Genomic DNA, 57,671 nt, shown 5'->3' on the forward strand with positions numbered 1-57,671 from the left:
TTGCTTAGGGAAACTCTATCTTTAAAGCCTTTATGCAACAAAGCCGCTGAGAATTAAAAAGAGGTTCTCTCTTTTGTAAATGCATTTCTATACGATTATCAAATTTTTTCCTATCTGCATTCTTTACATAACATTTTTCTAGAATACTATTATCATTATCAACAATTGAATCAGAAAATGCGCTTACAACAGCTCCTTCAATCAATGGATAAATAGGGTTTTCTTTCTTTATAGAAATTCCCTTAAAAAATTTGTTAAGTCTTCTTTCGTCAAATTGATCAGTTTTTCGACCAATCAATTCTAAAGCTAAATTTCCTTCAATTACTCCATCTCGTGAAAGTAAACCTCTAAAATGACCAGACTCTTCTCCTAGAATTCGCTCGATTGAATCAAATACCAATGCTGTAGAGTCCGAGAATGAAACTGAATCCGTTCTAACAGCTGGGAAAATAATCCATTGTGAACCATTAGTAACAGCAGCAAAAGGAATAGACTTTTTTCGGCAATATTCTCTTGCCTGCTTTATAGCTTTACCTGTTAAATCATCTTCAGAAAAAGTAGATAACTTAACTTTTTTCTTTTCTGGAACTGTATAAAAAGTTGAGCCTAGTCTTTTTGCTTCAATTAAAATAGAAACATCAGCTGTTCTAATAATATAATCTGCATAAGTTGTTTTCCCGTCTTCAGATACTCTTTCTTCATAAGAAATATCATCTGTAGTCCAACCTAATACATTTTCAATCACTACATCAATAAGCTTTTTTCTTGTTTCTGCTTCATTCGCATCAGATAGTTTTAATTTTTTATAAATTGTTAATAAGTTACTTAGAAACGCATCATTTTTTTCCACTAATTTATGCTCCTAATCTTATATTAATTTGCTCTAATCATATAAAAATAAACCCCACATGAATGTAGGGTCTTTTTACAATAATATCAACAACTTTAGCTTAAGGTCTTAAGCCACATTCCCTTCTAAAAAATCCTGCGCAAAGCGTTGCAAAACACCGCCCGCCTCATACACAGACACTTCTTCTTCCGTATCTAGGCGACAAGTTACAGGCACTTCAACAATTTCACTCTTGCCGTCTTCCGTCGCACGCTCAATCACTAAAGTTAAAGTCGAACGCGGTGCAATATTGCCAATCACGCTATACAGTTCAGTACCATCTAAACCTAAAGTTTTACGGTCAGTGCCTGCTTTAAACTCAAGCGGCAATACGCCCATACCCACTAAGTTGGTACGGTGAATACGCTCAAAGCCTTCCGCCACAATCGCTTCCACACCTGCAAGGCGCACACCTTTGGCAGCCCAGTCACGGCTTGAACCTTGACCATAATCTTTACCGGCAATAATGATCAGCGGCTGCTTGCGGTTCATATAAGTTTCAATCGCTTCCCACATGCGCATCACTTCGCCCTCAGGCTCAACACGCGCCTTAGAACCCTGCTTAACCGTACCATCCGCACGAACCACCATTTCATTAAACAGTTTCGGGTTGGCAAATGTTGCACGCTGCGTGGTCAAATGGTCACCTCGGTGCGTTGCGTAAGAGTTGAAGTCTTCTTCTGGCACGCCCATTTTTTTCAGGTATTCACCAGAAGCGCTGTCTAGCACAATCGCATTCGAAGGCGATAAATGATCCGTAGTGATGTTGTCGCCCAAGATCGCCAGCGGACGCATATTGGCCAAAGTGCGCGGTGCAGCCAAAGCCCCTTCCCAGTACGGCGGACGGCGGATATAGGTACTTTTCGGGCGCCAGTCGTAAAGCGGGCTCGCAGCTTTTTCATTCACACCCAAATCAAACATTGGAATATAGATTTTTTTGAACTGTTCTGGTTTTACAGCCACTTTGACCAAAGCATCAATTTCTTCATCAGACGGCCAAATGTCTTTCAGGTAAATAGGGTTGCCGTCTTTGTCATTGCCCAAAGCATCCGTTTCGATGTCAAAACGGATTGTTCCTGCAATGGCATAGGCCACAACCAGCGGAGGAGAAGCCAAGAACGCTTGTTTTGCATAAGGATGGATACGGCCATCAAAGTTGCGGTTGCCTGAAAGCACCGCAGTTGCGTACAAGTCACGGTCAATGATTTCTTGCTGAATTTTTGGATCCAGCGCGCCTGACATCCCGTTACAGGTGGTACATGCATACGCCACGATGCCAAAGCCGAGTTGTTCTAAATCATGCAGTACGCCTGCCTCTTCCAAATACAGCGCGGCCGCTTTAGAACCCGGTGCAAATGACGTTTTCACCCATGGCTTGCGCACTAGGCCAAGCTCATTCGCCTTACGCGCCAGCAAGCCTGCTGCCACAGTATTGCGCGGGTTAGAGGTATTGGTGCAAGAAGTAATGGCTGCAATAATGATGGCGCCATCTGGCATTAGGCCTTCCGCTTCTTGCGCAAGCGCCGCGTCTAAGTTGCCAGCAATGCCTTTGGCTTTTAGATCAGCCGTCGATACACGCGCATGCGGGTTGGATGGCCCTGCAATGTTACGGGTTACCGTTGAAAGATCGAAACGGAGTACACGCGGATATTCCGCTTGGGTCATGTCGAATGCCCAAAGACCGATTTCTTTGGCATATTTTTCAACAAGTTGAACTTGCTCAGCTTCACGGCCAGTCAGGGTTAAATAATCAATGGTGTTTTGATCAATGTAGAACATGGCCGCCGTTGCGCCGTATTCAGGCGTCATGTTGGAAATCGTCGCACGATCCCCCACCGACATGCTGTCTGCGCCTTCACCGAAGAATTCGAGGTATGCACCCACTACGCGCTCTTTACGCAAGAATTCTGTCAGTGCCAAAACAATATCGGTTGCGGTAATACCCGCTTGACGCTGACCGACAAATTCTACACCAATGATATCTGGCAGACGCATCCAAGACGCACGGCCGAGCATCACATTTTCTGCTTCCAAACCGCCGACACCAATCGAGATCACGCCCAATGCATCGGTATGCGGTGTGTGTGAATCTGTTCCTACACAGGTATCTGGATATGCAATGCCGCCACGGTTTTGAATCACTGGAGACATTTTCTCCAAGTTGATTTGGTGCATGATGCCGTTGCCTGCAGGGATCACATCGACATTTTCAAAGGCTGTTTTGGTCCATTCGATGAAGTGGAAACGGTCTTCATTGCGGCGGTCTTCAATGGCGCGGTTTTTCTCGAAAGCATCAGGGTCATAACCGCCGAACTCGACAGCAAGAGAATGGTCGACGATCAGCTGCGTTGGCACAACAGGATTGACTTTCGATGGATCACCGCCTTGGTCTGCAATTGCATCACGCAAACCGGCAAGGTCGACCAGTGCAGTTTGACCCAAGATGTCATGGCACACCACACGTGCGGGATACCAAGGGAAATCGTGGTCTTGCTTGCGGTTAATCAATTCTTTTAAGGACTGTTCAAGGATGGCTGGATCACAGCGGCGCACCAATTGTTCCGCCAAGACTTTTGAGGTGTATGGAAGTTTTGCGTATGCGCCTGGCTGGATGTCTTCTACGGCTTGACGCACATCGAAGTATTCGAGCTGGGTGCCTGACAGGGGTTTACGGTAGTTGTTATTCATTGCGCTGTGCCTCTTGCATCATTTTGTTCTGCATGTCTAATGCTCTGAATACTACACTGCCGAAAAGCCATTTCCCAAATCGTTTAAATTTCATTAACTTAGGTATAAAAACAGGGGGTTTTGAAATATTTAGTTACATTAACTTTGGGATATTTGCTCTAAATATGATTTTTTTTGAAAAATAGCGGAAAATAGGCCTAATTCTTTAGTATTAGATGATAGATAAGCGAGCAATTCATGAGCGATTTAGCCTTCTCCTCATTCACTTTAATCGGTGCAGATGCGCAAAAATTCCTGCAGGGACAAGTCACTTTAAATACCGAAGCATTGGCCGAAAATACCACGCGCTATACCGCAATTTGTGACCTGAAAGGCCGCATTCACTTCGGTTTGTGGCTAAAAAAGGTCAATCCAGAACATTTTGAAATTGTCACTACTGCCGATCAGGCCGACGAGTTTTCCAAGCACATTAAAAAGTACGGCGCGTTCTCTAAAATGAAGCTTGAACCCGCGGGTTCAGTTTTCCCGGCACTGCTTGACGATTCGACTGCTTTTTCAGCAGAAACCACTGATATTACGGCTTGGGAAGTGTCTGCCATTCAAAACGGTCAAGCATTCATCAGCCAAAAAACTGAAGGCATGTTCCAGCCGCAAGAGCTGCGCCTGCATCAGCGTGAAGGCGTTCACTATGACAAAGGCTGCTATTTGGGTCAGGAAGTCATTGCGCGCTTATGGTTTAAAGCCAAACCGAAAGCATGGCTGCATGCCATTCAGGGTTCAGGCGATGTGCCTGCTTTGGGTGAGCAATTGAATAAAGGCGTTCAAGTGGTGAATAGCGCTGCGATTGATGGCGGTTTTATTGCACTTGCGGTTGCCCGTCCTGATGCTTTGGAAGACCTAGGCGTAACTGTTTTAGCATTGCCTGAATATTTGAGCGGTGATGTGGCTCGTCCGCAGTAACTCTATAAATTTTAGACTGTTGTGATACATTAGCCTCTAAATTTAGGGGCTTTTTAACGACTAAATCTTTTCAATGCAGCTTGTACTTTGTCATCAACTCTGTAAATATTTATAAAAATACCAACAATTAAGCATTATGAAAAAATTAACTATTTTAGCACCAATCCTGACTTGGCTGGTTCTAGGCAGTTCAGTCAGCTTTGCAGATGACCTCGACAAAATAAATCAAACTGCTCAACAATTTCCTAGAGAATTAAAGCCTGAGTTTATTGATAAGACGCCAATTGAAGGACTGTATGCCTTATCGAATGCCCGGGGCACATTTATGATGGACGCTAAAAGCAAGTATTTGATTAAAGGAAAAATTTTAGACATTAACAATCAATCTAACATTACCAATGCCATTTATCAAAAACACTATGCAATAAACCCCAAGCAACTCCCGCTGAATCAAGCTTTTAAAGAAGTAAAGGGAAATGGGAAACATGTCATTTATGTTTTTGCAGATCCAGACTGCCCTGCTTGTCAGGCATTCCAAAGCGCTTTCGAAGAAATGGATAATATGACTATTTACACTTTTCCATTTGCATTAACTCACCTGCACCCAACCGCATTAACAACGGCAAAAAAAATCTGGTGCTCTAAAGAGCCTTTAAAAGTATGGAAAGAGTATTTAATTGAGGAGAAAAAACCAAAACAGCAATCTACTGATTGCAGCAATCCAATTGATCAAAATATGGATTTGACTAAAAAACTGAATATCTCAATTACCCCCACTGTTTTTAATTCACTAGGACAGCGAATGGCAGGTCTTGAGACTGAAGAAGAATTCGAAGAATTTATTACCCCCAAAAAAGTACAATTAAATTAATACATAATTTATAGGGTGTTTTTGAAGGGAAATACCCTATAAAATTTGAGAACATGAATTCTTAATTTTATTTATGCCGGACATAAATAGTGGAATAAACATAACAATACAACTGCTCAATAGAACCATGGATCAGCATCTCATACCACTCCATTTCACCTGACTATTCGCATCTGCAGTCATGCTCTTTCTCCTGAATTTTTAGAAAAACTCAAAAAATTAGAAAGGCACTTTCTTCCTCACATAATAAACTACACCACCCCGATCATCTGAAAAATAAAAGGAGTCTGCATCAATCCGGTAAATATCCGCAGGACGTCCATTGACTTTTTTATCCGCTAGAAAGCCATCCATAAAAGTTTCAAGTTTTTGCCCTTTGCGCATAATCGCAATTTTATAGCCATGCCCAATTGCTTCATCTGTAGAACCATGCAAAGCCACTAAAAAAGAATTTTTGATGCTGTCATCTGTGTCTGGATGGTCAAAATAATCAAAACCGAGCGCTGATGAATGTGATGGGAAATACGCATAAGGAGCTGGCACATTTTTACAGCCTGAGGCACGTTTGAATTTAGGATCAGCTAAAACCTTGCCATTGGCTGAATAGCATGACGGCCAGCCATAATCTGCATCACGCTTCAGCGCATAAAACGTTTCATCAGGCTTACTTTTGCCTAAATGATCTGATCCCTGATTGGTCGCAAATAAAAACTTTCCAATCCATTTCAAACCGACGGCATTGCGCAAGCCTTTGGCGTAAATCTTTTGTTCCGAACCATCCGGATTCATCTCCAAAACAGCCGCACGAACTTGTTCTTTCTCGGCACACGCATTGCAGCTTGAACCCACGGACACATAAATCTTGCCGTTTCCGCCCACTGCAATGGTTCGTGTGAGATGCCAGCCGCCATATTTATAACTGAGGCCATAATCAGGAAAAGTGGCTAAAACTTCAGCTTTGGCCGCGGGTTTCATTTCGCCTTGCGTAAATTTCCGCCGGGTGAGCTGATGCGTTTCGGCTAAATATAGCCAATCTTGCCCTTCGGAATCTGTATAAAACTGCACTGAATTTGGGTTCTTCAAACCCGTCATATAAGGAATGATTTTGCCGAATTTTCCGGTTGCAGCATTCCATTCATCCAAAATATAAACACTGCCTTTTTCGTTGTCGGACAAATCATGCATATCCGTGACAAACATTCTGCCATCCGGCGCTTTAGCAAAAAAACGTACCCGTTTTAGGCCTTCAGCCGCAGGAATGATGTCGTAATTGGACGGAAGATTAAAAGAAAATTGCTTTCCATTTTTCAAGTGTATCGGATGAGGAACAAGTTTTGGCTGCCCTGCCAAACCTGCCATTGAGCAGGCTAAACTTAAGAATAAAGCTGACAGTATTTTTATCATTTTAGATCCGTCTCGATTCATCTTATGAAAATAGCTTCTATTTATGTTATATAAATTAAATCTTTTTGGCTGAAATATATTTAAAAATAATCATCAACAAACAATAAATTGTGGGAAATCAGTATTAACTATCTTTTTATTTGCAGCCGCAACCAATGGCGCAGTCCAACAGCAGAGCGTATTTTGCAGCAGGTTACGGTATTCATACGCGTTCTGCGGGGACAAGCCGTCATGCAAAACATAGCTTAACCGTTAAAGATATTGCCTGGGCAGATTGTATTTGCGTCATGGAACAAAAACATAAAACATGGATCAAAGAAAAATTTCATAAAGAGCTGTCACATAAGAAAATTATTGTTTTAGATATTCCTGATGACTATCAATATATGGATGAAGACTTAATCGAAATACTCAAACAATCCATGCAGCATTATCTCGATTAAATCTATAAAATGATGTTGAAGCAAAATATTCAGTCACCATCTTTCAAATCAGGTTTAATTAAAACCCATGAAACAGCTTATTCATGTCCTTGCATAAATAATCTTTAAATGAATAATCCCGCGCATGCTTGGCGTCAAATTTTGCCGTCACGCCCTCTTTTGCAAAGATATACACGCGGTCTTCTTTGCTCACTAAATACTCACCGCCAAGCTTCATCAGCAAAGCATCAATCTTATCTTCATGCGCAATGCTGTCATCTTGATTGATTTTGTCATAATTGCGTTTAATGCCTTTAATAAACATTCATCTGCTCTTTCATTTAATGCAGCGCAGATTTACCTCAAAACACCATGAAAAGCAAATCCGTTTAAAATAAAACGTAAAAATTCATAATCAGCTCATCCTCGGGCTTTAAATTGAAAATGCCAAGGTTCACATTCCATCGGACTGCAATGCACCTCATCAGCACAGCCTGCATGCCAATGCCTTAATATTTTGCATTGATCATGCACTTTTTGAGCTGCATCCTTGCACAATGGCTGACCGCTTGGAATATTTCACAAAAGGCATATTTACTTTCACATAATTCTAATTATGATGAGATATACGGTTACTACACATGAATATACTCAGACACATAAATGGATTTATGCTGCTGTATTAAAAAGGTTTAAAATGAAAAAAATTCTATTCGCAGGCTTAATTGCACTTTCTTCTCAATTTGCTTTCGCTGAAGCGCCAGCCAACAGCACTGATCCTGAATTCGCCAAAATTGAAGCGATGGTTAAAGCAAAGAATCTAACTGGCGCTTACCAAGCTTTGGAAAAATTGGCAAAACAAGGCAATGCGCAAGCGATTTATAATCTAGGTTACTTGACGCAAACGGGCCAAGGCACAGCCAAAAACGAGAAGAAAGCGATTGAGCTGTACGAGCAAGCTGCAAACAAAGGCTACCCGGTAGCAAACTATGTTTTAGGCAAAAACTATATTGCAGGTTCAATGGGCTTAAAGGCTGATCCTGCCAAAGCTAAACAATATCTTGAGAAAGCTTCTTCACAAGGCTTTGAGGATGCCAGCATCGATTTAGCCGTGCTGCTGTTCTCTGAAAACAAGCCTGAATCCGACAAAGCCGGCTTGGCGAAACTCGATCCTTTAGTGAAAAAAGGCAACTTTCAAGCGATGCATGCCAAAGCGCTGTATGACATCAGCACCGGCTTTAAAAACAAAGATGAAAAGCCCATTCAGCAAGGCCTGAACAGCATTCAGGATTTGGCTAAAAAAGGCTACATCCCTGCGCTGATGGCAGTGGGCAATATGTTTGCCAACGGCAATATCATTCCCCAGAACTTAACGGAAGCGCAAAAAATCTTCACTGCTCTAGCCAAAGAGAATGTGCCGCAAGCCAAAGAGTCTTTAGCAACCGTCAACAAAATGATTGCAGAGCAAGCCAAGCCCCCTAAGCCAGCAGCGAAAAAGAGCTGATCAGCCTTCTTTTCAATCCTGAGCAGTAAAAAAGCCAAACATTGAATGTTTGGCTTTTTTACGCAAGGGACAGACTGCAGATATTTAATCTGCATGCATCCTCACAGTGGAATAAACCGTGCAGACTGTGACAGCAGCACGGCGACGGCAATAAACCCCATAATCGTGCTGAGCACCAGCGGCGCTAGAGCCTTTTCTCCTAAACCGTAATGCTGTGCAAAAATGCCGAAAGCGACGGGCATAGGAAGCGCCGCCAGCAATGTGCCGACAAAAAGCATTTCTGAGCTGGCATTCAGCAGCCGCAGCAGGCTGAAAATCATCAATGGCATTAGTATGACTTTTAAAGCTGCCAATGTCATGCTTTGCAGATTTATAGCATTCAGCTTCATGCCGGCTAAACTGCCGCCAATGACAAACAGCGCCAAAGGCGAAGCAGTTTTTCCCAGCATTTCCAGCGCTTGGACAACAGCGTTGGGCAATTTCAGCTGCAGCAATACACAGCCAAGACCGATTAAAATCGCAAGGATCACAGGATTCTGCAGCAGCCGTTTCAGCAAGATTTTAAATACAGCGCCTTGCTGAGGCAAACTCAAGTGCTGCCCTCTTTCTGCCAAAAGCAGCATCAAGGTCAAAATCAGCAGGTTTTCAATAATTAATGTTAAGGAGAGATAAACAGCGGAATGGCTGCCTAGCAGCAAGGTCAAAATCGCGGTACCGATAAAACCGGTATTGGACATGGATGCGCCCATGGCCAAAACACTGGCATGAGTCATCGACTGGATAAAAAACTTCCGGTACAGCAGGTATGTCAGCACAAACAGCAGCAAAGAACCGCCGCCATAGCCAATGAAATACGCCGGATGCCAAATTTCCGCTAAGTTTTTGCTGGCTAGGGCCTGCACCAAAAAGGCAGGCAAAGACACCTTCATAACAAACTGGCTCAGCGGCTGAATATGCCCTGAGGCGATAAATCCACTTCTGACCGCCCAGTACCCCAACAGCGCAATCAAGCAAATTGGCAACAGTACATTCGCCAGCACAGCATCTTCCTTATAACATGTAATTAATCACCGTTCAGCGGCTTTAATCATTTTGAACAGCCAGTTTTGCCCGCGGTAGCGAACGCTCAAAAGCGGGCATAAAAAGAAATTGATTGTTTAAAATATCTAGCGCTCAAAAGGCTTAAATAAATCGCGCAGTCCATGCGGCTGACAGCGTAAATACTGTGGCGCAGCTGCAACTGTTTCTCCCAGTTCGGCAGCGGCATGCCAAGGCCAGCGCGGATCATACAGGATTGCGCGGGCAAGCCCAATGGCATCAGCCTGCTCATAATGCAGAATGCCTTCCGCCTGCAAAGCGTCCGTAATCAAGCCCACTGCAATAACTGGAATGCTGAGCTCTTGTTTGACCGCTGCGGCAAATGGCACTTGATAGCCTGCATGCAGATCAATTTTCTGCTCAATATGCAGCCCGCCGCTGGACACATGAATATACGCGGCGCCTAATTGTTCCAAAGCTTTCGATAAGCCCACGGTAGACTCGACATCCCAGCTGTCTGCATCATCCATCCAGTCTGTCGCAGATAAACGCACGCCAATGGGATAGCCGGCAGGCACCGCGTCTTTCATGGCCTGAAATACCTCCAGCGTCAAACGGATGCGGTTTTCAAAGCTGCCGCCATACTCATCGCTGCGCTGATTAGACAGTGGAGACATAAATTGATGCAGCAAATAGCCATGTGCCGCATGCAATTCAATCAAATCAAATCCGGCATCTACAGCCCGCTTTGCGGAGTCTGCAAAATCAGCAATGATTGTCTTAATTTCATCTGCCGTCAGCGCATGCGGCGCATGATCCGCCGGATTAAACGGCAGATTGCTGGCGGAAACTGTTTGCCAGCCCTGCGCATGTTCAGGCGCCAGCTGGCCGCGGCCATCCCACGGCTTATCGGTCGAGGCTTTGCGCCCTGCATGCGCCAGCTGAATGCCGAACGGCATCGGTGAAAGGCTTTTCACTTTAAGCAGCAGCGCTTTCATCTGCGCACGCTGCAAATCATTCCACAGGCCAAGATCTGCATAACTGATGCGCCCTTCCGGCTGCACTGCAGTCGCTTCTACAATGCACAGCCCGGCACCGGACAGCGCATAATTCGCCCATTGCTGCTCATGCCAATACGTCAGCTCCCCCTGTTCATTGGCAGAGTATTGACACATCGGCGCAATCACAATTTTATTGCTCAATTGCAACTGGCCAAATTGGATGGGTTGAAATAATAACGCCACGCAAATCTCCTTACTTCCTTGCTTGATCTAATGCTTAGCTTAATGCTGTTTTTTAATTAAAATGCTTTGGTGACACTTAATCCTGCGCTCCAGTTCAATTCATCCGCAGGTTCAAAGAAGCGTCCATTGCCGTCATTCACAATAACAGAGCCGACATAGGTTTCATCAAATAAATTGTCAGCCCTTACATACGTCCGCACTTTCCAATCAGCTTGCTTCCACACATAGCCGGCATTGGCGGAAACCACGGTATAGCTTAGCGCAGCGTCACTGTTGGCATCATCGACATAGACTTTATCCATATAGCGCACATCTACGCCTGCGTTAAATCCTGTTTCCGGCTGCCAGCCCAAACTGGCAAAAGCCTGATTTTTGGCAATGCCGGGAATTTTAGCGCCGGATTGAATACCGGCAGTATTGCCGTCAAATTCAGCATTAATGTAGCTGAAGCTGGCCTGTGTACTCAAATCACGCCAAAGGGTTTTATTCCAAGACAGCTCTGCCCCTTCACGCAAAGTCCTGTCGGCATTTTTAAATGTGGCGCGGCCATCAATCGTGCCTGCGGAAACAATATCATTCTGTGTTTTGCTTTGGAAAACCGCCGCCGTGAAATTGCCCCATGCATTTTGCGCTTTCATACCCCATTCATAATTGTCACTGCTGGCAGGCAGCAAGCTGAAATTCATGCCATCGTTGGCTGAATAAGCCATCTCCGTAAAGGTAGGCGTTTCAAAGCCTTTGGCATAGCTGATATAGCTGCTGACATTGGTTGTGATGGTCCATCTTAAGGCTGCCGACGGTAAGACTTTGTCATAGTCAGTTTTGCCGCTGTCATCACCGTTGCCAGCCTTAATATAATGATCCTTTGATTCATAATGCACATTGCTGTAGCGCAGGCCGGCATCTAGAGTCCAAGCCGGCAGGAAGTTCCACGAGGCTTGCAGGTATGGGTCTAAGTTCCACAGCGTATTGTTTTCATCACGGCGCAGGTTGCCCTTCACGCCATAATTTCCGCCGGCATCAAAATTTTCATAGCCTTTGCGGTCTTCATCCATATAGTCAAAAGCCAAACCCGCAGTAAAACGGGTATTCGGCAGGAGTTCTTTGCCTGTCCAGCGCAGATCTGCCCCGTAGTAATCACGGCTAAAATCAATCACACCGCCTGCATGGCGCAGATTGGCCTGTGTGCTGCTGGGAATTGACTGGTACTGAACCACATCCCGCTGCCCGGCATAGGCCATGGCATACAGCTCGTGCTGATCATTCAGCGGCTTGCTCCAGGTTAAGCCTGTCTGCGTCTGAGTAATATCCTTGCGCACATCAAACTGCTTTAAAAATGGCACTTGCTGTTTCGGATTTTCCTGCCACTGTGCGCGGGTCAAGCCCTGTGGATCATCGGCATGAATATCCACATAATTGACGATCCAGTTGACCTTAGAGCCATCTTCCAAGTCCCACGTGAGTTTGGCATTGCTCAAGACTTTTTGAGCGGCACTGTGCTCACGGTAGCCGTCAGTATCAAAATATGATGAACTGACCACATAGCTCGGCTCATTCGCCTTGTCTGCACCACCTTGCGCGACTACATCCACGCGGCTTTTATTGTGGCTGCCGCCGGAATAGCCCAGCTCAATCGAGTCTTTGCCCTCACCCTGCTTCGTACTGGTCAAAATTGCCCCGCCGGAAGAATTGCCATACAGCGATGAAAATGGCCCACCCAGCACCTCTATATGATCCAGGCTGCTGAGGTCAATATTTGAAGTCTGTCCTTGGCCGTCCGGCATGGTCGCTGGAATGCCGTCAACATATAAGCGGATGCCGCGTACGCCGAAGGTAGAGCGCGCGCCATAGCCGCGCATGGACAGCTGCAAGTCCTGCGCATAATTTTCACGGTTGTTTAATTGCAGCCCCGGAACACCTTGCAGGGTTTCGGTTAAATTTACGCCGATATTGTTTTGATGATTTTTTTGTTCTATGCGATAGACAGAAGCCGGCGTATTCAGCCAAGCGGTGTCTGTCCGGACAGCTTCTATTTTAATGATGGGAAGCAAAACAGGTTCCGTAGAACCTGTTTCTGCATATAGGCTTTGGCAGATGCTTGCCGTCAGTCCAAGTAAAGTCATTTGCATAGGAAGATTCAACGCTTTACTTGTCATCAGGTCACCTGCTTTTCAGCTCATTAAAATGTAACTTTAGAGCTTAAACCAATTAAGAAGGCATCATCAACTTTGTTTGTAGAACCTGGGTTAACCACATACTGTAAATTTGGACGCAGCATGAGCCATTTAGCTGGGTTGTAGCTGTAATTCAGTTCAATATTGTATTCAGCATGCGCGTCATATTGCGCTTTGCCTTCAGAGAAACGGTCATTCACATGCACACGGTTTAGGCCCAAGCCAATATAGTCATTTGGCAATGCTGCAGACAGGCCCACATATTTCAAGCCAATTTGCTGTGAATTGTCCACCTTATTGGTGATGCGGTCATGCCAAGTAAAGTTTGCAAAGCTATGCAGCCCCTGCTTGCCTGCACCCGTTGAAGTCAGCTGCTGTTCCACTGCCAGCCAGCCGGCAAACGTACGGTCTTGCTGCTCGCCGGTTTGAATGTCTTTTTGGTTTTTAACTTCATCGGCAGTATTGTACATGCCGCCAACACGGTAGCTGCCCGGCAGGCCATTCACAAAGGATTTCGGTGTCCAAATCAATTCCACAGGAATCGTTACACCGTCTGCATTTTTGGTATCTAAATTCCAGCCGTGGCTTTCCAATGCATTTTCCGGGTTGTATTCATAAACCCCCACTTGCGCAGCCACTTCAGGGGCCGCTTGATATTTCACACGTCCGCCCCATTGAGAAACCGGCGTATTCATCCAGATATTGCCTTGCCATTTGCCCATTTGCGCCGCGCAAAATGCATTGCTTTGGAAATCACAGGCCATGACATTAAAGTCCATGCCCAAACCTAGGCGGCCGGCTTTAATGCTGATGCCTTGTTCCTTAAAGTTCTTTTCAATGGACAGTTCAGACAGGCGGCTTTTTTGATTGCCGCGGCCAAAATTGGCTTGCACATTGGCCCACTGCGGCGCCGAAGGATCCTGCAAATCATCCAATGTGGTGCTTTGGCCTTGGCGCGCCGTCATCACGGCGCGTACAGTCACGCCATTCCAGCCCGCCAGTTTTTCCATATCGAATTGAGTGCCTAACCACAGCTGGCTGGCCACTGTTGCAGAATGCCCGGCATTGCGGCCGCCATCCGCCAAATATGCCGCATCAGCTGCGATATTGGCTTCAAATTTCACGCCTTGCTGCGCTAGTTCGCTGCGTTTGCCGTCCCAATCGCCCAGCATATACTGGCCTTTGGTGTCGAAAGGCTGCTGCGCCGCTTGAGTTTGGGTCATGGCTGCCATTAAAAATGCCGGCAATAGAGCTAGACTGAACTTGTTCATTGGAAAAACCTGAATGCAATAACTTAATGTTTTCAATTCAATAAATTGAAATTAAATGAATAATTACATAATTGTTAAATTTTTAATCTGCAAAATTTTTATCATTTGCTAAACTTTTAGTTATTACTTTCTTAATTTTAATAACTTAATATTAAGCGCTATCTATTAATTTCAATATTTATCAGAAACTTATTATCTTCCTATTTTTTTAGTCGCTCAGAGCCGCCGCAATCATATATTTTTAAAATTGACTATGCAGACTACTTTTTTAGGAAAAACAAAAAAAGCGCTGCCTTTTACATCCATTTCGTAGCTTGTAATCCCTGCCATTCAGCCCGATATTAAGCGTATCCGCCACAGCTCTGTCCACCCAATGCCTGAATTACCCGAAGTTGAAACCACCAAAACCAGCCTGCTGCCTTTGCTTGATCAAAAAGTTTTAAAGGTGGAGGTTCGCCAGCCCAGCCTGCGCTGGCCCATTCCAGAAGATATTCAAAAACTCGCAGGGCAAAAGCTGCTGAAGCTGACGCGGCGCTCTAAATACATTTTGGCTGAATTTGAACAGGACACCATGCTTTGGCATTTAGGCATGTCCGGCAGCTTTAGAATTTGTGACGGTCATGAAGAACTGCGCAAGCATGACCATTTGATCATCCAATTTGAAGATCTGCAGCTGCGCTATCATGACCCTCGGCGTTTTGGCTGCATTCTTTGGCTGAATGCAGACTCACAGGTCAAACTGATTGACACCTTAGGGCCAGAGCCCTTAAGCGATGAATTTCATGCTGAATATTTATTCAGCAAATTCAAAACTAAAAATACCGCCGTTAAAGTCGCCATGATGGACAATCACATTGTGGTCGGCGTCGGCAATATTTACGCGACTGAAAGCCTGTTCAATTTAGGCATTCACCCCGCGCAGCCTGCATCTACCCTGACATTTCAGCAAGTTGAAAAAATGGTGGCAGAAATCAAACGCATCTTAAAACAGGCGATTGATTTAGGCGGTTCAACCTTGCGCGATTACAGCAACGCCATGGGCGAAAACGGCTATTTTCAGCAAACCTTGCTGGCTTATGGCCGCGCGGGCGAAATGTGCATCAACTGTGAAACGACTTTAGAAAATTTAAAGCTTGGACAGCGCGCATCGGTATTTTGTCCTGAATGCCAGCCTTTAAAAAAGGTTAAAATAGCCAGCAAGAAGACCCTTAAAGGAAGCAAAGCATGAAGTCTGCGATTGTCCGTCACATCTTGGTCAAAGACAAAGACCTGTGTGAACAGCTGAAAAAGAAAATTAAAGCAGGCGCCGACTTTGCCAAAATCGCCAAACAGCATTCGACTTGCCCATCGGGCAAAAAAGGCGGTGAGCTCGGCGACATTAAAAAAGGCCAGCTGGTCGGCCCGATTGATAAAGCGGTTTTTACCCTGCCGGAACGTGAACTGCATGGCCCAATCAAAAGCCAGTTTGGCTGGCATTTGCTGGAAATTAAGTTCAGGATGGATTAATTCAGCGGTTCAAACCGAATATTTTTAAAAAACTTCAAAGCACGATACTTTAAAAACCAACGCAGCAATTAAGCTGCGTTTTTCATTTCATAAACCCATGCGGATTTCTGTTCGCCGGACTCCAGCTGAATCATCACCTGCACCCGCTGATACTGCATGCCTTCAAACTCATCCAAAGCATCCCAATACTGCTTCAGTTTTTCGGTACTGAAACAATAATCCTCAATGACTAGTGCTGCCGGAATGCTTTCTCATCGGTCATAAATATTGCTTTTTTTTAAATATATATTTAAGACTTACAAATATATAAAATACTATTACCATCACTTTTGTATTCAAACATCAATCACAATAAAATCTAAATAGGAAAAACTCATGGGAAACTACTATCATTATCGTCTGGGAATACTCGGGGAACGCTTTGCAATACCTGTTAGAGAAAAACAAAAGATTATTCAGGAAATGTATGATGATCCACTAATAGATCCATTTAAAGAAATGATGCAAGCTATCACATTAGATGGGCAAACAGAACAAGAGACTAAATGGAATAACTATTCATTGCATTTAACGACTTTTAGTAAAAAATACCCTAAGTTAAAATTTGTTTTAGGATTCTCTGAAGTAAATGACAAATATAAAAACAATGAAAATTTTATTTTATTTCATAAAGGAACAAATCAATATTTGGAACGGAAACAAGGTACAGATGATATTGTCGTCGGCAATATAAAGACGAGCGCATGGTATTTATTTCTATCCGATGCTGTCATACTTTTTAAAGATAAAAATGATTTTTTAGCTCAGGTGATTCAACAACAGTGTGAAAACAATACAATCATCATCATTCCATTTAAATATTACGATTCTTTAGATGATGCAAAAACAGGACTTGATAGAAAGACTGTTTTTTTAAACAGCGAAGTGATTTTTGATCATTTGGATACATTATTCCCTGAATTTGAAAGTATTGGCGCCGCATTAAAAGTTACCTTTCCATCAGATCAGTTTGCATTATTTCTAGATGCCGCTGAAACATATATCTTTGAATCAGGTTTATGCATCTGACAAAATGCCAAACGGCACATAAAGTGCCGTTTGGCATTTGTCTCTTTACAATTACTGACGTTTTTTCAACTCATCACGAATTTCACGAAGCAATTCAATATCTTCTGGCGTAGCTGCTGGCGCTTCAGGCTCTGCAGGCTGCTGACGGCGCATTTTGTTCATAATTTTCACCAGCAGGAACACTACCCAAGCCAAAAGCAGGAAGTTGATTAAGATGGTCAAGAAGTTACCGTAGGCTAAAACATTCAAGCCGGCATCTTGCGCTGCTTTTAATGTATTCAGGTTATTGGGGTTATCGCCCAATACCAAGAACCAGTTTGAATAGTCCACATCACCGCCCAGAATCCAAGAAACTACAGGCATGATGATATCTTTCACCATGGAATCAATAATCTTGCCGAATGCGCCGCCAATAATCACACCGACAGCCAAATCCATCACATTGCCTTTTACAGCAAATTCTTTAAATTCTTGAACAATACTCATCTTTATCTCCAGCCAATATTCGATGCTATTCTTTATTAAATTTTTTTAAGTGATTTACATCACCAATTGTAATGTATAAGCATATTTAATTCCTTGTAATTTACTCGGAAAATATCCGCTTTAATATACAGCTTTGCGAATTGTAAACAAAAAAAAGCCATCAATCACTTGATGGCTTTTTTAAATGATGCTGCGCTCTTAAGCGCAGCTTCACTTTTAAATCTTATTTACCAGAACGGTTACGTTTACGTTCGTTTTCAGTCAAGTAACGCTTACGGATACGGATTGACTTCGGTGTTACTTCAACTAATTCATCATCTTCAATGAATTCAAGCGCTTGTTCAAGCGTATATTCAACAGCTGGAACGAGAGTTAATGCTTCATCTGTACCAGAAGCACGTACGTTTGTTAACTGTTTTGCTTTCGTCGGGTTAACAGTCATGTCGTCTGAACGTGAGTTAATACCGACGATCATGCCTTCATAAACTTCTAACTGCGGTTTAGCGAATAGACGGCCGCGGTCTTGAAGTGTGAACAACGCATAGCCCAGGCAAGTACCTTGAACCATAGAAATCAGTACACCGTTTTGACGTTTCGCAACAGTACCTTGTTTCATTGGACCGTAGTGCGAGAAGCTCGACGTCATGATACCAGTACCAGAAGTCATGGTCAGGAATTCAGAACGGAAACCGATCAAGCCGCGTGAAGGAACAGTTGCTTCAATACGGATACGGCCTTTGCCGTCAACTTCCATATTGGTCATTTCGCCTTTACGATGACCCATTTGCTCCATTACAGAACCTTGGTGCTGTTCTTCAACGTCAAATGTTACGTTTTCGTATGGTTCTTGCTTTTCGCCGTCAACTTCTTTCAAAATTACTTGCGGACGAGAAACACCCATCTCGAAACCTTCACGGCGCATGTTTTCAATCAGAACTGAAAGGTGAAGCTCACCGCGGCCAGACACTTTGAAACGGTCTGGACTGTCAGTATCTTCAACGCGTAAAGCAACGTTATGGATCAATTCACGGTCTAAACGTTCACGGATGTTGCGTGAAGTTACAAATTTACCTTCTTTACCCGCAAACGGTGAGTTGTTTACTTGGAAAGTCATAGTCACTGTAGGTTCATCTACAGATAATGGCGGCAATGCTTCAACATTTTTCTGATCACAAATGGTGTCAGAGATATGAAGTTCATCAATACCTGTTACACACACGATGTCGCCTGCTTGAGCAGAATCTACATCGATACGTTCTAAACCGTGGTAACCCATGATTTTCAGGATACGGCCGTTACGCGTCTTACCTTCTTTATCAATCACAGTTACAGGTGTATTTAAGCTGATTGAACCGCGCTGAATACGGCCTACACCGATAACACCTACGAAGCTGTTATAGTCCAGTGAAGAAATCTGCATTTGGAATGGACCGTCAACGTCAACTGCTGGCGGTTCAACAATATCTACGATTGTTTGGAACAATGGCGTCATGTCGTCTGCAAGTTCTTCTGGAGAAGGACCAGCAACACCGCGAAGGCCTGATGCATAAACAACCGGGAAGTCTAACTGTTCGTCAGTACCGCCTAAGTTATCAAACAAATCGAATACTTGATCGATTACCCAGTCTGGACGCGCGCTTGGCTTGTCAACTTTGTTGATAATCACGATTGGCTTCAAACCGCGCGCGAACGCTTTTTGCGTTACGAAACGCGTTTGCGGCATTGGACCTTCTTGAGAATCGACAAGAAGAAGTACGCAGTCAACCATTGACATTACACGTTCTACTTCACCGCCAAAGTCGGCGTGTCCCGGGGTGTCCACGATGTTGATGCGGTATTCAGTATTGGTACGCGCATCAGTCCATTTAATTGCAGTGTTTTTTGCAAGAATGGTAATACCGCGTTCGCTTTCAATAGCGCCCGAATCCATTACACGTTCGATCTCGCCTGCGCGATCGCCAAGAGCACCTGATTGCTGTAAAAGTTTGTCTACTAGAGTAGTTTTACCATGGTCGACGTGCGCGATGATGGCAATGTTACGGAGAGTTTTAATATCTGACATGTGAATTCGATACGCCTAAAGTTTGAGGGCAAATTATACAGAAAAAATATAAATTTTAGTAGTGACAGTTTATTGACAGACCCATTTTTTTGACCAGCAGCATGTTTTTTGGGTTTGTAAAGCTGTGTAATCAGATTAGAATAGCGCCACCTAGCCTTAATTTGCCCTGCACATGTCTGATTTAAATCAATCTCCCAGCCCCAAAGATCAACTTGATTTAGTCTATGGACTTAATGACCGTCCGAAACCTCTTGTTGCATTTCTTGCTGCATTTCAGCACTTATTAGCGATCATTGTACCGATCGTCACGCCAGGCCTGCTGATCTGTTTAGCTTTAGGCGTGTCCAAAGAAGACACCAATATGATTCTTTCCATGTCATTGGTGATCTCAGGCATTGCCACCTTTTTGCAATGTAAAAAGGTGGGCCCCTTTGGCGCAGGCCTGCTGATCGTTCAAGGCACCAGCTTTAACTTTATTGGCCCAATTATTGGCATCGGTTCAGCGATGGTTGCGGCAGGCACGCCTGTTGAAGCTGTCATGGCCTCTATTTTTGGCGTAGTGATTGCTGGCTCATTTATTGAAATGGGTGTTTCACGCATTCTTCCCTGGGTGAAGCAACTCATTACACCGCTGGTTACGGGCATTGTGGTGCTGTTAATCGGCTTGACCCTGATTAAGGAAGGCCTCATCAGCATGGGCGGCGGCTATCAGGCCATGAGCGATAAAACCTTTGCCAATACAGACAATTTAATTATGTCCTGTACGGTTTTAGCATTAATTATCATCCTAAACCGTGTGCGCATCACTTGGGTAAAAAGCTCCGCCATCTTAATCGCTTTAATTGTCGGTTATGTTCTTGCAGGCTTTATGGGGCATCTAAATTTCTCAGGCTTAGAAGATGCGCCGCTGGTGCAAATTCCAACACCAATGCACTTTGGCTTAAGCTTCTCTTGGAGCTTATTCATTCCCATGGCCTTCATCTACTTGGTCACCTCTTTGGAAGCCATTGGCGACATTACAGCGACCTCTAAACTGTCAAACCAGCCTGTAGATGGCCCAGAATGGATGCAGCGCATAAAAGGCGGCGTCCTGGTGAATGGCGCAAACTCTTTGCTTGCCGGCTTATTCAATACGTTTCCAAGTTCTGTATTTGCGCAAAACAATGGCGTGATTCAGCTCACTGGGGTTGCCAGCCGCTACGTCGGCATTTGGATTGCAGCGCTGCTGGTCATTCTTGGCTTATTGCCAGCCGTTGCAGGCGTGATTCAGGCTGTGCCGCAAGCGGTGCTGGGCGGCGCCGTCATGGTGATGTTTGGCGCAGTCGCAGCTTCAGGCATTAACATTCTTTCAGGCATCCATTTAGACCGCCGCGCTCTGCTGATCATTGCGATTTCATTAGCCTTAGGCTTGGGTGTTGCGCAAGTGCCGCAAATTCTGGAACACTTGCCTGAACTGTTCCGCAATATCTTCAGCTCCGGCGTCGCTACCGGCGGCATCGCAGCCTTGCTATTAAATATTATCCTTCCTGAAACGAAGAAATAATTTCATTTCAGTATGCACGGCGCCCAGCATTGTCTGGGCATCGTTTTTACTTAGGAGTAACAATCAATGGATCCAAGAAGTGAAGTAGTTCTTCGGCAGCAGGATTATCTGACGGGTTCTGTACTTTTTGTCAATGCGCCATGCGATGAATTGCAAGCGCATTTGCCTTCACAGGTCAATGCCCAGTTTTGGACATGGAATTACAACGAATCCCTGTACTTTCAGAAGCAGCAAGCCCCTATTCATTTTGGCATTGAATTGCCTGACGCCGATTTTGAACAGGCTGTCATCTTTGTTCCCAAGTCAAAAGAACTATTGAACTATGTGCTGCACCATGTGCTCAGCCGTTTGACAATTGGCTCATCTGTTTTTTTAGTCGGTGAGAAAAAAGGCGGTGTTGAGCGCGCAGCTAAACAGCTGCTGCCTTATGGCAGCGCCATTAAACTGGACAGCGCGCGCCATTGCCAAATGTGGCAATTGACCAGCAGCATCCGCACAGAACCGAAGCCGCTTGCAAGCTGGGTGCAGGAATATACAGTCCCTACCCCAAATGGTGATTTAAGCATTTGCGCACTGCCAGGCGTCTTCAGTCAAAGCAAGCTGGATGTCGGCACAGCTGTTCTTTTGCCCTACCTCTCAAAAGTAACGTCAGGGAAAATTGCTGATTTTGGCTGCGGTGCAGGGGTCATCAGCGCCTATTTAGCCAAACTGAATCCGAAAAACCGTATTTTCGCACTCGATGTGGACGCATTTGCTTTAGCCTCTACACAGCTGACTTTTGAGAAAAATAATCTTTTGCCAGAACAGCTTGAGATCAAAGCAGTCAGCGGCATTGAAGATGCGCCGCTATTTTTGCATGCCATCGTCAGCAACCCCCCATTCCATCAAGGCATACATACCGATTACAATGCCAGTGAAAATTTATGCAAGACCTCGCGCCGCCACCTGAAATCAGGCGGTGAGCTGTGGATCGTTGCAAACCGTTTTTTAAATTATCCAGTATTAATTGAGCAAAATTTTGGTCAGTGCATTACAAAAACGGATCAGCAAGGCTTCAAAGTGCTCTTCGCCAGCACTCAAAAAAATCTTAAGGAACAACGATGAGCGAAACCTCTCAACCGGCGCATCTCCAGCGTAAGCTTGGCGCCCGCCATCTGAATATGATCGCAATCGGCGGTTCTATCGGTACAGGTTTATTCCTTGCTTCAGGTGCAACCATTGCGAATGCCGGCCCAGGCGGCGCTTTATTGGCGTACTGCCTCATTGGCGTGATGATTTACTTCCTCATGACCAGTTTGGGCGAATTGGCAACACACAACCCGACTTCTGGCGCTTTCTTCACTTACGGCACAAAGTATGTTGAGAGCGGCTTCGGTTTTGCGCTGGGCTGGAACTACTGGTACAACTGGGCTATTACCGTGGCTTTTGAACTGGTTGCGGTACAGTTCATTATGAAATTCTGGTTCCCCGATATTCCAGGTTTCTATTGGAGCGCCATCTTCCTTGCTGTCGTGTTTGGCATCAATGCATTGTCGGTAAGAGGTTTTGGCGAGAGTGAGTTCCTTTTCTCCTTAGTTAAAGTCCTGGCGATTATCATTTTTATTGTCATTGGCATTTTTATGATTTTTAAAATCATGATGACGCCTAATGTCAGCGTTTTTGCAAACTGGACCAAAGGCGAAGCGCCTTTTGTTGGCGGCTTATCCGCCCTCATTGGTGTCGCCATGATTGCCGGTTTCTCTTTTCAGGGCACCGAAATGGTCGGTGTGGCGGCTGGTGAATCTAAAGACCCGCAAAAAACCATTCCTATTGCGATTAAACAGATTTTCTGGCGCATCCTCTTGTTCTATGTGGTGTGTATTTTCATTATCGGCACACTGATTGCATATGATGATCCGCGCTTATTGCAAGCCGCGTCCAGTGAAAATATTGCGCTGTCGCCTTTCACGCTGCTGTATGAAAAAGCCGGTTTTGCCTTTGCCGCGGGGCTGATGAATGCCGTGATTTTAACTGCAATTTTATCTGCCGGTAACTCAGGCATGTATTCCTCTACCCGCATGCTGTTTGATATGGCGAAAAATGGCAGCGCGCCAAAACTTTTCTCCAAATTAAATGCCCGCGGCGTTCCGATGAATGCATTATATGCAACCACGGTAATTGCTGCGCTTTGCTTCTTAACCACCTTTATTGGCGAACAAGCGGTATTTAACTGGCTTTTGAACATGTCCGGCATGTGCGGCTTTATCGTGTGGCTGGGGATTGCCGTATCACATTACCGCTTCCGCAAAGGATATTTAGCGCAAGGCCATAAACTGGAAGATCTTGCATACCGCGCGAAATTCTTCCCTTTCGCGCCTTGGTTTGCCTTTATTCTTTGCACCATTGTGGTATTGGGACAGAATTATCAAGCCATTCTGAATGGCGATTTACTAGGTGTGATTTCAACATACATTGGCATCTTCTTATTCTTAGTGATTTGGCTAGGCTACAAGTGGAAATACAAAGCCAAACTGGTGTCTTACCAAGCGATGGATGTTCGCCCAATGAACATTGACCGCGAGTGATCCCATTCCCAGATTACGCATAGCGCTTATAAAAAACAGTCTTCGGGCTGTTTTTTTATGTACAGCATGATCGATCTGCACTCTGTAAGAGCACAACCTGCTGACTGATTGGCTCAGCTATTGTGCTAATAAAAGCCTCGATCATCAATAACAATAGTTAGCAGGCAGATTATTTCTGGCGCGCAGCCGAAGCTTTTATACAACTGCAGGCATGGCGTCAGAACACAAATCACGCGTTCATCTATTGCATCAATCCATGAGTGATTGCCAGCCGAGCTAAAAAATGCAATAAGGTATGATCACAACGCCTTCTTCTGCATGCTGTATTTGCTGAGAAGCCTATAACTGAAGGCCCTCATCTGCATTTGGTTTGCCGCTTTGTTTCACTGTTTAAACACCCTATTGATGAAATCATGCTGAAAAATCATCTGCACAGCAAAAAGCCCGCAGTTAGAGACTAAACCCCATAAAAATTTAGCCAGCTTTAAGCTCAAATCACCTGTTTAATGACAACGGCTAAAACAATTCTAGAAAATAATAAGCAATAAAAAAGCAGCCTTACGGCTGCTTTTTTAGATCAGTTCAATAATAAATTATTGAGCTTGTTGACCTTCTACAACAACTGTACGGCTGCCAGAGATAGTCGCGAATACACGACGGTTCATAGCACGGCCTTCTTTAGTGTTGTTGTCAGCAATCGGTTGATCCCAAGCGAAACCTTGAGTAGTCAAACGAGATGCGTCAACGTTGTATTCATTTACAAGTGAAGATTTAACAGAGTTAGCACGAGCCAATGACAAACGTTCGTTCAATGCGCGTGGACCAGTGTTATCTGTGTGGCCTTCGATGCGAGCAGTAGCGTTTGGATATTCAACTAACTTCTCAGCAACTTTAGCGATTTCTGGCTTGTATTGATCTTTGATGTTTGATTTGTTTGTATCAAAGAACACACGAAGTTCCATGTTCAGATCTTCAGTCAACTCTTGTGGAGCTGGAGCTACAGGAGCTGGAGCTACAGGAGCAACTTCTACCACTGGAGCAGCTGGTTTCAAGTGACCGCCAAGAACTACATTAAGACCTGCCAAAGCAGTGTAGTTCCAGAAATCTTCGTCGATGTTGTAAGTCGCGCGAGCTTCAGTACGTAGAGACAAAGCATCGTTTAAGCGCCAGAAAGCACCAAGACCTGCGTTACCCAAAGTACCTTCTTCTTCAGTACCGCGGTAAGCACCGTTAAGACCACGAGCAGTTGCATTATCAAATTCGTATTTGTAATGGCCAGCACCTAGCAATACGTAAGGCTTGATTTTGCTGTCGTAGTTTTTAGTGATCAAATCAGAAGTAGCATAGAAGTTACCGTTGATTTGAGTTTGCTTGTATTCGCCTTGTTGAGGATCAACATCACCTTTAACTTGGTTGTATTCAGCTTCAAAGCCTAACCATGGAGTTAATTCAACACCAAGCGCAGCGCCAACGAACAAGTCGTCTTGAAGCTCTGGACCATTAGTCAGGTTACCATTGCTGTTATTGTGCTGAGAATCTTGGAAAGTGTAACCAAGCATTAATGGAGTAACAGTTACGCCTGCGTTTGCAGCTGCTAAAGGAGCAGCTACGAGCATTGCTAATGCAATACGACTCATTTTCATGGATTTATCCTCCAGAGATAAAAATTGTTGTTCAAGCTTAAGCCTAAATAAATTTGGCTATCCTGAGATAGGCTTTCTAATACCCCAGTTTTATTTTTAAGCTATTCACGTTGAATCATACAAACACTTTATTCTTTTTCCAAGTGCTTGATTAATCTAATCAAGTAAATTATTGACAAAATTACTTACAATTTCCGTTGTAATTCGGTAATTTTTTACTCAATTTATTCTTGTGAATCGCCTATTGTCACTTGCCTTTATTTTAGCAGTTTTATCAAATCTTGAGTAATAAAATTAACTGCTCTGTATAAGCCAGCATCAAAACCCTTTACTAATACCACGATTTTTATAAAAACAATATATAACAACAGGTCTAATTTCATGTTTCTTCTAATAAAAAATGGCTTCACATTATTTGAGCTCATCATTGCAACTGCTGTTTTAGCCATCATCACCGCCATCGCTTTACCGCATTTTCAACAACTCATGGCCGAACAAGAAGTTAAGTCAACTCTTTCCAAATTAACCTTAGCAAACAGGTCTGCAAAAAATTTAGCGCTTGTGCATCGCGCCAATATTGTGATTTGCCCAAGCAAAACATTGACGCAATGCGAATCTGCAAACTGGAACAGCGGCTTCATTGTATTTATCGATATCAATAAGAACCGGCTCGTAGACAGCACGGAAAAGGTTTTACAAACCGAAGTGCTCGATCTGAAATATGGTTCTCTAGACTGGAAAGGAACGCTCAGCATCCCCAGCCTTACCTTTCAAGCCCTATCCGGTTTGCCGATTGGTTCAAATGGCGGCTTTTATTACTGCTCATTGATGGGGCTGCCTCATCAAAAATTAAATCTCAGTAAAATGGGACATACACGAATTGAAAATATCAGTGCCTGCTAGAACTCATGGGTTTCATTCTGCACACCAATTGCGCTTTATTCTGTGAGATTTTTCAATATACTGCTCGGGTTAGGATATTTTTTAATTAAAAAATTTAGGAGAAATAACAATGACGGACATCGTAATTGTAAATGGCGCACGTACGGCTATGGGCGGTTTTCAAGGCAGCCTTTCTGGTTTAACAGCGCCTCAATTAGGCGCCGCGGCAATTAAAGAAGCTGTTTCTCGTGCAGGCTTGCAGCCGAACGATGTTGAAGAAGTCATTATGGGCTGTGTCCTTCCTGCCGGCTTAAAACAGGGCCCAGCGCGCCAGGCGATGCGTCTGGCTGGCCTGCCAGATTCTACAGGCGCAGTCACCATTAATAAGCTGTGCGGTTCAGGCATGAAAGCCGTCATGCAGGCAGCCGATATGATTAAAGCAGGTTCCGCCTCTATTGCGGTTGCCGGCGGCATGGAGTCTATGACCAATGCGCCTTATGTATTAACCAAAGCCCGTGCAGGCTACCGCATGGGCCATGGCGAAATTAAAGATCATATGTTCTTAGATGGTCTGGAAGATGCTGAAACAGGCCGTTTAATGGGTTCTTTTGCACAAGATATGGCAAATACCAAAGGCTATACCCGCGAACAAATGGATGATTTTGCCATCCGCTCTTTAAAACGCGCGCAAGCCGCGATTACAGAAGGCTATTTCGCCGATGAAATCGCGCCTGTAACTGTTTCTTCGCGTAAAGGCGATGTCGTTGTCGATAAAGATGAACAGCCGTTCAATGCCAACATCGACAAAATTCCGACTCTGCGCCCTGCTTTTGCCAAAGACGGCACCATTACGGCAGCCAACGCCAGTTCAATTTCAGACGGCGCTTCGGCTTTAGTGTTAACCTCTGCTGAGCATGCAGCCGCTAAAGGTTTAACGCCATTGGCTAAAATTGTAGCTTATGCCTCTAACTCGCAGCACCCTTCTGAGTTTACCATTGCACCGGTGGGCGCGATTCAAAAAGTGTTAACTCAAACTGGCTGGAATGCACAAGATGTCGATCTTTGGGAAATTAACGAAGCCTTTGCTATGGTTACCATGTGCCCAATGGACGAATTTAAGTTAGATGCTGACAAAGTCAACATCAATGGCGGCGCTTGCGCATTGGGCCACCCAGTCGGTTCGACAGGTTCACGCATTATCTTGACGCTGATTCATGCGCTTAAGCGCACTGGCGGCAAAAAAGGCATCGCTGCGCTATGCATCGGCGGCGGTGAAGCGACTGCAGTGGCGATTGAGGTGCTTTAATGCTTTATTATCTCTCTTAGCAAAGAGAGATTTAGAGGGATTATTCCTAAATCCTTCCCCTACCTCTCCTTTAATAAAGGAGGGGGACTGAAAGTCCCTCTCACAGAGGGACTTTTTTATGCTTACATTTTTTAATAGATTCACCATTTAAAGTTCAGAAAATCGTCCTAGAATTGAAGTGAAAAATAACAAAAATGGATGTTCACCATGCAGCTGAATCACTATCTGAACTTCAAAGGCAATACTGAAGCCGCCTTTAACTTTTATAAATCCGTGTTTGGCGGAGAATTTTCCGCGCTGATGCGTTATGGCGACATGCCCGCCCAAGAAGGCGTATCCCTCTCTGATGATGATAAGCAGAAGATTATGCATGTCTCCCTGCCGATTAATGAATGTACCGTGCTGATGGCATCAGACGTCAATGATCAGTTCTGCGCTCAAACCAACCAGCCCTTTACCGTGGGCACCAATCACTATATTTCGATCAATTTAGACAGCAGTGAACAAGATAAAGCGAAGCAGCTGTTTGATGCGCTGTCAAAAGGCGGTTCGATAGAAATGCCGCTCGACAAGACTTTTTGGGGCGCACTGTACGGCGCATTTACCGATCAATTCGGCATTAAATGGATGATCAACTGCCAGCTGGAAGAACGCTGATTTCACAAAATAAAAAGCCTCCTGATGGAGGCTTTTTTTGTACTCAGCTTTTATGCTTAAGCACCCGTTTGATAATGCGCTTGAGGCACAGCAGTCGAAGCCTGGTAAGGGTTGGTAAAGTCACCCAATCCAGCGGCCGCTTCCTGGATGTCCTTGCCTTCTTTCACTACAAAAGAATCAAAACCAGAACGCTTCATGTAATTCAATACATCTTTGAATACATCACCTGTTGCGCGAAGCTCACCTTGGTAGCCTTGACGGCGTAACAGCGCTGCAAATGAATAGCCGCGGCCATCATTGAAGCCAGCAAAGTCAATGAAGATGGAATCTAGCTGATCTAACGGGAACTGATGATCTTCAGGTGAAGTATCAACAGTGACGAACAGGCCTTTTTTACCAGACACATTCGCCAATTGATCCAATTGCTCAACTGTTAATACCACATCGCCTTGCGGCAGCGTGCCATCTTCACCAATTACTTGATAAGTATTGTCTGCAACAGAGCCGTCTTTAGAAAGGACTGGAAGTGCTGTATTAAGCATATGCGCGCTCCTTAAATGGCTGAATGCCGACACGGCGGTAAGTTTCAATAAACTCTTCGCCTTCCGTACGCAAATCTAAATACGTGTTCAGGATTTCTTCAATGATGTCTGGAACCACTTCAGCTGCGAAAGATGGCCCTAAGATGTCGCCAATCGATGCATCATGGTCTGCATTGCCGCCCAAAGTGATTTGGTAAAACTCAGCGCCTTTTTTATCGACGCCTAAAATACCGATATTGCCAACATGGTGATGGCCGCAGGCATTCATGCAGCCTGAGATATTCAGGTCAATGTGGCCAAGGTTGTAGACCGTATCCAAATCATCAAAACGGCGTGAAATCGCTTCCGAAATTGGAATCGATTTTGCATTCGCCAATGAGCAGAAATCACCGCCTGGGCAGCAGATAATGTCGGTAATGAAACCAATATGCGCGCGGGCAAGGTTGTTCTTTTCAAGAATTTGCCACAATTCAAACAGGTCTTTCTGCGGCACATCCACCAGAGAAATATTCTGTTCATGCGTGGTGCGCAATTCGCCAAAAGTGTATTTATCTGCAAGGTCCGCAATCAGGTTCATTTCTTCAACCGTCATGTCGCCTGGCGCAACACCTGCGCGTTTCAAAGAAATCGTAACAATGCGGTAGCCTGAAACTTTGTGCGCATTGGTATTGATATTGAACCATTGCTTGAATTTCGGCTCAGCCGCAAACTGCGCAGCAAAGTCTTCGTCTGCATAATTTTGATAATCAAATGGCGTGAAGTTTTCATCCATTTTCTTCAAGGTATCGGCATCAATTTTTAAAGTTTTGATGGTATGCGCAAATTCAGCTTCGACTTTTTCGGCAAATACCGCAGGCGTTAACGCTTTCACTAAAATTTTGATGCGCGCTTTGTATTTGTTGTCGCGGCGGCCATGCAAGTTATAGACGCGAAGCACCGCTTCTAAATATGCGATTAAATCTTCACGCGGCAAGAAATCACGGATAAAGCTGCCGATCACTGGCGTACGGCCTAAGCCGCCGCCGACTTTAATTTTATAGCCCATTTCGCCAGCTTCATTACGCACGATGTAAACACCGATATCGTGGAATGAGGTTGCTGCACGGTCAATTTCTTCAAGCGCTGATACAGCGATTTTGAATTTACGCGGCAGGAACGCGAATTCTGGGTGGAATGTAGACCACTGACGGATCAATTCACATGTCGGACGCGGATCGGCAATTTCACCTGCAACCACACCCGCATATTGGTCAGTCGTGGTGTTGCGGATACAGTTGCCTGAAGTTTGGATCGCATGCATTTGAACCGATGCAAGCTCTTGCAGCATATCAGGTACATTTTCCAGTGCTGGCCAGTTAAACTGAATATTTTGACGCGTAGATACGTGCGCATAACCGCGGTCATAGTCTTTTGCCAGCGATGCAACTTTACGCAGCTGCTGTGAATTCATTAGGCCATAAGGCACTGCAATACGCAGCATCGGCGCATAGCGCTGAACATATAAACCATTTTGAAGGCGCAGTGGACGGTATTCATCTTCCGTCAATTTTCCTGCTAAATAACGTTCCGTTTGATCGCGGAACTGTGCAACACGTTCATTAACCAGTTGCTGGTCAAAATCAGTATATAAATACATGGCGTACAGCTAGTAATTTCTATTATAACGATGCACAGCATAACGAGATTTGATCTATCAAGAAAATGCGTTTTTTACATATTTCATAGCGGTTTTATTGATAAGGATATAGAGATTTCACTGATATAAAGCCTTTCGGCTCTTTTCATTCTATTTTTATCAATATTGATTATTTTATTCATTCTTTAGCATTTTTTTTCATAACAAAAAAGCCTGACGAATCAGGCTTTTTTCAACATGAGTTCAATGCTTATTTTTTATCCGGCAATGCATAGGCCACAATTGAATCGCCCATTTTGGTGCCGAATGAACCGTGACCGCCTGCCATAATCACGACATACTGTTTGCCGTTGGCTTCATAAGTCATTGGCGTCGCTTGACCGCCAGCCGGCAAACGGCCTTTCCACAGCTCATCACCATTGGTCACATTGATCGCGCGGATATAGTTATCCTGAGTGGCGCCAATGAACATTACGTTGCCCGCAGTTGAGATTGAGCCGCCAAGCATTGGCACACCCATTTTAAATGGAGGCAATGGAATGCCTGGCATACTGTCACGGATCGTGCCGATGCGTCGTTTCCATGCCGTTTCATGGGTATTCAAATCGACCCCCGCAACATAGCCCCAAGCAGGCTGTTTGCATGGCAAGCCAAACGGAGACAAGAATGCGCTGATTTCAACACCATAAGGCACGCCGTACATCGGCTGCACGCCAGCTTCGGTACCTGCGCCTTTGGCCGTTTTAGGCCGGTTTGGATCTTCAGGAATAAGCCTAGATACAAATGGCAGGCCAATTGGATTCATCACTGCGATTTGACGGTCTGGATTTACAGACATGCCGCCCCATTCAAATACGCCTAAGTTGCCTGGAAACACCAATGTGCCGTTTTCTGAAGGCGGTGTATAAATGCCGTCATAGTTCAGTTTTTTGAATGACACTCGGCAGATCATTTGGTCAAACATGGTTGCGCCCCACATTTGCTTATCTGTCAATTTGTCTTTCGGCGCCATATCAAAATCTGAGAATGGCTGTGTTGGAGAATAGCGCTCGCCTTTAGTTTGCGGACCGCGTTTTACCGTTTGCGGTACTGGACGCTCGGTAATCGGGACAACCGCTTTACCTGTACGGCGGTCTAAAACAAAGGCGTTGCCTGTTTTAGTCAACACGTAGATCGCAGGAACCATATTGCCTGATTTATCTTTAATGTCCGCTAAAGTCGGCTGTGACGGCACATCCATATCCCATAAATCATGATGGGTGGTTTGGAAATTCCAGATCAGCTTCCCTGTGGTTGCATTCAGTGCCAGCATTGAGTTGGCATAGCGCTCATCCAATTCAGTGCGGTTACCGCCCCAGATATCCGGTGTGCCGACACCGGTTGGCACATACACGATATCCAGTTTGGCATCATAAGCCAAAGGCGCCCATGCATTAGGTGAATTATGCACAAATTTTTGACCCGGCGCCGGAATCGCATTCGAATCCTCAGCACCGGTATCAAAGACCCAAAGCAGTTCGCCGGTATTGACATCATAGCCGCGGATGACACCGGATGGCTCTTCGGTAGAATAGTTATCGGTGGTTGAGCCGCCAATAATAATGGTGGTCCCTGTCACTACGGGCGGAGAGGTCGGGATATAGCCGCCAGGATAAGGGAATGGCATATCTTTTTGCAGATCCACTTCACCGCTATGTCCGAAGTCTGAACATGGCTTGCCAGTATTTGGATTCACCGCAACTAAACGGCCGTCATTAACCGGAAGAATGACTTTTTGAGGGCATTCAGCAGAAGCCGTTTTTTTAGCCGCCAAACTGGCTTCAAAACCTGCGGTGTTGTTTGCATCATAGTAAGAAACGCCGCGGCAAGTTAAATGCTGATAGGTATTATCGGCTTTCAGCTTCGGATCAAAGGTCCATTTCGCCTTACCGGTCACTGGATCAAGCGCAGTCAATTTTTGGTGGGTTGTACAGATGTACATGTTGTCGCCCACTTTAATTGGCGTCACCTGATTGGTGGTCTCACCAGAATCATTCTCCGTTTTAAATTCGCCCGTATGATATTCCCAAGCCACTTCAAGATTTTTGACGTTATCCGAGTTAATTTGCTTTAATGGAGAATAACGCAAACCTGACTGCGTACGGCCATACGCCGGCCAGTCTTCATCAGCAACACCTGGAATCGGCTGCGAAACGGCAGGCTGTTTGGTGCTTAACTCACCGCGGATTTCCTGAGGATCGTTAAATACAGAATAGATCATCACAGCAATGGTAATCGCCAATGAGCCTGTCAGCGCTATTTTTGCGCCTTTGCTATGGTCAAAACCGCGGGTGACTGCTGGAATCAGCAGCCACAAGCCAAATACACCTAAAATATCAAGGCGCGGCGCCAGAGCGAAAAAGTCCGAACCGACTTCCCATAAGCCCCAGACAACGGTTCCTAAAACCAATGCCGCATAGACAATCAATGCTGAACTTTTTAATTTCTGCAGCAAAACTGCAGTCGCAATGAAGAGTAAACCTGCAATGATGTAGTACCAAGACCCGCCCAGCACTGCAAGGTATATCCCTCCTATCAGCAGAATCAAACCAAACAGCGCGGCTATGCCCGCGGTGAAAGTTTTAAATCCTGAACCAGAAGACGGAGTACCCATATAAGCCACCTTTTTCTTAGATTCTTTTTAAGCTCATCCCTTCTTAGAACAGGATGAGCGCCTGAATAGTTTTTAGATTTTAAGTATCTGCCAAGCCATTTCAGCCCACAGCTCAAAATGCTGAGCATGAACAGCTTTATTGTTTTCAAGTCAAATGAATCCAGTATTTGCCGATGATGCCTGGCAAATACTTACGGATCTAGAAACTAAAATGCGGTCTGGAATTTAATTCCGCCGACCCATGCATTTTCACCATTTTTATACGCGCCAACATGGCGGATATATTGAATATTGGGGCGCACTGTCAGCCAATGGGCTGCATGAATGCCATAATAAATTTCGGCATCGTATTCTTCACTTTGCAGGCCGCGCGCATCGACTGTGTTATTGGAAATATTGGCGTCATTCACATCATCATTAATACTGACGCGCCCAAATCCAATGGCTATTTCATCCTGCGGGCGGGCATCGAAAGCGCCTTTGTAAACCAAGCCTATATTTTGCATATCCCTGACGCTGTTGGTATCAGCATCATGCACAGTCAAGTTAGCGAAACCGCTTAAACCGCGTGACGCATCATCTTTATGCGCAGTCAGCTGCTGCTTCGCGACAATCCAGCCGCCTTGATGATGATCTTGTGCATTGACAGCGCTGTGAATGACATCTGCATCCGCCGTGCTGTAGTAATAGCCGGCGCGGTATTCACCGGGAAGCGCTGCAGCGCCGGCTTTAGGCGACCAAACCACTTCTGCCGGAATAATTGCGCCATGTGAGCCATCGGTGCTTAAGTTCCAGCCTTTACCGCGCTCCAGATTTTCAGGGTTGTATTCATACACTCCCACTTGCGCAAATAAATCTGGTCGGATGCTGTATTTCACCCGAGCCGCCCATTGGCTGACGGGCCAGTTGTACCATTGATCACCGGCCCAGTTGCCGACTTGCGAACCGCAGAGCGCCAAATTTTGAAAATCACAGTCAAAGCTGTTGAAGTCCTCGCCTTCACCAAACCGGCCGGCCTTTACATCCAGTTTTTGATCGAGGAATTTTTTCTTGATCCAAAAATCAGTTAAGCGCCAAGTTTGACCGCGGCCCCACACTTCTTGAACTGAGCTTAAATGCCCGTTCAGCGCATCAGAAGTTTGCGATAATGAATGGCCGTTACGCTCCGTCACGGTGATTTGCGCTTCAGTGTCTTGCCAGCCGAGAATTTTTTCTAAATCCAGATGAGCGCCAATCGCGAATTGATCGGCATATTCAGTGCCATGGCTGGATGAATATTTTGCATCCAGCAATGTGGCCATTTCTCCAGTATATCCGAAGCTGAAATCATAGCCTTTTTGCTGCAAATCACTCCGCTGGCCATTCCAATCGCCAAACATCCAAGGGCTTTCAGCGCTGAAAGCTTCGGCAGCAGAAACACTTTGCACTCCTAGACTTAAGGCGCAAAGGCTGAGACAAAAACACCAACTGTTTCTTAATTTATTCATAATTGGTGACCTTTTATATTTTTTACTCATGTGAACAATACGCTTAACCCGTATAAAATCGCATGCTTTTTTATTATCTCAAAGCCACTAAGCCACAGCAATTATCATAATAAGAGATTTTACAATAAATCACAGCCTAATGATTTTCCTATAAATTCGTACCTTATTTTTGATCGTGAAAACTTAATCGGACAAGCTAATTGTTGTTCGTTTTTTGTACTCCCCGCTTGCAGCGGCACAGAAACCAGCCAGTCCCGCTCATCCGCAAGCGCGGAATGCAAAGCCTCATGCAAACTGAGTACTGGCTCAACACATACATCCTGTGTGCTAAACAATTCATTCCATTCAGAAAAATCTTTAGTCAGCATCTTTTCCTGAAGCGCCCGCTTTACGGCTGTTCGGTCTTCTGGAGCAAAGGATGCGCCTTTTTCAGCCACGATCGGAAGCTCTAAAATCTGCGCCAAACCCAGCATAAATTGCGGTTCTAAACTGCCGATGGATACATAGCGCCCATCGCGGGTTTGGTAATAATCATAAAATGTGCCGCCATTTAAATGTGAATGCTCAGGCTGCTGCCGTTCATTGCCTGCGATTTCCGCAGCTGCTGCCATATTGTTTAAGGCTACGGCGCAATCTGTCATGGAGATATCAATATACTGGCCTTGACCGCTTTGGCTGCGCTCAATGACTGCGCTCAAAATAGCAATCACGGCATGCAGCGAACCGCCGGCAACATCGGCAACCTGAATGCCCAGCGGAGGCGGCCCGCTGTCCTGACGGCCGCTATGGCCAGCAATGCCCGATAGCGCCAGATAATTAATGTCATGCCCGGCGCGGTCTTTATAGCTGCCGGTTTGACCGTAGCCGGTCACCGAGCAGTAAATTAATTGCGGATGAATTTCGGCAAGTGTTTGATAATCCAAACCTAAGCGCTGCATGACCCCTGGCCTGAATTGCTCAACAACAATGTCGTATTCAGAAATTTTAGATTTCAGCAATGCAATACTGTCAGGATCTTTTAAATCCAAAGCCACGGACCGCTTATTGCGGTTTAAGTAATTGTGCGATGCGGCCTGCCCATTGGAATACGGCGGCATCAGGCGTACAAGATCGGGACGTGTAGGTGATTCAATATGCACAACTTCGGCGCCCATATCCGCCAAATACATTGTGGCGAATGGACCTGGCAGCAGAGTGGAAAAATCAAGGACTTTCAAACCATTTAGCGGATAATTCATTGGGTTTTTACTCTATTTATGTTGCATTTTCAGGCATATTAGAAATATAAAAGAGTCAACACAATGTCATGTTCAGCCATTTACCTTGATAGTTTCGGCAATTTAACATGTAAAAATGGTAAATTTACTGTTGTAAATTGCCATACATACATTTTTTAGCGTCATTTAGGTCAAGCAATAGTGAACATTAAAGAGACTGAAGGAATTAACATGAGTCGCGATACGATCAGTATCCATTTCGTCAACGCCGCCCTGTCTGGTGTAAAGCGCCTTGGCATGGATGTCGAAACTTTATTGTCTCACGTTGGCATCGAGGCAGAGCTTCTGCGTCAGCCTAAAGCGCGTATTTCACCTGAACAGTACACCCGCTTCATTAAAATGCTGTGGATGGTGACGCAGGATGAACACGTCGGTTTTGATATTCAGCCGCGCCGTTTGGGCACTTTTGCCATTATGTGCCAGTTGATTATTCATGCAAAAACATTAGGTGATGCACTGGAGCTTTCCTCGCAATTTTATAAATTATTTGGCGATGAATGGTCTGTTTCACTGGAGCGCGATAAGCACGAAGCGCGCTTAGTGCCCTTAATTCCAAAATCCATGGACCCGGATCATTTCATTACAGAAAGCATGCTGATGATTTGGCATGGCTTAGCGTCTTGGCTGATTGAACGCCGCTTGCCGCTGGAGCGTGTGCATTTCGGCTACAGCCGTCCAGAGCATGCCGACGAATATGATGCGCTGTTTTTTGCACCCGTGATGCAGTTTGATGCGCCGCGTACCGAAATTACTTTTGCAGCGGATTATTTAGATCTGCCGATTCGCCAAAATGAAGAATCTCTGGAAGAATTCTTAAAGGCGGCGCCTGCGCAATTGCTGGTGAAATTTAAAAACACCAATTCTTTAACGTCTCGCATCCGCGAAGTGCTAAAGAGCCAAATTGGTGAAGAAATGCCGACACTGAATGATGTTGCATCGATGCTGTATCTTTCACCGCAAACCTTGCGCCGCCGCTTGGCTGCTGAAGGCAAAAGCTATCAAGGCGTGAAAGACGCCTTGCGCCGGGATGCCGCCATTCATTTATTACTCAATCCAGCATTAACTCTGGAAGATGTGGCGCAGCAAGTCGGTTTCAGTGAAACCAGCACCTTCCACCGCGCATTTAAAAAATGGACTGGGGTAACCCCAGGCCTATACCGTCAATTACACGGTTATCATTAAGCCAAACTGTGGATAATTTTTGACTTATCCACTGAAGATAGTTTTTTTACAGAACAACTATCCTCGCCCAAGCAACATGCTTGGGCTTTTTTATGCCTTTTCAGCTGTTTAGCGCCAGGCCGCATGGCAAAGGCTGAAACAACAAAGACTCTATGCCTTGCGGATAAATTGGCAGTTTCAATACCTCCAGCTCTTGCGCACTGTACCATGCAGCTTGATATACGGAACCATCCGACTCTTGGCCCATAATCTCCTGCATTGCATAAACGTGACGGTCGGAAAATTCGGCAGCATACACAAATACAATCTCATGCCCCTGCTGCCCATCAAAACTGAAAATATTCTCCAGCACCTGAAGCTGCTGCACATGATGAATCTCTTGCTGAATTTCTTCCCGCACTTCCCGCCGAATTGCATCAACTGCAAGCTCTCCAAATTCTATACCGCCGCCAATCGGCATTAAATAATGCTCATTCTTTACAGAATCAAAACCTTGAGTTAAAAGTACGCGTCCGCGGTGTTGAAATAAACACACCGCTTTACCCCGTATATTTTTCATGCTTATCGCCCTTTTCCATTCGGCATAGCTTAGCACGCGCATCAAAAGAGGCTTAAAACATCATTTGTTGAGATCTCTGCACTTTATTTTAGTTAGGCCATCTGCTCAGGATAAAAGTGGCAAAAAACCTCAAGTGATCTGAGCCGTTCTCGTCATTGCACTTCGCTAATTAATCATTACACTCAAAAGCACATAAAAATTTTAATGCAGCAATTAAGGATAAATTATGAGTGAGGCTTACATCATTGACGCCATCCGCACACCGCGCGGCAAAGGGAAAAAAGACGGTTCATTGCATGAAGTAAAACCCATCAGTTTATTAACGGGGCTGCTCAATGAGCTCAAAGACCGCCATCAATTTGATACCGCTGCAGTCGATGACATTGTTTTGGGCTGTGTCACTCCGATTGGTGACCAAGGGGCCGATATTGCCAAAACCGCAGCTATTGCTGCCGGCTGGGACAATGATGTCGCCGGCGTGCAGATTAACCGATTCTGCGCATCAGGCTTAGAAGCAGTGAATTTAGCGGCGCAAAAAGTCCGCTCGGGCTGGGAAGATCTCGTGGTTGCCGGCGGCGTCGAGTCGATGTCCCGCGTGCCGATGGGTTCTGACGGCGGCCCTTGGGCGCTGGATCCGGAAACCAATATGGCCTGTGATTTTATTCCGCAAGGGATTGGCGCCGACCTGATTGCCACGATTGACGGCTATACGCGTGCCGATGTGGATGCCTTTGCAGCAGGCTCGCAAAAGAAAGCCGCTGCAGCCCAAGCCAATGGCTACTTTGACCGTTCCGTTGTATCTGTACAGGACAAAGCGGGCGTGACCATTTTAGCCAAAGACGAATTTATTAAACCGGCCACGACAGCAGAAGGCTTAGGCAAGTTAAACCCAAGTTTTGCCATGATGGGGCAAATGGGCTTCGATGCCATCGCCCTGCAAAAATACCCCGAAGTCGGTATGGTCAATCATGTACATCATGCAGGCAACTCATCGGGCATTGTCGACGGCGCTGCGGTAGTGCTGCTGGCTTCTGAAAAGGCAGTCAAAGAACAAGGCCTCAAACCGCGCGCCAAAGTGCTAGCAACGGCTTTGGTGGGGACAGACCCAACCATTATGCTGACCGGCCCTGCGCCAGCTGCCCGCAAAGCCTTAGCCAAAGCAGGCCTGACGATTGATGACATTGACCTGTTTGAAGTCAATGAAGCCTTTGCCGCTGTGGTGATGCGCTTTATAACCGAACTCAAGGTTGATCCTGCCAAGGTCAATGTGAATGGCGGCGCCATTGCTCTAGGCCATCCACTCGGTGCAACGGGCGCAATGATCTTGGGCACGCTGCTGGATGAACTGGAACGTCAAGGCAAAAAACGCGGCTTAGCGACTTTATGTGTCGGCGGCGGGATGGGCATCGCTACAATTATTGAATTGGTATAAGGAGAAGAAAAATGAGCGCAATTCAATTTGAAAAAAATGCCGACAATATCGTTATTGTGACGCTGGATTCTCCAAACCAGTCTGCCAATACCATGAATGCCGACTTCCGCGCAGCCTTGGCAGAAACGGTAGAAAAACTGCAAGCTGATGACAACATTGCAGGCATCATTTTCCGTTCTGCGAAAAAAACCTTCTTTGCCGGCGGTGACCTCGATGAACTGATTCAAGCCACGCCAGAACATGCAACTGAATTCTTCAACATGATTGAAGATATGAAGTCCAAACTGCGCTATATCGAAACCCGTGGCATCCCCGTAGCGGCGGCACTGAATGGCACGGCGTTAGGCGGCGGCTGGGAGCTGGCGCTGGGCTGTCATTACCGTGTCGCTTTAAATGATGCCAAGGCGAAATTTGGCCTGCCTGAAGTAACTTTAGGCCTGCTGCCGGGCGGCGGCGGCATTGTGCGCATAGTGCGTTTGCTCGGTTTGCAGAATGCCTTCCCTCTATTAATGGAAGGCAAACAGTTTGCTGTCGATAAAGCCAAATCGCTTGGACTGATTCATGACATTGCCGAATCTGAACAAGAGCTGCTGGACAAAGCCATAGCTTGGGTCAAAGCCAATCCTAAATCGCAGCAGCCCTTTGATGTGAAAGGTTACAAAATTCCAGGCGGCACACCCTCCACTCCAGCGGTCGCGCAAATGCTGGCGATTGCCCCCGCGATGCTGCGTGATAAAACCAAAGGCTGTTACCCTGCGCCTGAAGCGATTATGGCTGCCGCGGTTGAAGGCGCTCAGGTCGATGTCGATACCGCGCTCACGATTGAATCGCGCTACTTCACTTATCTGGCGACCGGCCAAATTTCTAAAAATATGATCGGCACCTTCTGGCATGGCCTCAATGCCATTAAATCTGGCGCCAGCCGTCCGAAAGATGTCGCGAAATGGACAGCATCAAAAGTGGGAATTTTAGGTGCAGGCATGATGGGTGCAGGCATTGCTTATGCCACAGCGTCTAAAGGCATTGCTGTGGTGCTCAAAGATGTGTCTGTCGAAGCTGCAGAAAAAGGCAAAGCCTATAGCCAAAAGCTGCTGGATAAGAAAGTATCGCAAGGCCGTTTAAGCGCAGAAAAACGTGATCAAGTTTTAGCGCTCATCCATGCCACTGCAGATGCTGTCGATTTGCAAGGCTGTGACCTGATGATTGAAGCGGTATTTGAAAATCAGGAACTGAAAGCCAAAGTCACTCAAGAAGCTGAAGCGCATCTGACCGCAAGTGGTATTTTCGCTTCGAATACTTCTACTTTACCCATTTCAGGACTAGCACAGGCATCGAAAAATCAAGCTAAATTTATTGGCCTGCATTTCTTCAGCCCAGTGGATAAAATGCAGCTGGTGGAAATTATTAAAGGCAAAAATACCTCTGCTGAAACACTGGCCAAAGCCTATGACTATGTTCAGCAAATTGGCAAAACCCCAATTGTAGTGAATGACAGCCGTGGTTTCTTTACCAGCCGCGTGTTCGGCACCTTTGTACAGGAAGGCTTGCGTCTGCTGTCTGAAGGTGTGCATCCAGCGCGCATTGAAATGGCGGCGCTGAAAGCCGGCATGCCGGTTGGCCCGTTGGCGATTCAGGATGAAGTTTCACTGACGCTTTCAGAGCATGTGGCAAACGAGACCCGTAAGGCCCTGCAAGCTGAAGGCAAAGACCTGCCGCGCTCAGGTGCTGATGACGTGATTCAAAGCATGATTCATCAATTTGGCCGCAAAGGCAAAGCTGCCGGCGCAGGTTTTTATGACTATCCTGAAGGCGGCAAAAAGCATCTTTGGGATGGCTTAAGCAAATGGCAGAAAGACAATGACATTTCAGAACAGGAAATGATTGACCGCTTCCTGTTTGTACAGTCGCTGGATACTTTGCGCTGTCTTGAAGAGGGTGTTTTAGAGTCAACTGTCGATGGCAATGTCGGTTCAATCTTCGGCATTGGCTTCGCGCCTTGGACAGGCGGCGCTTTGCAGTTCCTGAATCAATACGGTTTAGAAAAAGCTTTGGTCCGCGCCAATACGCTTGAAGCGAAATACGGCGAACGCTTTAAAGCGCCGCAATTGCTCAAAGACAAAATCAGTAAAGCCGAGCTGATTTAATCCCGAATCTCCGCATTCAAAATCAGATTCAAGAAGGAGCCGCGGCTCCTTTTTTTTTTATATTTGATTCTTAGAAAAAATGTCTGCGCCGTTCCCGTAAATCAGCATAAAAAGAACACGGGACTATACTTAAAACGCTAAAGCATTTGAATGATTTAAAACTTATTTTGCTTGACGGGGAAACCCGCAAACGGTTTCAGCTCTTTTAAAATAAACATGCTTTGCATTTCCTTAATGCCCGGCAAACGCCGAATCACCGACATCGAAAACTCTGCATAAGTATCTAAATCAAGCGACACCACCTGCAGCAAAAAGTCAGCGTCTCCGCCCACGCTGTAACATGCCACCACATTCTCCAGCTCAGCAACTTTTTCCTCAAATTTCCGCGCTTCGGCTTCACTATGGCTGTCAATGCTGACGCGAATAAACACCATGACGCCTAGGCCTAGTTTCTTGCGGTCAAGCAAGACGCCATAACCGCGGATCACCTGTTCATCTTCCAAGCGCTTGACTCTGCGCCAGCACGGTGAAGCTGACATGCCGATCTGCTCAGACAGCTGCTGATTGCTGGCGCGGGAATCCTGCTGTAAAAGGCGCAGTATTTTTTCATCAGTACGGTCTAATTTCATTTAGGGAACAACCTGCCTTTTTTATTTAATTTATAAATAATTTATACCCTAAAAGCATTAAATTTTGAAATAAATAGATCAATTCCACCTGTCTGTTTGCCGAACAATAGGACTGTTTGCACACTGGAATAAAGCCCATGAATTTACTGATGCCGCTCGGCAGCTATACGTTTACTTTAGCGCTGGCGGCGCTCATTCCCGGGCCCGGCATGACTGGGCTGCTGTTTAAAACCCTGAGCCGCGGCTCAAGCCATGGCCTCAAAATGCTGGCTGGACTGGTCACTGGAGACCTTCTCTATCTGATGCTGGTTTTATCTGGACTCAGCTGGCTGGGACATGCATTAAACAGCATATTTGCATCAGCGCTGATCCTCTGCGCATGCGCCTACCTGCTGTATTTGGCTTACCGTTTTTGGAATACAGCGCTGTTCTTTAATATGCAGGAGGAATCTTCCAACCAATCATCCAGCTATAAAGAAGGCTTGCTGATCACACTGGCCAATCCCAAAACCATTTCCTTTTATTTGGCGCTGGTTCCGTCCATTTTAGGCACGGCTGCACTGCAGCCTGCGGTACTGAGCGCAGTTGTGCTGCTGACCATTGTGACCTTATTGGCTGCCGGCAACCTGTATATCTTCAGTGCGGTCAAAATGAAGGATTTGCTGCGCAGTCCAAGCGCCCTGCGCATTTTGCTCAGAGGAACAGCGCTCATGATGGCTGGGTTTGCCTGCAGCGGCATTTTCTTAGAAGGTTCCCGCTTGATGCACTAGTAAAATGCGCACTGTATTCAAGGGCTAAGTAAAAACCATAAAAAAATCATGGTTATCTGATTATTCCCCCATCATGCGCCAATTCATGTTATAAAGTAACAAATTTTAGAATTCTTTTTATCCGATTGAGTATGCTGTTATGACAGACCATTCTTCTCCTGAAAAATCTCCTTGGGGCTGGAAAGCGCTGATTATTGCCTGTATTTTGGGTGCATTATTTATGGGTTTCTTTTGGCTGGCTGTCAGCAATGAGCCAGACTATATGCCAAGTCAGCAGAAGAAAGACAATACTCAGCAGCATGCTTTCAAGAATGCGCCTGCAATGACTCAGGAACAAATGGCTGAAGCACAGCAGCAGAAAGAAGCCCGTGAAGCAGCTCAAAAACAGTCAGCAGCGGATATGAACATGACTGAAGGTGAACATGCGCATATGGATGATATGCAGCACGAAACTGCGCCTAGCCATGCTCACTAAGCTGTAAATAAAATCTATTAAAAGCACTGTTCATTCAGTGCTTTTTACTTTTAGCCCTTGATCAACAGCAGGAGACGCTTTTTTGTTTTAACAAAGATATCTTCATTTGCTGCATAGCAGACTCCACTGCTTTAGCTTTACCATGCGGCTGCAGATCAGTGCCTTCTGCATAAATAAAATCAACATCATCAATACCAACTAGCCCCAATACAGCAGTCAAATAAGATGTGACGGCATCAGTTGCTAAACCTTGATGGATACCGCCTCTTGAACTGAAAACAGCTGCCTTAACTCCTTGAATTAATCCCACAGGCGCTGTTTCAGTATATTGAAAAGTGATGCGTGCCCGCGCAATCAAATCAAACCAGTTTTTCAGCTGAGTCGGCACATTCAAGTTATACATCGGCGCAGCAATCAGCAATAAATCACAGTGCCGAAGCTCCTGAATAAATTGATCCGACAAGGCAACAGCGCGCTTAATCTCAGGTCTTTCATTCACTTCGCCGCGCAAAGCCTGAAACAGCTCTAAGTCCAATACTGGCAAATGCACCGCAGCCAAGTCATGTTCAATCACCTGATCTTTACAGCCCTGCCGCTGACGCTTCTGCAAATAGGCATCTATCAACTGATTACTTATGGATTGATTGTGCATAAAACTGGATTTAAGCACCAAAATTTGACTCATGATCTGGCTCACTCTCCGAATTGAACACAAGATTAGCATTGCTAAATTAGATGCAAAAGCGATAATAAATCATCATATTGATTCCATTTTGGAAACAAAATCATGCGTCTCACGGATCTGAAAAGCCTGAATGCCTTTATGACTGTGGCTGAATTGGGCAGTTTTGTGCAAGCAGCAGAGAAACTGCATCTCACCCGTTCTGCGGTCAGTAAAATGGTCGCCAAGCTGGAACAGCAAATGGGCGCTGTGCTGCTTACCCGCAATACCCGCCATGTGGCTTTGACCTGCGAAGGCGCAGTACTTTATGAATACAGCCAGCGAGCAGTACAAGAACTGATGACCGCCGAAAATCTGCTGGACAGCAACAGTCAATATATTCGAGGATCGTTACGCCTCTCCATGCCTATGTTATTCGGTCAAAAATTTATTGTGCCGATACTGAAAACCTTGTCTGAACAGCATCCTGAATTAAATATAGAACTGTCTTTTAATGACCGGCGGGTCGATTTAATTGAAGAGAATTTTGATATCGCCATTCGAATCGGCCATCTGGACGACAGCAGCCAGCTGATTGCAAAAAAGCTTGGCCAGCATGCCATGTGGCTGTGCGCCACACCGCAATATTTAGAACAGCATGGCGCCCCGTCATTATTCAGGGACTTAGATCGGCAGCAACTGATTCGCTATGCGAAAGCAGGCCAAATTCAAGATTGGCAATTTAAAGATCCTCATTTGGAAACCATAAGATACAGGCCAAATGGCAGCGTCCAGATGGACGATATGCAGGCTATTTTGGACTACACTTTAATGGATGGCGGAATCAGCTGGCTTCCATCATGGCTGATTCAGCCTTATCTGCAATCTGGGCGGTTGAAGCGCTTGCTGACAGATCATTCAAGTGGCGACTATCCCATTCAAATCGTCTGGAAACATTCACATTTTTTGCCCTTACGCATCCGTATCACCATTGATCTGATCGCCCAATCACTACAGCACCATCTAACTGACGCTTAGCTACTGTGATAAGCGGATGATTAAAGCTTCAAATACATCTCAATATGTGGAATACCGCAGTCTAGATATTCCTCACCCTGCACCTGAAAACCCAAACTGGCATAAAACTGAATGGCATGCACTTGCGATGACAGCTTTAAAAATTCACGCTGTTCAGATTTCGCCTGCTGGATAATGGCTTGCATCAGTAATTTGCCAATGCCCAAACCGCGGTGTGACTTCAATACCGCTACGCGCCCAATGCTGTTATTTTGCAATAATCGCGCAGTCGCAATGGGCCGATGCTGATCATAAACCGCAAATTGCTGGGATACGGCGTCTTCTGCATCCCATTCATCTTCCGGGGCAATCTGCTGTTCCTGAATAAACACCGCATCCCGAATCGGCTTAATCTCCTGCTGCAAGGCAGCCCATGATCCCGACACAATCTTAAATTGGCTCATTCTCATTCCTCAGCACTTGCAGCCAATGTCCTGCTGATCCCATTGATCCTTGAGCAGCAATTCCAAGGAATGCTTCTGAATGCCATACATCTGTTTCAAGGCCTGAATTTGCGCCAAAACCTGCTGATCCGGCGCTTGGCAATCTTGACGCTTGGTGGCCAGAATCATCTTATTTTTACTGGTATGTTCCAATGCCACAAATTCAAAGACTTTGGTGTCATAACCATAGGCTTTGAGCAATAAAGCACGGATGGTATCGGTCAGCATTTCTGCCTGCTGTCCGGCATGAATGCCGAATTGCAGCATCGGCTTCAGCACTTCAGGACTGTGCAGCTGCGGACGCAATTCTTTATGGCAGCACGGCGCGCACATGATCATTTGGGCATTTAAGCGGATACCGGTATGAATAGCAAAGTCAGTGGCTACATCACAGGCGTGCAGGGCAATCATGACATCCAGCTGTTCTGGATTATAGGTCCGCACATCGCCCTGAAAGAAATCTAGCTGCGTGAAGCCTGCTTCAGCCGCAACGTGCTGGCAAAACTCCACCATCTTAGGATTGAGCTCCACCCCTGTGACAAATGGAGTCTGGCCGTGTTTGGCCAGATAATCATATAAGGCAAAGGTTAAATAGCCTTTGCCGGAACCGAAATCCACTATGTGTAAAGGTTTTTCGGCCGGCTGAATTTGCTCTAAAGCCCCCGCGCAAATTTCAACAAACTTATTAATCTGCTTCCACTTGCGCGCCATGCTTGGAATAATCTGCGCATTGGCATCAGTAATGCCCAGCGGCTGCAAAAATTGGCTGTCTTGATCGACATAACGCTGTTTAATTCGGTCATGCCCCTGCTGTTCCGCCCCATCTTTAGATGCTGATTTATTTTTACTGAGGGTCAGCATGGCCTTTTTCTTATTTTTTTTCAGCTGCAGTTCTTCATCTAAAGTCAATAAATTCGCCTGTCTGCAATGCTGAAGTAAAGCGGCCACCTGAGCCGAAGCCTCACTTAAAGGGTAGTTTTTAGTGACGTCCTGGGTTTTATAGCGATACAGGCAGCTCAATACCGGCTCATTTTGCAAAGAAATAACCCGCAAGGTTATTTTTTCCAATTGCGCGAGTTCACCCTTATACTGACTCAGGATTAAGCGCTCAAAACGCTGTTCATCAACGGCTTGCTGAAACGCATCGAGGAATTGCTGTTCCTGTGGGAAGATCGAAGCCGAAGCAGACATATATAAAACCTAAAAAGAATTGCTGTTAAAGTTTAAATCTTCTTACACAAAAAGCAAAATTGAATTACTATACATATGTATATTTAGATATGAGCGACATTAAATGACGAATAACGCTCCGCTTGTTCAAGACTATGACCAGTTTGAAGAACGCTTGAATTTTCTCAGCCACGGCCTTGGCGCAGTATTATCCATCATTGCGGGTATTTTATTGATTCTAAAGGGATCATACCTGCCTACTGGGCAATGGTTTGGGCTTTGGGTCTATGCATTGAGCATGATTCTGCTGTTCTCTGCATCAACGCTCTACCATATGGCAACCACCGCTGACCGCCGCTACTTTTATAAAAAATTAGACCATACCGCCATCTATTATTTAATTGCAGGCACCTATACGCCCTTTCTGGCCATCGCAATTCCAACGGCAAAAGCCCATTATTTGCTGATTGCCTTATGGATCATCGCTATAATTGGAACACTTTTCAAATTAATATTCATTAACTCTTTCCATAAAATTTCATTGATTGCTTATTTGCTCATGGGCTGGCTGGCGATACTGGTCATTGATGATATGCAACGCTTCCTAAGCGCTCAAGCTTTAACCTACCTCATCATTGGCGGGCTTTCTTACACCGTCGGCGCATTGTTTTATGCATTAAAAAGAGTAAGATATACCCACGCTATCTGGCACATTTTTGTACTGATAGGTGCAGGATCACACTTCCTGTCTATCTATCTATACGTGATTTAATCATCTCATTCTTCATTTTCAGCGACCCTGAGCGAGCGGAATAGAGGCGATTGCTGTTGTTTTTTTAAGAAATTACGCCTTTTTTAAAAAGATTGCGCTTTTAAAACTAAGCTTTTTTATTTTTAGTAAGTGTAAGGTCTATCATGGCGTCAACAAATACAGCTGCAGCTCAAGAGCCGGCAGCCAATTCAAAATTCCGCGTACTTACAGCCAGCCTTGTAGGTACAACAATCGAATTCTTCGATTTTTATATTTATGCAACAGCCGCTGTGCTGATCTTCCCGCATTTGTTCTTCCCGGCAAGCACAGATCCAACAACTGCTACCATTCAGTCTTTAGCGACATTCGCGATTGCCTTTATTGCCCGCCCGATTGGCGCAGCATTCTTCGGCCATTTAGGCGACCGTATTGGACGTAAAGCCACTTTGGTTGCCGCTTTGCTGACCATGGGCATATCGACCGTCAGTATTGGCTTGCTGCCAACCTACGCGCAAATTGGCCTTGCTGCGCCATTATTGCTTGCACTTTGCCGCTTAGGCCAAGGGCTCGGATTAGGCGGCGAATGGTCTGGCGCTGTGCTGCTTGCAACTGAAAATGCGCCTGAAGGCAAACGCGCCTGGTATGGGATGTTCCCGCAATTGGGTGCGCCGATTGGTTTTATTTTAGCAACAGGCTCATTCCTGACCCTTGGCGCATTCATGTCTGAAGAAGACTTTATGCAATGGGGCTGGCGTATTCCATTCATTGCCAGTTCACTATTAGTGATTGTGGGTTTATGGATCCGCTTAAAGCTGCATGAAACCCCTGCATTCCAAAAAGTGTTAAACAAGCAAAAAGAAGTAAACATCCCGTTTAAAGAAGTCATGACCAAACATTGGGGCATGCTGATTCTGGGTACAATCGCCGCGATTTGTACATTCGTGGTGTTCTATTTAACCACCGTTTTTGCCTTAAACTGGGGAACAACCAAACTTGGCTATTCACGCGCTGAGTTCTTAGAACTTCAATTGCTTGCAACACTTTGCTTTGCTGCCTTTATTCCGCTTTCTGCAATACTGGCGGAGAAATTTGGCCGTAAAACCACCTCTATCGCGGTTTGTATTGTTTCTGCACTATTCGGCTTAGTGTTCTCTTCGATGCTTGAATCTGGCAGTACCGTTGTGGTGTTCCTATTTCTATGTATTGGTTTATCCATCATGGGCTTAACCTATGGCCCGATCGGCACTGTACTGTCTGAAATTTTCCCAACGTCAGTACGCTACACAGGTTCCGCTTTGACTTTTAACTTAGCAGGCATTTTCGGCGCTTCATTTGCACCTTTAATTGCAACTAAGCTTGCCACTGAATATGGCCTATATGCGGTTGGCTACTATCTTACCGCGGCATCACTGCTTTCACTTCTTGCCTTCCTGGCAATCCGTGAAACCAAAAATGATGATGTAAACAATCAAATCTAAAACTTGTTTCAGCATGCAATAAAAAAAGCCGATGCAAAATGCATCGGCTTTTTTTATTGCTGGGCTGGCCTATTGAACAGCTTATAGTGACTGCTGCAGATCCTCCATCATCAGCTGATAAGTATCTGAAAACACTTCCCGGTCGCCCCCTGAATTATAGAAACTCGGCACAATATAGGTCACCGCCTGCTGGTGATCCTCAGTGAAATACAAGACATTCACCAAAGGTTCAATGTCTGCTTCAGACAAGCCATTTTGCGCAGCCAGCTGCTGAAATTTTTGATAAAAATCAGCAGAAAAAGATTGATTTTCGACTTGAGCAGCTGTGGAAAATTCATGTACCAGCTGATTTAACCCCTGCTCCAGCTGTGCTGACTGCTGCTCAGAGAGTCCAAATAACGTTCCAACTTCCTTATGAAATTCTGACATATTGTTCTACTCTTATTATTCACTATGCTTTGTGTTAAAGCCGGAGCTTCAGAATCAGCAGATATGCACGCCTTTAAGGCAATGCCTTGCTGCCGCTTCATTTAAACTTTGCGTTTAACTGTTTTAATATAATGTGAAATACGTCTACATAACAAGCTAAAAAATCAGATTAATTCAATAATATCAATTGTCGGCGGCACCCTGAATCGGAAAGGCACGCCAACCATGCCGGTGCCCACGGTCACAAAGACATCCGCATGCTCATGCTGATACAGCCCCTTTTTATGACCCAAAATAGAGACCTTTTTCATCACAAAGTCGGTTAGCCACGGCAGCTCAACTTGCCCGCCATGCGTATGCCCTGACAGCATTAACGGCCGGGTCGGAAGCGCAGGCACCATATCTACGGTATCCGGGTTATGCGACAAAATAATCCATGGCTTATCCTGCGGCAATTCCGGCATAAAGCGCATATCCGCCTTGCCAGCCCACAGGTCGCCAATGCCAATCAGTCTGAATTCATTGAATTCGACCACCTGCCCTTCAATATCCATAACATTGTTCTGCTGCAGCGCGCCTTGCAATAATTGCTGAATAGGCGGTCCAGGATACTGCTCATCATGATTGCCATTCACAGAGTATACGGGCGCTTGAATCTCTTTGAGCACCGCCAGCTCTTCCGCCAGTTTATTTTCAGGTTCATAGGTCCAATCCCCGGCCACCACCACCAAATCCGGCTGGGCTTTATTCAGCTTTTTCACAATCAGCTTTAACTGGCGCTCATGGCCTGAAAATAAGCCGATATGCAGATCGGCAACCAAAGCGATTTTCACAGGCTTCAGCATCGCTTTATCGTCATGCAGCTGATAGCGTGTTGTTTTCAGCTGAATAAGATGCGGTTCTATAAAGCGCGCATAGCACAGCACGCCGCTGACCAAAAACACAAAAACCGCTTCATGCGGAAAGTAATAACCGCTCCAGCCTGCATATATGCTGAAAAAAAACAAAGGAATAAGCAAATATGACAAATAAAAAGCCAGCAAATGCACAAAAGCTTTAAAGGGATGAATGGTTTCCGTGCGCAATTGGCTCAGCCACGCCTGAGAAATCCCCCATAGCGCCAGCAGTCCCATACCAATATAAAAATAAATCACAACGGAATTTTGATCCCACATACGAATACTCAACAAATTGACCAGCTGGAATTCACCGACCTTATATTTATCTTTTCATAGCTCGCAATTATACTCAATTCTAATTTTTTGATTTTCTGCACGCATGATCAATACCGCACATGGCATTACGGGCGCTGTAAAGCCGCTGAATTATTCTAAATCAGCAGCGGCTGCACTCGGCTTCAGTTTGATTTTAGGGCTTCCTGCATGCTCGACTTTGCCCAAGCAAACCGTGCAGCCTATCGAATATGCCTTCAGCACCCCCACTGAAGCGACCTCCTTGGCAAAAATTGTCCTGCCGCTGCGCGATGCCAATCCGGGCTTGACAGGCTATCATGTGCTTTACGACCCGCTGGAAGCGCTGGCGGCCCGTATGGAGCTGATCAATAAAGCCGAAAAATCGTTGGATCTGCAATATTATATTTGGGACAATGACAAAATCGGCTCGATGGCCCTGCATTCCATTATTCAAGCCGCAGACCGCGGAGTCAAAGTCCGCCTGCTGATTGATGACAACAATGCAAAAAAAATGGAAGGCATTTATCTGGCGCTGGATCAGCATGCCAATATCGAAGTCAAACTCTATAATCCTTACCGCTTCAGGCATTACCGCGCGATGGATATGCTCTTAAACTTAAAGCGCATCAACCGCCGCATGCACAATAAAAGCTTTATTGCCGACAATCAGATCGCCTTGATTGGCGGGCGCAATATGAGCAATCAATATTACAATTTCAGCGACAATTATCAGTTTTCAGATGTTGATGTCATGCTGGTTGGCGCGGCTTCAGACGAAATCATTCATTCTTTTGATGAATACTGGAATGATAACTATGCATTTCCAGTCAAGCAGCTGGTCAATCCGCGCCATTATACCCTGCGTTTTGACGGGCTGAAGCAGCAGCTGAATGATTTCAATCAGGAAATTACTGTACAAAACTACCTCGACTTGGCCAACCGGTCGCATGCCTTTGATAAATGGCTGAATAATCAAATTCAGTTCGACTGGGTCAAAGCAGAAGTGGTCAAAGACTCGCCAAGCAAAATTAAAGCCAAAGCCAAAAAGGAAGAACATCTCAACTTTCAGCTGCTGAACCACTTGAGCAATCCAGAACAGAGTGTAGATATTGTTTCCGCCTACTTTGTGCCGGAAAAGCACGGCGCAAAAAAACTGAATGACTTAAGTCAAAACGGCGTTCAGGTTCGTGTCCTGACCAACTCGTATAAAGCCAATGATGTCCCGCTGGTACATGCTTTTTATCAAAAATACCGTCAGAATTTATTAGAAAATGATGTGCAGCTGTATGAATTTCTGTCCAATCCCAACGCGGAAAACCTGAATATCAATACCGATGAACTGGCCAGCAAAGCCAAAGTCAGCATCAAAGGCCTGAGCCGTTCCAGCCTGCATGCCAAACTGATGGCGCTGGATGAGAAACAGGTGTTTATCGGTTCTTTTAACTTTGACCCGCGCTCAGCCTATTTAAATACCGAAATCGGGGTGCTGCTGAACAGCCCGTCTTTGGCGCGCGCAGTTCATACCACGATGGATCAGAACCTCAGCAAATATGCCTATAAGCTGGTTTTGGATGCCAATCAGCACATCAACTGGAAAATTAAGCTGGAAAACGGTCAAACCCGTACTTACTATAAAGAGCCTAAAATGAAATGGTGGCAGCGCGCCGGCATGAAAATCATCTCCTGGCTGCCGGCGGAAGGCTTTATGTAAGCCTTTTATCGGGCATTAAAAAATAGCAAACGCTGCCTATCCTGCAGGCTGATTCAGCACCTGCGCATGCAATTTCACCAAACCTTCAGTCATTTTCAGCTGAACCTCCTGAGTCAAGCTCTCCACGGTGTGCCCAGCCGTATCAATCGCCGGCAGCGCCATCAAATGCGCTGTGACTTTCGGCATTTCCAGCACACTCTGCACATGCTTGGCAAAAGAAACTTCATCGACATAGGGCGCAATCATATCCAGCTGCCCCTGCTGATTCACATAGCAAATCAGGCAAATCTGCACAGGCCGCTGCGCTTCAATCGCCGCCCCAAGCAGGCGTCCATGCACTTTTTTTATCCGCGTGCCATCCGATGTCGTCGCTTCTGGAAAAAACAGCACGGGGCTGTCCTGCTTTAAAAACGCCGTCATTTGCTCACGGATTTTAATGGAATCGCCTGAACCGCGCTTAATGAATAACGTCCCGCCGCCTTTCGCCAGCTTGCCCAGCAAAGGCCATTTTTCTATTTCAGCTTTGGCCAAAAAGAACACCCGTGCGCCCGAGCCCAATACGGCCACATCCAGCCAGGAAATATGATTGCTGACCCATAATGCCGGACGGCGCGGGATCTCGCCATGCACTTCAACTTCAATATTGAAGACCTTGCACAGTTTGCGGCAAAAAAACTGCACATAACGCGTATTGGCAGGATTATTCGGATCTTTATACAGCTGATAGTAATACACCAGATAAAAACCTTCGGCTATCGCGCCAATCGACGCAATCACCTTGCGCACATACAGGGAAAAGCGCGAGAACCCTTTTAAATTTGACGATGTCGGTGCAGCAGATTCATTCATACAGTTATCACTAGTCACAAAACGGCTAAATTTTTAACCACAATCTGCATAGCATACTATACCGAAGCGCGCCACTTTGCATTGATCATAAAAACCGAAACTGGGCATCAGCATTTCCCATTTCCATCGATTATACAAATATTTAAAAATATTATTATCGTTTTTACAAATAGAAAGCACTTATGAATGATCAGCACAGCAGTAAAACGGCAGCGCCTTATTGGGCTGCATTAATGTTCATCGGCGCCGCATCCACAATATACAGCGCGCTGATAATTATTTTTGCGCATGGCTTTTACGGCACAATTTAAATTCAGCATTCCCCCGCTCCAGCTCATTTTCGCCTAGAATAGTGTTTTAGTCAGGAGGTTTTGCAGATTGGATCATTTAAAGCAGCAGCGCGGTGAAAAGGTTATCTTGGTCAGTGTTTCGGTACAAATGCTGGAAGATTTGGATGCCGAAGAATTTCATTTGCTTGCACAGTCTGCAGGCGCTGAAATTCTAGAGCACGTTCATGCGCAGCGCATCAGACCTGATGCCAAACTGTTTATTGGTTCCGGCAAAGCCGAAGAAATTGCAGCCCTTGCAGAACAGCATGAAGCGGATCTGGTGATTTTTGACCATGCGCTGACCCCGGCCCAAGCGCGCAATCTGGAAAAAATCATGCATTGCCGCGTGGTTGACCGCACCGAATTGATTTTAGATATCTTTGCACAGCGCGCGCGCACCTATGAAGGCAAGCTTCAGGTTGAACTGGCGCAGCTGCAGCATCTGTCTTCCCGCTTAATCCGCAGCCGCGGCGACTTAGACAGTCAAAAAGGCGGCATCGGCTTGCGCGGGCCGGGTGAAACGGTTTTAGAAACAGACCGCCGCCTGCTGCGCATCCGCATGGGGCAGCTGAAAGCTAAAATCGAAAAAGTCAAACAAACCCGTACGCAAGGCCGTGTCGCCCGTCAAAAAGCCGCCGTTCCAACGGTGTCTTTAGTCGGCTATACCAATGCCGGAAAATCAACCCTATTCAACATTCTGGCAGACAGTGATGTCTATGCGGCAGATCAGCTGTTTGCAACGCTGGATCCGACTTTACGGCGCTTGAATTGGGATGGCATCGGCAATTTAGTTTTGGCCGATACGGTGGGCTTTGTCCGCAACCTGTCACACTCTTTAGTAGAGTCTTTTAAAGCGACGCTGGAAGAAACCGTTGAAGCGACGTTACTGCTGCATGTGATTGATTCCAGCAGCCCGGACATGCTGGAGCAGATTGAAGCGGTCGAAAAAGTGCTGAAAGAAATTGGCGCAGACGTGCCTGTGCTTCAGGTGTACAACAAAATTGATGCCACGGGCGAACAGGCCAAAATCATTTATACGGCGCCGCACCAGCCCGGCCGTGTCTATATCTCGGCGCATACGCAGCAAGGGCTCGACCTTCTCAGGCAAGCCGTGCATGAATGCCTGATGGGCAACATCCAAAGTTTTGAACTGAACTTAAAACCCGCGTACGGCAAGCTGCGCAATCAGCTGTATGAACTGAATGTGATTCAGTCTGAACAGTATGATGATCAAGGCAATCTGCATCTGCATGTCATCATGGCGCCGCATAAATTAGAACAGCTGATTAAACAGGCGCATTTGCCTATCTCTGAAATTTTAGGCGACCGCGCCAGCCTATTTCAAAAACCGCTTGAAGAATTTGAAATCAAAGACTAAATCGGTTAAAACGTGATTAGTTAAATTTTTAATGAAAGATCAAAATGGACTGGATCAAGCGCATCGACTGGAAAGCATGGATAAGTACAATTGCTTTAATTATCATCTTCCGTGAAGGTGCCGTCTGGGTTATGAAACAATTCGGCCACCCGGAACTGGGCAATTTAGCCGGCCTCATCAGCCTGCTGTCGGTGCTTGCTTTGTGGAGGAAATTCAAGAAAATTCCAGCAAGTTTAGTCGATACCAACAATAAGATTATGAAAGAAAGCGCGTTTGCCTTTCTGCCGATCAGCGCAGGCTCACTGCTGATGATGATGCATTTGGGTGATGAAACGCCGATGTTCTTAATCGTCCTGTTCGTCAGCACCCTCATCCCGCTCTGGGTATATGCAAAAATGTCCAAGAAGTGGCTGTAGGAGAATCAACATGCTTGCAATAATTTCCGCATTCTTCATCACACTGATTGCCTATCTTGCGGCCAAACCGATTAATAAAAAATTACCGCAAATTCCAGTCATTGTGATTGGCATGTTTTTCGTGATCGGCATGCTGTACCTCTTTGGCATTCCTTATGAAAACTACATGGCGCAAGTAAACCCGCTCTTCAACAACTTACTGGGTTATGTCACGGTAGCCTTGGCGATCCCTTTAGCAGCGATGCGCTATGATGATTTGCCATTAAAGGCGGTAGGCGGCATTTTAGTCTTTGCCAGCATCAGCGCTGTTGCCTTGCCGATGGGTTTGGCGTACCTGCTTCACCTATCCGATCCGACCATTATGGCTTTTGCAACCCGGGCAGTGACCACCCCTATTGCGATTAACATCGCCGCGCTGCTGCATTCGCCCGTGCCGCTGGTCATCTTAATTGTGATTCTTTCCGGCGTAATTGGCGCTGCTTTTTCTCCTTTAATTCTGCGGCATATCAACGATGAACGCGCTTCCGGCTTAGCGCTGGGATTGGCTGCGCATGCCATTGGCACAGCTCAGGCATGGCAGCGCGGCAGTGTGGCTGGACGCTACGCGGCGTTTGGCATGGCTGTGAATGCAGTCTTTACCGCTATTTGGCTGCCATCATTTATCTTTTTCCTGCAAAAAATGTGACTGAACAATCATTTTTAAACAATTGTTTTGCTTAAAAATCCAGCATATGATCAACAGACGTTTTTCATATTAAAAAAGGATGATTTTGATGGGAAAATTTAAATTGACCGCTGCGCTAATGCTGAGCAGCTTTTCGAGCATGCTTTGGGCCAATGATATTTCGGGGCTATGGAAAAATATTGATGACAAAACGGGCTCTTCAAAAGCAGTCCTGGAAATCCGCCAAGAATCTAACGGCACTTATACGGCTAAAATTATCAAAGTCACGCCGCGCCCAGGCTATACGCCTAAAGAAACCTGCGTAGACTGCCCTTCACCCTATACCAACAAACCGATTCTCGGCTTAGATGTCTTGACTGGATTAAAGCCAAGCGGTGAGAACAACTATTCCGGCGGGAAAATTCTTGACCCGCTTTCAGGTAAACTTTACAGCACCAAAGCGAAATTAAGCCCAAATGGCAAGCGTATAACTTTACGCGGCTATGTCGGAGTTTCAGCATTAGGCCGCAGCCAAACGTGGATACGTCAAGATTAACCGCAACCGCGCAGCTGTTTTTTATTAAAATGCAGTTTTAAAATATTTTTTTAAAGCTCAGTTGTATAATAGCTTCACCTTGCATAGCATAAAATTAGATTCAGAAATTGGATTTCAGGCAATAAAAAGGAAGAATAAAAATGCAGAGAAATATTATATGGGCTTCATTCGCAGGTTTGCTTTCATTCAGCTCTACACTCTTTGCCCAAGATCTTACAGGCATTTGGCAGCAGATTGATGACAAAACAGGATCCCCTAAGGCGCTGATTGATATCCGCAAAGAACAAAACGGGACATTTACCGGAAAAATCACCAAAATCACGCCGCGTCCCGGCTATACCCCGCGTGAAAAATGTGTCGATTGCCCTTCTCCTTATACCAACCAGCCTATTCTTGGCTTAGATGTTTTTAAGAATTTAAAATCTGACGGTGAAAATGTGTACTCTGGAGGGAAAATCCTTGATCCGCTTTCTGGTAAAATTTACAATTTGAAGGGCAAGCAGTCAGCTAACGGTAAACGCTTGCTTTTAAGAGGATATATTGGCATATCCGCGATTGGCCGTACACAGACATGGATTCGCCAAGATTAAAGTTTTATGTCCATATCTGTTTATTTTGTGACAAATCATTTAGGGGTTTTATGAAGCGGAATTTGAAATTGGGGCTCCTTTTGCTTGGCGCCGCATTTAGCGGTTCAGCATTAGCGCAGGACTTAACAGGCACTTGGCAATCTATTGATGATAAAACAGGGTCGCCAAAAGCGGTTATTGAAATCCGTAAAGAAGATAATGGCACCTACACTGGTAAAATTGTCAAAATTACGCCTCGACCGGGCTACACACCTCAAAAGACATGCAATGACTGTCCGGCGCCTTACAAGAATCAGCCTATTTTAGGCATGGAGATTCTCAAGGGCTTAAAATATGTTGACGGCACTGGCAATTATGAAAAGGGCCGTGTCATCGATCCGCTTGCAGGGAAAGTGTATAACGCAAAAGTAAAACTGAATGCGACGGGCAAACGTCTCACTTTACGCGCCTATATGGGGGTTTCAACCTTAGGCCGCAATCAGACTTGGCTGCGCATTGATTAATTATATTTCGAAAAAAAGCCGCAATTATTTGCGGCTTTTTTATTGTTTCTGCTTTTACAAAATAATCATACAGAATAATCATTTTAGAACAGCGGATTGTCCACACGGAATATTTCCTGATCCTCCAAACGGCAGGCAATCAGCTGATTGCCCCAAACGCAGCCGCCATCGACATTCTGTATGCGGTCAGAGATTGTTCTTCCCTGCAATGCCGCCCAATGGCCAAAGAAAATCCGATGGGTTTTTGCAGCCTGTGATTCAAACTCAAACCACGGCCGGAAGCCCTCGGGCATCGGCTCATCCAAAGCATCTTTGAAGCTGAATTCCATGCGGCCTTCAGCATCTGTGAGGCGCATGCGGGTCAAATAATTGGTAATGCAGCGTAAACGCTCATTGCCTTGCAGCTCATCCGACCAAAGCGTCGGTTTTTTACCATACATCTCTTTTAAAAAGCCGTCGAGCACAGCAAGGTCATCATGGCCAATCACCGCCTCAACTTCTTTGG

At 45.5% G+C, this 57,671-nt stretch carries 54 protein-coding genes and 1 pseudogene (1 of these 55 running past the window's edge); 29 read left to right on the forward strand and 26 right to left on the reverse strand.

Translation table 11 applies throughout. From position 1 onward, the window contains the following. Positions 1 to 4: 4 nt before the first annotated feature. Together OKC24_RS14210 and acnD are read right to left on the reverse strand one after the other, a co-directional pair. Positions 5 to 850 (reverse strand): type I restriction enzyme HsdR N-terminal domain-containing protein, encoded by an 846-nt coding sequence (locus OKC24_RS14210; RefSeq protein ID WP_265465752.1) that lies wholly within the window; start codon positions 848 to 850, stop codon positions 5 to 7. A 108-nt stretch (positions 851 to 958) separates the two neighbouring features. Further along, a complete protein-coding gene (gene acnD / locus OKC24_RS14215) occupies positions 959 to 3,577 on the reverse strand; it encodes a Fe/S-dependent 2-methylisocitrate dehydratase AcnD (protein WP_131276064.1) in 2,619 nt (872 codons plus the stop codon). Positions 3,578 to 3,814: 237 nt separating this feature from the next. Between acnD and ygfZ the strand changes: the two genes are divergently transcribed. Both ygfZ and OKC24_RS14225 read left to right on the forward strand, forming a co-directional pair. Next, entirely contained in the window at positions 3,815 to 4,537 is a 723-nt protein-coding gene (ygfZ, locus tag OKC24_RS14220; protein WP_130148046.1) for a CAF17-like 4Fe-4S cluster assembly/insertion protein YgfZ, read from the forward strand. A gap of 136 nt (positions 4,538 to 4,673) precedes the next feature. Then, positions 4,674 to 5,408, forward strand: coding sequence for a DsbC family protein (locus tag OKC24_RS14225; protein WP_130148044.1), 735 nt, complete (start codon positions 4,674 to 4,676; stop codon positions 5,406 to 5,408). 219 nt (positions 5,409 to 5,627) lie between these two features. Here the strand turns inward: OKC24_RS14225 and OKC24_RS14230 are convergent, their stop codons facing one another. After that, positions 5,628 to 6,812: a PQQ-dependent sugar dehydrogenase gene (locus OKC24_RS14230; RefSeq protein WP_130148042.1), complete on the reverse strand. Its 1,185-nt coding sequence runs from the start codon at positions 6,810 to 6,812 to the stop codon at positions 5,628 to 5,630. Positions 6,813 to 6,935: 123 nt separating this feature from the next. Here OKC24_RS14230 and OKC24_RS14235 point away from each other — a divergent pair. Next, positions 6,936 to 7,255 (forward strand): annotated as a pseudogene (locus OKC24_RS14235) (low molecular weight protein tyrosine phosphatase family protein). A gap of 58 nt (positions 7,256 to 7,313) precedes the next feature. On the opposite strand, the gene OKC24_RS14240 reads toward OKC24_RS14235, so the two are convergent. Then, positions 7,314 to 7,559 carry a hypothetical protein gene (locus OKC24_RS14240; RefSeq protein ID WP_130148040.1) on the reverse strand — a complete coding sequence of 82 codons (246 nt, stop codon included), beginning with the start codon at positions 7,557 to 7,559 and terminating at the stop codon, positions 7,314 to 7,316. 372 nt (positions 7,560 to 7,931) lie between these two features. Between OKC24_RS14240 and OKC24_RS14245 the strand changes: the two genes are divergently transcribed. Continuing rightward, entirely contained in the window at positions 7,932 to 8,738 is an 807-nt protein-coding gene (locus tag OKC24_RS14245; protein WP_130148038.1) for a tetratricopeptide repeat protein, read from the forward strand. A gap of 101 nt (positions 8,739 to 8,839) precedes the next feature. Here the strand turns inward: OKC24_RS14245 and OKC24_RS14250 are convergent, their stop codons facing one another. The 4 genes from OKC24_RS14250 to OKC24_RS14265 all read right to left on the reverse strand — a co-directional run bounded on the left by OKC24_RS14250 (position 8,840) and on the right by OKC24_RS14265 (position 14,465). After that, entirely contained in the window at positions 8,840 to 9,778 is a 939-nt protein-coding gene (locus OKC24_RS14250) for an AEC family transporter (protein ID WP_131276066.1), read from the reverse strand. A gap of 126 nt (positions 9,779 to 9,904) precedes the next feature. Next, entirely contained in the window at positions 9,905 to 11,020 is a 1,116-nt protein-coding gene (locus tag OKC24_RS14255; protein WP_130148034.1) for an NADH:flavin oxidoreductase/NADH oxidase, read from the reverse strand. Between the two features lie 56 nt (positions 11,021 to 11,076). Further along, the gene (locus OKC24_RS14260) at positions 11,077 to 13,176 is read right to left on the reverse strand and encodes a TonB-dependent receptor domain-containing protein (protein WP_131276067.1); all 2,100 of its coding nucleotides are present in this window, start codon (positions 13,174 to 13,176) and stop codon (positions 11,077 to 11,079) included. Positions 13,177 to 13,199: 23 nt separating this feature from the next. Further along, entirely contained in the window at positions 13,200 to 14,465 is a 1,266-nt protein-coding gene (locus OKC24_RS14265) for a carbohydrate porin (protein WP_130148030.1), read from the reverse strand. Positions 14,466 to 14,838: 373 nt separating this feature from the next. Between OKC24_RS14265 and mutM the strand changes: the two genes are divergently transcribed. Both mutM and OKC24_RS14275 read left to right on the forward strand, forming a co-directional pair. Next, a complete protein-coding gene (gene mutM / locus OKC24_RS14270) occupies positions 14,839 to 15,693 on the forward strand; it encodes a bifunctional DNA-formamidopyrimidine glycosylase/DNA-(apurinic or apyrimidinic site) lyase (protein ID WP_130148028.1) in 855 nt (284 codons plus the stop codon). Continuing rightward, positions 15,690 to 15,971 (forward strand): peptidylprolyl isomerase, encoded by a 282-nt coding sequence (locus tag OKC24_RS14275; protein WP_130148026.1) that lies wholly within the window; start codon positions 15,690 to 15,692, stop codon positions 15,969 to 15,971. The genes mutM and OKC24_RS14275 overlap by 4 nt, the downstream gene beginning before the upstream one ends. A gap of 68 nt (positions 15,972 to 16,039) precedes the next feature. Here OKC24_RS14275 and OKC24_RS14280 read toward each other — a convergent pair whose 3' ends face one another. Continuing rightward, complete coding sequence (locus tag OKC24_RS14280; RefSeq protein WP_130148024.1) at positions 16,040 to 16,216, reverse strand: gamma-glutamylcyclotransferase; 177 nt, start codon at positions 16,214 to 16,216, stop codon at positions 16,040 to 16,042. Positions 16,217 to 16,346: 130 nt separating this feature from the next. Between OKC24_RS14280 and OKC24_RS14285 the strand changes: the two genes are divergently transcribed. Continuing rightward, the gene (locus OKC24_RS14285; protein ID WP_131276068.1) at positions 16,347 to 17,039 is read left to right on the forward strand and encodes a hypothetical protein; all 693 of its coding nucleotides are present in this window, start codon (positions 16,347 to 16,349) and stop codon (positions 17,037 to 17,039) included. A 51-nt stretch (positions 17,040 to 17,090) separates the two neighbouring features. Here the strand turns inward: OKC24_RS14285 and mscL are convergent, their stop codons facing one another. Both mscL and typA read right to left on the reverse strand, forming a co-directional pair. After that, positions 17,091 to 17,525, reverse strand: coding sequence for a large conductance mechanosensitive channel protein MscL (gene mscL, locus OKC24_RS14290; RefSeq protein WP_130148020.1), 435 nt, complete (start codon positions 17,523 to 17,525; stop codon positions 17,091 to 17,093). Positions 17,526 to 17,748: 223 nt separating this feature from the next. Beyond that, complete coding sequence (gene typA, locus OKC24_RS14295; RefSeq protein ID WP_130148018.1) at positions 17,749 to 19,587, reverse strand: translational GTPase TypA; 1,839 nt, start codon at positions 19,585 to 19,587, stop codon at positions 17,749 to 17,751. A 172-nt stretch (positions 19,588 to 19,759) separates the two neighbouring features. Here typA and OKC24_RS14300 point away from each other — a divergent pair, with 172 nt between their 5' ends. The 3 genes from OKC24_RS14300 (at position 19,760) to OKC24_RS14310 (ending at position 23,694) form a co-directional block, all read left to right on the forward strand. Continuing rightward, on the forward strand, positions 19,760 to 21,130 hold the full coding sequence (locus tag OKC24_RS14300; RefSeq protein ID WP_131276069.1) for a uracil-xanthine permease family protein: 1,371 nt from the start codon (positions 19,760 to 19,762) through the stop codon (positions 21,128 to 21,130). 66 nt (positions 21,131 to 21,196) lie between these two features. Next, positions 21,197 to 22,234 carry a methyltransferase gene (locus tag OKC24_RS14305; RefSeq protein ID WP_130148014.1) on the forward strand — a complete coding sequence of 346 codons (1,038 nt, stop codon included), beginning with the start codon at positions 21,197 to 21,199 and terminating at the stop codon, positions 22,232 to 22,234. Continuing rightward, a complete protein-coding gene (locus tag OKC24_RS14310; protein WP_130148012.1) occupies positions 22,231 to 23,694 on the forward strand; it encodes an amino acid permease in 1,464 nt (487 codons plus the stop codon). Before OKC24_RS14305 ends, OKC24_RS14310 begins: the two co-directional genes overlap by 4 nt. Before the next feature lie 593 nt (positions 23,695 to 24,287). Here the strand turns inward: OKC24_RS14310 and omp38 are convergent. Next, on the reverse strand, positions 24,288 to 25,337 hold the full coding sequence (omp38, locus tag OKC24_RS14315; RefSeq protein ID WP_130148010.1) for an outer membrane protein Omp38: 1,050 nt from the start codon (positions 25,335 to 25,337) through the stop codon (positions 24,288 to 24,290). 381 nt (positions 25,338 to 25,718) lie between these two features. On the opposite strand from omp38, the gene OKC24_RS14320 reads away from it, so the two are divergent. The 3 genes from OKC24_RS14320 (at position 25,719) to OKC24_RS14330 (ending at position 28,182) form a co-directional block, all read left to right on the forward strand. Then, positions 25,719 to 26,240: a GspH/FimT family pseudopilin gene (locus OKC24_RS14320; RefSeq protein ID WP_130148008.1), complete on the forward strand. Its 522-nt coding sequence runs from the start codon at positions 25,719 to 25,721 to the stop codon at positions 26,238 to 26,240. A gap of 109 nt (positions 26,241 to 26,349) precedes the next feature. Further along, complete coding sequence (locus OKC24_RS14325; RefSeq protein WP_265465770.1) at positions 26,350 to 27,525, forward strand: thiolase family protein; 1,176 nt, start codon at positions 26,350 to 26,352, stop codon at positions 27,523 to 27,525. Positions 27,526 to 27,732: 207 nt separating this feature from the next. After that, a complete protein-coding gene (locus OKC24_RS14330; RefSeq protein WP_130148004.1) occupies positions 27,733 to 28,182 on the forward strand; it encodes a VOC family protein in 450 nt (149 codons plus the stop codon). Positions 28,183 to 28,238: 56 nt separating this feature from the next. Here the strand turns inward: OKC24_RS14330 and OKC24_RS14335 are convergent, their stop codons facing one another. The 5 genes from OKC24_RS14335 to OKC24_RS14355 form a co-directional block, all read right to left on the reverse strand. Beyond that, entirely contained in the window at positions 28,239 to 28,724 is a 486-nt protein-coding gene (locus OKC24_RS14335; RefSeq protein WP_130148002.1) for a DUF934 domain-containing protein, read from the reverse strand. After that, a complete protein-coding gene (locus OKC24_RS14340) occupies positions 28,717 to 30,360 on the reverse strand; it encodes a nitrite/sulfite reductase (RefSeq protein ID WP_130148000.1) in 1,644 nt (547 codons plus the stop codon). Before OKC24_RS14340 ends, OKC24_RS14335 begins: the two co-directional genes overlap by 8 nt. Positions 30,361 to 30,610: 250 nt before the next feature. Further along, a complete protein-coding gene (locus OKC24_RS14345; RefSeq protein WP_130147998.1) occupies positions 30,611 to 33,013 on the reverse strand; it encodes a glucose/quinate/shikimate family membrane-bound PQQ-dependent dehydrogenase in 2,403 nt (800 codons plus the stop codon). Positions 33,014 to 33,219: 206 nt separating this feature from the next. Beyond that, a complete protein-coding gene (locus OKC24_RS14350; protein ID WP_130147996.1) occupies positions 33,220 to 34,500 on the reverse strand; it encodes a carbohydrate porin in 1,281 nt (426 codons plus the stop codon). Between the two features lie 119 nt (positions 34,501 to 34,619). Then, positions 34,620 to 35,738, reverse strand: a complete 1,119-nt coding sequence (locus OKC24_RS14355; RefSeq protein ID WP_130147994.1) for a CaiB/BaiF CoA transferase family protein — start codon at positions 35,736 to 35,738, stop codon at positions 34,620 to 34,622. A 210-nt stretch (positions 35,739 to 35,948) separates the two neighbouring features. On the opposite strand from OKC24_RS14355, the gene OKC24_RS14360 reads away from it, so the two are divergent. Then, on the forward strand, positions 35,949 to 36,959 hold the full coding sequence (locus OKC24_RS14360; RefSeq protein WP_005007790.1) for an AraC family transcriptional regulator: 1,011 nt from the start codon (positions 35,949 to 35,951) through the stop codon (positions 36,957 to 36,959). A 100-nt stretch (positions 36,960 to 37,059) separates the two neighbouring features. Here the strand turns inward: OKC24_RS14360 and OKC24_RS14365 are convergent, their stop codons facing one another. Beyond that, positions 37,060 to 37,518, reverse strand: coding sequence for an NUDIX hydrolase (locus OKC24_RS14365; RefSeq protein ID WP_130147992.1), 459 nt, complete (start codon positions 37,516 to 37,518; stop codon positions 37,060 to 37,062). A 226-nt stretch (positions 37,519 to 37,744) separates the two neighbouring features. Between OKC24_RS14365 and OKC24_RS14370 the strand changes: the two genes are divergently transcribed. Next, positions 37,745 to 38,950, forward strand: coding sequence for an acetyl-CoA C-acetyltransferase (locus OKC24_RS14370; RefSeq protein ID WP_130147990.1), 1,206 nt, complete (start codon positions 37,745 to 37,747; stop codon positions 38,948 to 38,950). A gap of 11 nt (positions 38,951 to 38,961) precedes the next feature. Further along, positions 38,962 to 41,094 (forward strand): 3-hydroxyacyl-CoA dehydrogenase NAD-binding domain-containing protein, encoded by a 2,133-nt coding sequence (locus OKC24_RS14375; protein WP_130147988.1) that lies wholly within the window; start codon positions 38,962 to 38,964, stop codon positions 41,092 to 41,094. Positions 41,095 to 41,249: 155 nt separating this feature from the next. Here OKC24_RS14375 and OKC24_RS14380 read toward each other — a convergent pair whose 3' ends face one another. After that, on the reverse strand, positions 41,250 to 41,723 hold the full coding sequence (locus OKC24_RS14380) for an Lrp/AsnC family transcriptional regulator (protein WP_130147986.1): 474 nt from the start codon (positions 41,721 to 41,723) through the stop codon (positions 41,250 to 41,252). Between the two features lie 137 nt (positions 41,724 to 41,860). On the opposite strand from OKC24_RS14380, the gene OKC24_RS14385 reads away from it, so the two are divergent. Continuing rightward, positions 41,861 to 42,493, forward strand: coding sequence for a LysE family translocator (locus OKC24_RS14385; protein ID WP_131276074.1), 633 nt, complete (start codon positions 41,861 to 41,863; stop codon positions 42,491 to 42,493). Between the two features lie 139 nt (positions 42,494 to 42,632). Next, positions 42,633 to 42,968, forward strand: a complete 336-nt coding sequence (locus OKC24_RS14390) for a hypothetical protein (RefSeq protein ID WP_130147982.1) — start codon at positions 42,633 to 42,635, stop codon at positions 42,966 to 42,968. 61 nt (positions 42,969 to 43,029) lie between these two features. Here the strand turns inward: OKC24_RS14390 and OKC24_RS14395 are convergent, their stop codons facing one another. After that, complete coding sequence (locus tag OKC24_RS14395; RefSeq protein WP_130147980.1) at positions 43,030 to 43,653, reverse strand: FMN-dependent NADH-azoreductase; 624 nt, start codon at positions 43,651 to 43,653, stop codon at positions 43,030 to 43,032. Between the two features lie 102 nt (positions 43,654 to 43,755). On the opposite strand from OKC24_RS14395, the gene OKC24_RS14400 reads away from it, so the two are divergent. Next, positions 43,756 to 44,667: a LysR substrate-binding domain-containing protein gene (locus tag OKC24_RS14400; RefSeq protein WP_130147978.1), complete on the forward strand. Its 912-nt coding sequence runs from the start codon at positions 43,756 to 43,758 to the stop codon at positions 44,665 to 44,667. Positions 44,668 to 44,687: 20 nt separating this feature from the next. Here the strand turns inward: OKC24_RS14400 and OKC24_RS14405 are convergent, their stop codons facing one another. Together OKC24_RS14405 and OKC24_RS14410 are read right to left on the reverse strand one after the other, a co-directional pair. After that, a complete protein-coding gene (locus OKC24_RS14405) occupies positions 44,688 to 45,110 on the reverse strand; it encodes a GNAT family N-acetyltransferase (RefSeq protein WP_171457758.1) in 423 nt (140 codons plus the stop codon). A gap of 9 nt (positions 45,111 to 45,119) precedes the next feature. Further along, complete coding sequence (locus tag OKC24_RS14410) at positions 45,120 to 46,340, reverse strand: class I SAM-dependent methyltransferase (RefSeq protein ID WP_131276075.1); 1,221 nt, start codon at positions 46,338 to 46,340, stop codon at positions 45,120 to 45,122. Between the two features lie 103 nt (positions 46,341 to 46,443). Between OKC24_RS14410 and trhA the strand changes: the two genes are divergently transcribed. After that, positions 46,444 to 47,091 (forward strand): PAQR family membrane homeostasis protein TrhA, encoded by a 648-nt coding sequence (trhA, locus tag OKC24_RS14415; RefSeq protein WP_130147972.1) that lies wholly within the window; start codon positions 46,444 to 46,446, stop codon positions 47,089 to 47,091. A 143-nt stretch (positions 47,092 to 47,234) separates the two neighbouring features. Next, positions 47,235 to 48,548 (forward strand): MFS transporter, encoded by a 1,314-nt coding sequence (locus OKC24_RS14420; RefSeq protein WP_130147970.1) that lies wholly within the window; start codon positions 47,235 to 47,237, stop codon positions 48,546 to 48,548. 81 nt (positions 48,549 to 48,629) lie between these two features. Here OKC24_RS14420 and OKC24_RS14425 read toward each other — a convergent pair whose 3' ends face one another. Together OKC24_RS14425 and OKC24_RS14430 are read right to left on the reverse strand one after the other, a co-directional pair. Further along, positions 48,630 to 48,977 carry a hypothetical protein gene (locus OKC24_RS14425; protein WP_130147968.1) on the reverse strand — a complete coding sequence of 116 codons (348 nt, stop codon included), beginning with the start codon at positions 48,975 to 48,977 and terminating at the stop codon, positions 48,630 to 48,632. A 164-nt stretch (positions 48,978 to 49,141) separates the two neighbouring features. Beyond that, a complete protein-coding gene (locus tag OKC24_RS14430) occupies positions 49,142 to 50,152 on the reverse strand; it encodes a metallophosphoesterase (protein ID WP_219190065.1) in 1,011 nt (336 codons plus the stop codon). A 103-nt stretch (positions 50,153 to 50,255) separates the two neighbouring features. Between OKC24_RS14430 and OKC24_RS14435 the strand changes: the two genes are divergently transcribed. After that, positions 50,256 to 51,881, forward strand: a complete 1,626-nt coding sequence (locus OKC24_RS14435) for a phospholipase D family protein (RefSeq protein ID WP_265465785.1) — start codon at positions 50,256 to 50,258, stop codon at positions 51,879 to 51,881. Between the two features lie 36 nt (positions 51,882 to 51,917). Here the strand turns inward: OKC24_RS14435 and OKC24_RS14440 are convergent, their stop codons facing one another. After that, positions 51,918 to 52,730, reverse strand: coding sequence for a lysophospholipid acyltransferase family protein (locus OKC24_RS14440; RefSeq protein ID WP_219190067.1), 813 nt, complete (start codon positions 52,728 to 52,730; stop codon positions 51,918 to 51,920). Positions 52,731 to 52,912: 182 nt separating this feature from the next. On the opposite strand from OKC24_RS14440, the gene OKC24_RS14445 reads away from it, so the two are divergent. The 7 genes from OKC24_RS14445 to OKC24_RS14475 all read left to right on the forward strand — a co-directional run bounded on the left by OKC24_RS14445 (position 52,913) and on the right by OKC24_RS14475 (position 57,166). After that, positions 52,913 to 53,041 (forward strand): hypothetical protein, encoded by a 129-nt coding sequence (locus OKC24_RS14445; protein ID WP_265465787.1) that lies wholly within the window; start codon positions 52,913 to 52,915, stop codon positions 53,039 to 53,041. Positions 53,042 to 53,108: 67 nt separating this feature from the next. After that, a complete protein-coding gene (gene hflX / locus OKC24_RS14450) occupies positions 53,109 to 54,437 on the forward strand; it encodes a ribosome rescue GTPase HflX (protein WP_265465789.1) in 1,329 nt (442 codons plus the stop codon). 44 nt (positions 54,438 to 54,481) lie between these two features. Continuing rightward, positions 54,482 to 54,853: a hypothetical protein gene (locus OKC24_RS14455; RefSeq protein ID WP_130147958.1), complete on the forward strand. Its 372-nt coding sequence runs from the start codon at positions 54,482 to 54,484 to the stop codon at positions 54,851 to 54,853. Positions 54,854 to 54,863: 10 nt separating this feature from the next. After that, positions 54,864 to 55,538: an LrgB family protein gene (locus OKC24_RS14460; RefSeq protein ID WP_130147956.1), complete on the forward strand. Its 675-nt coding sequence runs from the start codon at positions 54,864 to 54,866 to the stop codon at positions 55,536 to 55,538. A gap of 88 nt (positions 55,539 to 55,626) precedes the next feature. After that, a complete protein-coding gene (locus tag OKC24_RS14465; RefSeq protein WP_130147954.1) occupies positions 55,627 to 56,073 on the forward strand; it encodes a DUF2147 domain-containing protein in 447 nt (148 codons plus the stop codon). A gap of 140 nt (positions 56,074 to 56,213) precedes the next feature. Further along, positions 56,214 to 56,663: a DUF2147 domain-containing protein gene (locus OKC24_RS14470; protein WP_005007750.1), complete on the forward strand. Its 450-nt coding sequence runs from the start codon at positions 56,214 to 56,216 to the stop codon at positions 56,661 to 56,663. 50 nt (positions 56,664 to 56,713) lie between these two features. Continuing rightward, a complete protein-coding gene (locus tag OKC24_RS14475) occupies positions 56,714 to 57,166 on the forward strand; it encodes a DUF2147 domain-containing protein (RefSeq protein WP_005007748.1) in 453 nt (150 codons plus the stop codon). Between the two features lie 83 nt (positions 57,167 to 57,249). Here the strand turns inward: OKC24_RS14475 and OKC24_RS14480 are convergent, their stop codons facing one another. Continuing rightward, on the reverse strand, positions 57,250 to 57,671 hold the end of the coding sequence (locus OKC24_RS14480; protein WP_265465794.1) for a symmetrical bis(5'-nucleosyl)-tetraphosphatase. It continues 424 nt past the right edge of the window; only the last 422 of its 846 coding nucleotides appear in the window; its start codon lies beyond the right edge, outside the window; the stop codon is at positions 57,250 to 57,252.

The organism is Acinetobacter entericus, assembly GCF_026168575.1.
Taxonomy (GTDB): domain Bacteria; phylum Pseudomonadota; class Gammaproteobacteria; order Pseudomonadales; family Moraxellaceae; genus Acinetobacter; species Acinetobacter bouvetii.

Excerpts from the sequence above, each read along its gene's own strand:
- OKC24_RS14245 (WP_130148038.1), top strand. The coding sequence starts at position 7,932 with ATGAAAAAAATTCTATTCGCAGGCTTAATTGCACTTTCTTCTCAATTT.
- OKC24_RS14380 (WP_130147986.1), bottom strand. The coding sequence starts at position 41,723 with ATGAAATTAGACCGTACTGATGAAAAAATACTGCGCCTTTTACAGCAG.
- OKC24_RS14390 (WP_130147982.1), top strand. The coding sequence starts at position 42,633 with ATGACAGACCATTCTTCTCCTGAAAAATCTCCTTGGGGCTGGAAAGCG.
- OKC24_RS14445 (WP_265465787.1), top strand. The coding sequence starts at position 52,913 with ATGAATGATCAGCACAGCAGTAAAACGGCAGCGCCTTATTGGGCTGCA.
- OKC24_RS14470 (WP_005007750.1), top strand. The coding sequence starts at position 56,214 with ATGCAGAGAAATATTATATGGGCTTCATTCGCAGGTTTGCTTTCATTC.
- OKC24_RS14340 (WP_130148000.1), bottom strand. The coding sequence starts at position 30,360 with ATGTATTTATATACTGATTTTGACCAGCAACTGGTTAATGAACGTGTT.
- OKC24_RS14330 (WP_130148004.1), top strand. The coding sequence starts at position 27,733 with ATGCAGCTGAATCACTATCTGAACTTCAAAGGCAATACTGAAGCCGCC.
- OKC24_RS14275 (WP_130148026.1), top strand. The coding sequence starts at position 15,690 with ATGAAGTCTGCGATTGTCCGTCACATCTTGGTCAAAGACAAAGACCTG.
- OKC24_RS14345 (WP_130147998.1), bottom strand. The coding sequence starts at position 33,013 with ATGGGTACTCCGTCTTCTGGTTCAGGATTTAAAACTTTCACCGCGGGC.
- OKC24_RS14385 (WP_131276074.1), top strand. The coding sequence starts at position 41,861 with ATGAATTTACTGATGCCGCTCGGCAGCTATACGTTTACTTTAGCGCTG.
- trhA (WP_130147972.1), top strand. The coding sequence starts at position 46,444 with ATGACGAATAACGCTCCGCTTGTTCAAGACTATGACCAGTTTGAAGAA.
- OKC24_RS14310 (WP_130148012.1), top strand. The coding sequence starts at position 22,231 with ATGAGCGAAACCTCTCAACCGGCGCATCTCCAGCGTAAGCTTGGCGCC.
- ygfZ (WP_130148046.1), top strand. The coding sequence starts at position 3,815 with ATGAGCGATTTAGCCTTCTCCTCATTCACTTTAATCGGTGCAGATGCG.
- OKC24_RS14375 (WP_130147988.1), top strand. The coding sequence starts at position 38,962 with ATGAGCGCAATTCAATTTGAAAAAAATGCCGACAATATCGTTATTGTG.
- OKC24_RS14400 (WP_130147978.1), top strand. The coding sequence starts at position 43,756 with ATGCGTCTCACGGATCTGAAAAGCCTGAATGCCTTTATGACTGTGGCT.
- OKC24_RS14435 (WP_265465785.1), top strand. The coding sequence starts at position 50,256 with ATGATCAATACCGCACATGGCATTACGGGCGCTGTAAAGCCGCTGAAT.
- OKC24_RS14460 (WP_130147956.1), top strand. The coding sequence starts at position 54,864 with ATGCTTGCAATAATTTCCGCATTCTTCATCACACTGATTGCCTATCTT.
- OKC24_RS14360 (WP_005007790.1), top strand. The coding sequence starts at position 35,949 with ATGAGTCGCGATACGATCAGTATCCATTTCGTCAACGCCGCCCTGTCT.
- acnD (WP_131276064.1), bottom strand. The coding sequence starts at position 3,577 with ATGAATAACAACTACCGTAAACCCCTGTCAGGCACCCAGCTCGAATAC.
- OKC24_RS14265 (WP_130148030.1), bottom strand. The coding sequence starts at position 14,465 with ATGAACAAGTTCAGTCTAGCTCTATTGCCGGCATTTTTAATGGCAGCC.
- OKC24_RS14410 (WP_131276075.1), bottom strand. The coding sequence starts at position 46,340 with ATGTCTGCTTCGGCTTCGATCTTCCCACAGGAACAGCAATTCCTCGAT.
- OKC24_RS14440 (WP_219190067.1), bottom strand. The coding sequence starts at position 52,730 with ATGAATGAATCTGCTGCACCGACATCGTCAAATTTAAAAGGGTTCTCG.
- OKC24_RS14370 (WP_130147990.1), top strand. The coding sequence starts at position 37,745 with ATGAGTGAGGCTTACATCATTGACGCCATCCGCACACCGCGCGGCAAA.
- OKC24_RS14320 (WP_130148008.1), top strand. The coding sequence starts at position 25,719 with ATGTTTCTTCTAATAAAAAATGGCTTCACATTATTTGAGCTCATCATT.
- OKC24_RS14260 (WP_131276067.1), bottom strand. The coding sequence starts at position 13,176 with ATGACAAGTAAAGCGTTGAATCTTCCTATGCAAATGACTTTACTTGGA.
- OKC24_RS14395 (WP_130147980.1), bottom strand. The coding sequence starts at position 43,653 with ATGAGTCAAATTTTGGTGCTTAAATCCAGTTTTATGCACAATCAATCC.
- OKC24_RS14455 (WP_130147958.1), top strand. The coding sequence starts at position 54,482 with ATGGACTGGATCAAGCGCATCGACTGGAAAGCATGGATAAGTACAATT.
- OKC24_RS14335 (WP_130148002.1), bottom strand. The coding sequence starts at position 28,724 with ATGCTTAATACAGCACTTCCAGTCCTTTCTAAAGACGGCTCTGTTGCA.
- OKC24_RS14285 (WP_131276068.1), top strand. The coding sequence starts at position 16,347 with ATGGGAAACTACTATCATTATCGTCTGGGAATACTCGGGGAACGCTTT.
- OKC24_RS14350 (WP_130147996.1), bottom strand. The coding sequence starts at position 34,500 with ATGAATAAATTAAGAAACAGTTGGTGTTTTTGTCTCAGCCTTTGCGCC.
- OKC24_RS14355 (WP_130147994.1), bottom strand. The coding sequence starts at position 35,738 with ATGAATTATCCGCTAAATGGTTTGAAAGTCCTTGATTTTTCCACTCTG.
- OKC24_RS14230 (WP_130148042.1), bottom strand. The coding sequence starts at position 6,812 with ATGATAAAAATACTGTCAGCTTTATTCTTAAGTTTAGCCTGCTCAATG.
- OKC24_RS14365 (WP_130147992.1), bottom strand. The coding sequence starts at position 37,518 with ATGAAAAATATACGGGGTAAAGCGGTGTGTTTATTTCAACACCGCGGA.
- typA (WP_130148018.1), bottom strand. The coding sequence starts at position 19,587 with ATGTCAGATATTAAAACTCTCCGTAACATTGCCATCATCGCGCACGTC.
- OKC24_RS14240 (WP_130148040.1), bottom strand. The coding sequence starts at position 7,559 with ATGTTTATTAAAGGCATTAAACGCAATTATGACAAAATCAATCAAGAT.
- OKC24_RS14465 (WP_130147954.1), top strand. The coding sequence starts at position 55,627 with ATGGGAAAATTTAAATTGACCGCTGCGCTAATGCTGAGCAGCTTTTCG.
- OKC24_RS14420 (WP_130147970.1), top strand. The coding sequence starts at position 47,235 with ATGGCGTCAACAAATACAGCTGCAGCTCAAGAGCCGGCAGCCAATTCA.
- OKC24_RS14475 (WP_005007748.1), top strand. The coding sequence starts at position 56,714 with ATGAAGCGGAATTTGAAATTGGGGCTCCTTTTGCTTGGCGCCGCATTT.
- mscL (WP_130148020.1), bottom strand. The coding sequence starts at position 17,525 with ATGAGTATTGTTCAAGAATTTAAAGAATTTGCTGTAAAAGGCAATGTG.
- omp38 (WP_130148010.1), bottom strand. The coding sequence starts at position 25,337 with ATGAAAATGAGTCGTATTGCATTAGCAATGCTCGTAGCTGCTCCTTTA.
- OKC24_RS14325 (WP_265465770.1), top strand. The coding sequence starts at position 26,350 with ATGACGGACATCGTAATTGTAAATGGCGCACGTACGGCTATGGGCGGT.
- OKC24_RS14405 (WP_171457758.1), bottom strand. The coding sequence starts at position 45,110 with ATGAGCCAATTTAAGATTGTGTCGGGATCATGGGCTGCCTTGCAGCAG.
- OKC24_RS14225 (WP_130148044.1), top strand. The coding sequence starts at position 4,674 with ATGAAAAAATTAACTATTTTAGCACCAATCCTGACTTGGCTGGTTCTA.
- OKC24_RS14425 (WP_130147968.1), bottom strand. The coding sequence starts at position 48,977 with ATGTCAGAATTTCATAAGGAAGTTGGAACGTTATTTGGACTCTCTGAG.
- mutM (WP_130148028.1), top strand. The coding sequence starts at position 14,839 with ATGCCTGAATTACCCGAAGTTGAAACCACCAAAACCAGCCTGCTGCCT.
- OKC24_RS14430 (WP_219190065.1), bottom strand. The coding sequence starts at position 50,152 with ATGTGGGATCAAAATTCCGTTGTGATTTATTTTTATATTGGTATGGGA.
- OKC24_RS14300 (WP_131276069.1), top strand. The coding sequence starts at position 19,760 with ATGTCTGATTTAAATCAATCTCCCAGCCCCAAAGATCAACTTGATTTA.
- OKC24_RS14305 (WP_130148014.1), top strand. The coding sequence starts at position 21,197 with ATGGATCCAAGAAGTGAAGTAGTTCTTCGGCAGCAGGATTATCTGACG.